Origin of the sequence: Acidovorax sp. 69 (genome assembly GCF_002797445.1) — a bacterium.
In the GTDB taxonomy this organism is placed as follows: domain Bacteria; phylum Pseudomonadota; class Gammaproteobacteria; order Burkholderiales; family Burkholderiaceae_C; genus Acidovorax.
In genome coordinates, this window is sequence record NZ_PGEP01000001.1 from 225,764 (window position 1) to 281,254 (window position 55,491).

The window sequence follows — 55,491 nt, forward strand, 5'->3', positions numbered from 1 at the left end:
CGAACCCCTGCGCGCGGGCGGCCAGCTGCGCACTGGCACCAGCGTGCTGCGCATCACCGAAACCCGCCACGGCGTGGAGGTGGATGCCTTCAACCACTCCACGGGCAACGTGGAGCGCTGGCAGGCGCCGCGCTGCGTCGTGGCGCTGCCGGTGTTGGTGGCGGCGCGGGTGGTGCAGAGCCCGCCGGCCTTCCTCACGGGGGCGGCGCAGCGCCTGTCGTGGGCACCCTGGCTCGTGGCCAACATTCACATCGACAGCCCGCTGGCAGACCGCCCCGGTGCTGCGCCCGCGTGGGACAACGTGCTGTATGCCGACCCCACCGCTGGCGGCCTGGGCTATGTGAACGCGGGCCACCAGCGCCTGGACCCACGCGCCGCACTCACCGGCCCCACGGTGCTGAGCTACTACCAGGCCCTGGGTGACGTGCCGGACGGCCGTCAGCAGCTGGCTTCCCTGCCGTGGCAACACTGGGCGGACGCGGTGCTGGGCGCGCTGTCGGTGCCCCACCCCGAACTGCGCCAGCGCGCCACGCGGGTGGACATCACGCGCTACGGCCATGCCATGGCGATCCCCACGCCAGGGCTGGTGCAGTATTTAAGCAAAATCGGCCTGCAGCGCAGGTATATCAAGCGCAAGCAGCTATCAAATGGGGAGCAAAATCGCCCCATTCCCACACCCGCCACCGAGCGCCTGTCGTTTGCGCACAGCGATTGGTCGGGCTATTCGGTGTTTGAAGAGGCGTTCACGCGCGGGCATGGCGCGGGCCTGGTGTCGGTGGGTTGACGGCCCTTCACCATCACCGGGCCATCACCCGCGCTGCACATCCCACCACAGGCCCAGGCACAACCCTGCCCCCACGGCATACAGCAGCCAGGTGGCTGAGACGGCATAGGGGTACACCATCAGCGCCACCCCCCACCAGCGCGCGCGGCGATGCGGGGATTTTTTACCGTACCCATACGCCGCCATGCCGATGAGGCCAAACACGATGGCGCCCACGATGTAGGCCGGGCTGGGCAGCTCCAGGCCGAGGGATTGCAATGCTGAGAGGGTGTCCATGGGGGCGGGCAGGTGTTGCGGGGTGGGCGATGAGGCTGGTGTGATCCCCTGCGGCAGAAAAAGGTCCCTACCGCAGGGGGGCCGCCTTGCTGCGCATGGTGGCGGGCGCGGTTGGATGGGATGGAGGCGGTGGCCGGGCGGCCCTGGGTGTGGGCCGCGCACTTCTTGGCGCAGGCCTTTCATGGTGGCGTCACACGGGCACGGCATCGTGCTCGTTTTGGCTTTATCCATCGCGAACATGTCCCGACTTTCTCTCCTCGCCACCAGTGCTGCGCTGCTGTGCGCCGTTTCTTCCTCTGCCCTGGCCCAGCAGGCCTACCCGGCCACGCTGGCGGGCCATGCCGTACTGCCGGCTCTCACGGTGATTGCGGCTCCCAAGGACGCACCACCAGACCTGCAGGTCAGCGGCAAGTTCACCACGCCCCGCCGTGTGGACACCGTGGGCAGCGTGATGGGCCAGTCGGGCGGGCGTGACACGGGCGTGTCGCTGCCCTTCAAGGGCCAGCCTGTCCAGGGCCACTCGGGCATCAAGCGCATGGCCGATGGCTCGTTCTGGATCCTCACCGACAACGGCGCGGGCTCCAAGGCCAATTCACCCGACTTCATGCTCTACCTGAACCACTACACCGTGGACTTCAAGACGGGCCACTTCAACCGCAAGAACACGGTGTTTCTGCACGACCCCGACAAGAAGGTGCCGTTTCGCATCACCCACGAGGGCACCGACAAGCGCTACCTGACCGGCGCGGACTTCGACCCTGAAAGTTTTCAGTTCGCCGGTGGCGCGCTGTGGATCGGCGAGGAGTTTGGCCCTTACCTCATCAAGGCCGACCTGAATGGCAAGGTGCTGGGCGTGTTCGAAACCAAGGTCGACGGCAAGGTGGTGCGCTCGCCCGATGCCCCGGGCGTGCTGTTGCCCGGCGCGCCGGATGCCAAGCCCACGCCGTTTGAGGTCAAGCGCTCCAAGGGCTACGAAGGCATGGCGTCCAGCAAGGACGGCAGCAAGCTCTACGCGCTGCTCGAAGGCGCGCTGTGGAACGAGGAGGCCAAGGCCTATGAAAACGTGGGCGGCAAGCAGTACCTGCGCGTGCTGGAGTTCGATGTGAAGTCTGAGCAGTGGACGGGCCGCCACTGGAAGTACGTGCTGGAGGCGAACCACCACGCGATTGGCGACTTCAACATGATTGACGGCACCACGGGCCTGATCATCGAGCGCGACAATGGCGAAGGCACGGCCGACAAGGCCTGCCCCGCAGACCAGAAGCGCACGGATTGCTTCCACGACCTTGCCAAATTCAAGCGCGTCTACAAGGTCGAGATGAGCGACGCCAACGTGGGCGCCGAGATCCGCAAGGTGGGCTACATCGACCTCATGAACATCCAGGACCCGCAGCGCCTGGCCAAGAAACCCCTGAACAACGGCGTGTTGACCTTCCCGTTCTTCACCATCGAGAACGTGGATGTGGTGGACGCTACCCACATCGTGGTGGGTAACGACAACAACCTGCCCTTCAGCAGCAGCCGCGATCCGAACAAGGCGGACGACAACGAGCTGGTGCTGCTCGAAGTGGGCGAGTTGCTCCGCGCAAGGTAAGCGGCACCCCCCCTGAGCGCGCGCCTCGGCGCAGCCGCCAGAGGCGGCAGCTCTTCATGCCGTCCAAGCCTGCGTCGGCAGGCTTGGAGCCGCGGCCCTCAGCCCCCGCTCTCGCGCTGCGCGCGGGCAGGGGGACGCAGCCGGAGCACGCAAGCGAAGCGCCGCCCAGACTGCTTGGCGGCCCTTGCCCTGCTGCCCTGGCCTGGGTCGCGCCAGTTTTGAGCGCTGCAGACGGGTGCGATGCCCCGGAAAGACCGGTGTGTGGGGGCTCCAACCCTTGGGATACCTTTGAATGCTGCGGGTGGCAAAATTCCCGGTTCCCGTTCCTAAGCTCCAAAAGCCGCGCCACCATGTTCACAGGCATCGTCCAAGCCACGGCAGGCATTGCCGCCATCCACGACCGCGCAGGCCTGCGCACCTTCACGCTCGATTTCCCCGAGGGCTTCTGCCAGGACCTGGCCATCGGTGCCAGCGTGTCCACCGACGGCGTGTGCCTCACGGTCACCGACATCCTCTCGCCCACGCAGGCCAACTTCGATGTGATGCTGCAAAGCCTGAACATCACCACGCTGGGCAGCTACGCGCAGGGCGACCGCGTGAACGTGGAGCGCGCGGCCAAGGACGGCGCCGAGATCGGCGGCCACCCGCTGTCGGGCCATGTGGACTTCACCGGCACGCTCATCGAGCGCCGCGAGTTCGACAACAACCTGGTGTGGCGCGTGGCGGTGCCCGAGGCCTTTCGCCGCTATGTCTTCGCCAAGGGTTACATCGCCATCCACGGCGCCAGCCTGACAGTGGCCGAGGTGAACCGGCAAGAGGGCTGGTTCGAGATCTGGATGATCCCCGAAACGCGCCGCGCCACCGTGTTTGAGAACAAGCAGGTGGGCGACCGCCTGAACATCGAGATCGAGCGCAGCACCCAGGTGGTGGTGGACACCGTGCGTGAGGCCGTGCAGGAGAGCCTGGGCCGCTTGCAGCCCGTGCTGGAGGCGCTGCTGAAAGAAAAGGGCCTGTCGCTCGACGACTTTGTGCAGGCGCCCGTGTTGCCGCACTGACCCGATTGCTCCCATGTCCGTGGTGGTGCGCCCGTTGGCGTTGAGCGACCTCGCCGATTTGCTGGCCGTGCAACGCACCTGTTATGGCGACGGTTTTGTGGAGGGTGGCGAGGTGTTTGCCCGCCGCCTGGCCAGCCCCGCCAACTGCTCGCTGGTGCTGGAGCGCGATGGTCAGATGTGTGCGTACCTGGCCGCGTACCGCACCGCGTGGGGCAAGATCACCCCGCTGCATGGCGACTTTGAGGCGGTGGCGCGGCCCGACACCCTGTACCTGCACGACATGGCCGTGTTGCCCGCCTGCGCGGGGCAAGGCCTGGCGCGCGCGCTGCTGCAGCCGCTGTGGGCCCAGGCCGTAGAACAAGGAATGCGGCACTCCGCGCTGGTGTCGGTGCAGGGCTCACAGACCTACTGGGAGCGCCAGGGTTACGCGCCGCAACCGCTGGACGATGCAACCCAACGTGCGGGGCTTGGCGGCTATGGCGAAGGCGCGGTGTACATGGTGCGCAGCCTGTAGGTGCCGCGTCATCGTCCCTCGTCATAATGCGCGCCATGCCCCACCGCTGGAAACCCAACGTCACCGTGGCCGCCCTCATCGAGCGCGATGGCCGCTTTCTGCTAGTCGAGGAAGAGACCACCGACGGCCTCAAGCTCAACAACCCCGCAGGCCACCTGGACCCTGGCGAGTCTCCCATCCAGGCCTGCGCGCGCGAGGTGCTGGAAGAAACCGCCCACGATTTTGTGCCCACGGCGCTGCTTGGCGTGTACCTCAATCGCTTCACCAAGACGCGCACGGGTGAAGACCTCACCTACATGCGTTTTGCATTTGCGGGCACGCTGGGCACGCACCATGATTGGCGCACCCTGGACACTGGCATCGTGCGCACGCTGTGGCTCACGGCCGACGAGATACGTGCCTGCCCTGAGCGGCACCGCAGCCCCTTGTTGCTGCGTTGCCTGGAGGACTATCTGGCAGGCCAGCGTTTTCCACTGACGCTGGTGCACACCGACAGTTCGGTCACCGAGCCTGTTGCGCAGTGAGCGGCGCAGTGGCGGCCGGCAGGCTGCCTGGTGGCTGACATTTTTTTGCACTGCATGTAACCCGTAGCCTCCCGGAGGCGAATTACAAGGCAGAGCGCGCGGCAATGTGCCACGTGATCTACCCACCCTTGATTCACCCCTCACCGTTACGGAGTTCACCATGCTGTCTACCCAAGCCAAGTCCACCGCCTCTTTCGCCCTGACCGCTGCCCTGCTGGCACTGGCCTCCACCAGCTTTGCCGCCGATCTGCCCAAGGGTGCCAAGGGCGCCGCCATTGGTGCCAACGACACCGTGCATTGCTACAACGTGCACGACTGCAAGGGCAACAGCGACTGCTCCACCGCCGAGCACGGCTGCAAGGGCCAGAATGCCTGCAAAGGTCACGGCTTCAAGGCCAAGACGGCTGCCCAATGCCTGATGGACAAGGGCACCATCGGCGACATCAAGAGCTAACCCCCTGAGTCGCTTCGCGCCTTCCCCCAAGGGGGACGCCCCCAGCGCGGCGGGGCGGCCCTTGCGCGGGGGTACTCGCCTTGGCCGTAACCGTTTCATAGGTCTCATGGGGCGCGATGCGCCTTGGGCAGCGGATCTTTCAGCCATGACACACAACCCCATCGCCACGCGCGGCACAGGCTTTGGCCTGGGGCTGCGCACGCAGCACTACGCCGATTTTCTGGCCCGCCAGCAGCCGCTGGACTGGCTGGAAATCATCACCGACAACTACCTCATCGACGGCGGAAAACCGCTGGCCATGCTCGACGCCATCCGGCGCGACTACCCGGTGGCTATGCATGGTGTGGCCATGTCGATTGGCGCCGCGCAGGGCGTGGATGTGGCCTACCTGCAGCGCGTGAAGGCGCTGGCCGACCGCATCGAGCCGCTGTGGGTGTCCGACCACCTGTGCTGGACGGGCCCCGGCCCCGAGCAATTGCACGACCTGTACCCGCTGCCCTATACCGACGAATCCGCACGGCATGTGATTGCGCAAATCCGCCAAGCGCAAGACCTGCTGGGCCGCAGGCTGGTGCTGGAGAATGTGTCGAGCTACATCCGCTACCGGCACGACAGCGCCAGCGAATGGCAGTTTCTGGCCCACATTGCGCAAGAGGCCGACTGCCTGCTGCTGGTGGATGTGAACAACATCTACGTGAGCAGCGTGAACCACGGCTTTGACCCGCTGACCTACCTGCACGCCCTGCCCGCCCACCGCGTGCAGCAGATCCATCTAGCCGGGCACAGCGACAACGGCGACCACATCATCGACACGCACGACCATCCGGTGGCGCAGCCGGTGTGGGACTTGTACGCCCAGGCCTGCCAGCGCTTTGGCGCCGTGGCCGCGATGATCGAGCGCGACGACCACATCCCCCCGCTGGCCGAGCTGCTCGATGAAATGGCGATGGCGCGGCGCATAGCGGCCGAGCATGTGGAGGTGCCCCAGCCCTCCGCCTCCGCCTCCGCCTCCGCCTCCGCCACTGCCACTGCCACTGCCACTGCCCAAATGACTTTGGCCCCAGCAGTGGACCCCTGGCCGCTGGCAGCGCTGCAGCGCCACTTTGCCGACCGGGTGCTGGCGAACACGCTGCCTCTGCCAACGCCCGACGACCTCATCACAGGTCGCTTGCCCATCTACCACCACGCCTACCGCGCCCGGCTGGCCGAGGTGCTGGCCGACACCTATGCCAAGACTTACCTCTACATGGGCTCAGACACGTTCGATGCCCATGCGCGCGACTATGCCGTGGCCCACCCGCCCTGCACACGCAGCCTGAACCGCTACGGCGAAGGCCTGGTGCACGCACTGCGCACCGCCTACCCCGACAACCCTGAACTGCACGAACTGGCCCAGCTCGATTGGGACCTGCGCACCCGCTTTGATGGGGCGGATGTGCCATCGCTCGACACCCCGAACGCACAGGCGGCCAGCGACTGGACCGCCCGGCGCGAGGTGCTGCACCCCAGCGCCTTGCTGCGCACGGTGACGACCAACGTGGTGAGCCTGTGGAACGCCATCCACACCGACACCGATGTGCCAGAGGCCACCCCCCTGCCCGGCCCCACTGTACTGCTGGTCTGGCGCAAGGGGCACCAACCGCACTTTCAGACACTAGAGGACGCGCAGGCCACCTGGCTAGGCCACCTGCGCGCGGGGGCATCCGTACAAGACGCTTGCGCCGCGTTGCTCGAAGCGGGGCACTGGAGCGGGGACGCCAGTGTCCTCAGCCCATGGCTGGCGCAGTTGCTGAACGACGGCTTGGTGCGTCAGCATGGCCCCCTTGGCGGCACCTAGGCCCTGCACCGCGTCCAGCGCTGCAAATCACTCTGCGGTGAGTTTGCGTTCCTTGATGGTGGCCGCCCACTGGGCCGACTCTTTCTTCATGAACGCCATCAGCTCAGCCCGCGTGGTGGGCTGGGGCGTAAGGCCGTGCTTGTTCAACGCCTCTTTCACGCCCGGGTCGTTCAGCACCTTCACGATTTCGCGGTTCCACTGCTCCAGCAGCGGCGCGGGGGTTTTGCCCGGCGCCACAAAGGCGTACCAGTTGAGTGCTTCAAAGCCGGGGTAACCGGCTTCGGCCACCGTGGGGATGTTGGGCATGTACGAAGGCCGTGTGAGCCCCGTGGTCGCCAGCGGAATCAGCTTGCCCGCCTCGATGTGCGGCAGCGCCGTGGGCGGCGCGGCAAAGTACGAGGTGACGCGCTCACCCAGCAAATCCTGCAGCGCCGGGGCACCACCCTTGTAGGGCACGTGGGTCATGTCGATGCCTGCGCGCTGGTTGAACAACTCGCCTGCCAGATGCGATGCAGAGCCTGCCCCGGTAGAGGCAAAGTCCACACTGCCGGGCTTCTTTTTGGAGAGCTGCACAAACTCGGCCAGCGTCTTCACGCCCGCGCCCTTGTGCACCACCAGCACGTTGGGAAAGTTCACCCCGCCTGAGATCGGGGCCAGGTCTTTGAAGGGGTCATAGGTCAACTTCATCAGGTGCGGCGCAATGGTGAGCGGCCCCACCGAGCCGAACAACAACACGCTGCCGTCAGGCGCCGCATTGGCCACAAACTGGTGAGCGATGTTGCCACCCGCGCCGCCCTTGTTGTCCACCACCACCGACTGGCCGATGTTCTCGCCCAGTTTCTTGGCAATCAGGCGCGCCGCCGCATCGGCCGCGCCGCCCGCCGCAAAGCCCACGACCAGCGTGACGGGCTTTTTGGGCGGAAAGTCTTGCGCCGCAGCGCCAAAGGTCAAGGGAACGGTGGCCAGCGCCAGGGCGCAGTACAGCAGGGTGCGTTTGTTCATCGGGGTCTCCTTCATCGTGGATGGTTTTTTGATGGAGTCGAGGGCTCAGTCGGCGCCCAGGCCAATGGGGTTGGGCTGGCGCTTTTCCACCGCGTGGCGCAGCAGCGATGCGGTGCGGAAAATGCCGTGGGCAAACTTGCCGTAGGGCAGCGTGGCAAACAGCGCCATCACCGCACCCAGGTGCAGGCACAGCAGCAGGGGCAAGGCCGCGCTGCCGCGAGCCGCCCACAGGGCCAGGCCGCTGGTGGCGGTTAGGAACAGCAGCGCAATGAAGGCACGGTCCATGGGCTTTTGTGCCGCATCGCCATGCTGGGGGTGGCGGCGCAGGTTCAGCCGCCACAGGCCTGCGGTGCCAATCGCCAGGCTGATGCCGCCCACGCCGCCCAGCAGCTTCGGAAAACTGGGCAGGTCATAAGGCGCAGGCACGCCCAGCAGGTAGTGGTACAGCGTGGCCACGCTGGTGGCCGCAAAGCACAGCATGAAGCCGTAGAACGTGAGGTGGTGCATGCGCCTGCGCGACAGGGTGTACGCATCGTCCTCGTTGTGGCAACCGTCGCCGTGGCCGCCATCCAGGTATTTGAGGCGCAGTACCGCACCAGTGGCCTCGGCCGTGGCGGGCGTGCTCATCGGCGCGCCGCTGGTGGCGGGCGTCACATCGATCCAGAAGCGGCGCACGCCCAGGCCCAGGGCCAGCACAGCGAACAGGAACATCGGCGCAAACAGGCCCACCAGCAGGTTGTGGGGGAAGATGCCGTAGAAGCCATCCGCTGGCGATTGCCACAGCGCGCTGATGCCCTGGCCATGCAGCCCCACCGCCAGCAGCAAGAACAGCGTGAGCCCCGCCACCAAGGCTAGCACCAGGGTCAAGCCGTTGCGATGGTAGAGCTGGCCCAGCGCAGGGGGCCAGGCGTAGTCGGCATAGGTTTGCCCACGCACCTGGGCCATGGCCTGCGGCAGGTTCACCGCAAACTCGTGCGGCGGCGCGTACTGGCAGGCGTGCAGGCAGGCGCCGCAGTTGTGGCACAGGTTGGCGATGAAGTGGATATCGGCCTTGCCAAACTCCAGCCGCCGCGTCATGGCGGGGAAGACGGCGCAAAAGCCCTCGCAGTAGCGGCAGGCGTTGCAGATCTGCAGCTGGCGGGCCACTTCAGACTCGGGGGCCGACAGCACGATGTCGCCGTTGGCCAGCGCCTTGGCGTCGCGGGTCAGGGCTTCAAGCGTTTGCATGAGTTGCTCCTGTATTTGTAGCTGCTTGCGCTTTATTGATAGGCGCTAGAGGCTGTTTTGACTTCAAAGCGGCTTGAGCGGCACTCGTGCCCGCAATGCGGCCAAACGCGGTGCCAATGCTCATGCCCACCCCCGCGGTGTAGCCCTTGCCCAGCACGTTGCCTGCCATCATTTCGCCCGCCACAAACAGGTTGGGGCTGGGCTGGTCGTTGAAGCGCACGGCGGCCGTGTCGTCGGTGTGCAGGCCCAGGTAGGTGAAAGTGACGCCGGGCTTGAGCGCGTAGCCGTAGAACGGCCCGGTGTCGATGCGGCGGGCCCAGTGGGTTTTGGCAGGCGCCACGCCTTCGGTGTGGCAATCGTCCAGCGCGGTGTGATCGAACGTGCCCACGCGGCAGGCGGTGTTGTAGTCGTTCAGCGTGCGCATGAAGGTCTCCACAGGCAGGCCCAGCTTTTGCGCCAGCTCGGGCAGCGTGTCGGCTTTGACGCCCGGAAACACAGGCGGCATGAAGCGGCCGATGGCCTTGCTGTCGATGATCGAATAACCAATCTGCCCCGGCTGCTGCGCCACCAGGCGGCCCCAGATGGCATAGCGCTTGGGCCAGAAGTCTTCGCCCTCGTCGTAAAAGCGTTCACCCTCGCGGTTGACCACCACGCCCAGCGACACGCAGTCGATGCGCGTGCAGATACCGCCGTCGTACAGCGGCGCGCGCGCATCAATGGCCACCATGTGCGCCTGCGTGGGGTCGCCGATGCGGTCAGCGCCGTGGTCGTCGAGCAGGTGCTTGAGCAACACGCCCTTGTTGTAGGCCGTGCCGCGAATCAAGAAGTTGTCCGCAGGCCACTCGCCGCGCTCGTTCTGGCCCCAGGCCTCGCGCAGCCATTCGCGGTTGGATTCAAACCCGCCTGCGGCCAGCACACAGGCCTTGGCCGTGATGCGCTCGGTCTTTCCGTTCACGGTGCAGTGCGCCGCGATGAAGCGGCCGTTGTCGATTTCAATACGGTCCACCGGCGATTCGTAGCGCACCTGCACGCCCAGCGCCTCGGCGCTGCGGTAGTACGCATTGACCAGCGCCTTGCCCCCGCCCATGAAGAAGGCATTGGTGCGCGCCACATGCAGCGTGCCTGCCAGCGCGGGCTGAAAGTGCACGCCATGGCGGCGCATCCAGTCGCGGCAGGTGCTGGATTCACGGATCACCAGGCGCGCCAGGTGCTCATTGGTCAGCCCGCCGGTCACCTTGAGCAGGTCTTGCCAGAACTCTTCCTCGGGGTAGGCATCGACCAGCACGTCTTGCGGCGCATCGTGCATGCAGCGCAGGTTGCGCGTATGGCCCGAATTGCCACCGCGCCAAGCACGTGGGGCCGATTCAAGCAGCAGCACGCTGGCCCCGGCCTCGCGGGCCATCAGCGCAGCGCACAGGGCGGCGTTGCCGCCACCGATCACCAAAACATCGGGGTGCATTTACGGTTCTTCTTTGCATTCATGGGTGGCACGAATGTAGAAAGAACACCGCTGTTTGTGCAGAGCCTGCCAATGCATGGCCCCATCACGGATCGTGATGGGTTGGGTGTTTCTTGCCATTCACCCCCCACCGTTCACGCTGAGCCTGTCGAAGCCTTGCGCCGCGCTTCGACAGGCTCAGCGTGAACGGTGGGGGGGGTGGCCTCAGACAAGCCTTGCGCCCACCCACTGCCCCGACTGCACCAGCTCACGCACGCAGTCGCCCAGCACCACGCGCGCAGCCAGGGCTGCGGGCGAGAGTTCATCGTCCGACAAGCTGCACAGCGCCGCAGGCCGAAAAGCGGGGCCATCCTCAATCTCGGCCAGCACAAAGCGCTGTGCCGCATCGGCATAGCGGCCCACCGCCGCCCAGGGCTGGATGGTGCTGCCCAGGCCCATGTCCACCGCGTCCATCAGCAGCTCCAGCGAGTCGATCTCCATGGCCAGGCGCGGCACCACGCCCGCCTGGGCGAAGGCCGTGTCCAGGCGGCTACGCAAACCATGCGGGCCGGTGGGCAAGATCAGCGGCTCATCGCCAAGCTGCGCCAGCGCCACCTTGCCAGCCAGCGGCGGTGTGCGCGTGCCATGCTGGGCCGAGCGGATCAAAAACAGGCGTTCATCGAGCAGCGGCAGCACACTCCAGCGGCGTGCAGGCTGGGTATCAAACAACACGGCCAGGTCGAGCTGGCGCGCATTGAGCATGTTGGAGAGGTGGCCCGAGAGGCTGCCCACCATGTGCAGCCGCACATCGGGGTAGCGCTCGCGCATGGCCCGCATCAGCGGCACGCCCAGCACCGAGGCCGTGGTGGGCGCCAGGCCCACACTCACCGTCCCCGTCAACCGCGCCTGCTGTGCGGCACGCGCTGCCTGATCGGCATGGCGCAGCGCCAGTTGCGCTTCGCGGAAGAACGCCAGCCCCGCCTCCGTCGGCACCGCGCCCTTGGCGGTGCGCTGCAGCAGCCGGGTGCTCAATTCACCCTCCAGGCGGCTGATCTGCTGGCTCAGCGCCGACTGCACCATGTGGAGGTCCACCGCCGCGCGGCCCATCGAGCCGAGTTCGACGATCCGGACGAAGTAGCGGAGTTGGCGCAGTTCCATGGAGGGCGATGGTCGCACAGTCGAGCGGGTGGATTTGCCAGCTTTTGGATTGCAAAGGATGTAGAAGGGGGACGGCGATGAATCGGTTGCCGCTCATCGGCGTGCCGAAGGGAATGCCTGCTCTGCAGAGCGGCCTATCCAAAACGCGCACAGGTATGCCCCCGCAGCGCACAGCGCGCTTTAACCCCTGCCAAGGCGGCAAGCGCTAAAAAAATACAATCAGGCCAATGACTGCCACTATCAAACAACGCGTTGTCGTCGGCCTCTCGGGTGGAGTGGACTCGGCCGTGACCGCCCACCTGCTCAAACAACAAGGCCACGAGGTCGTCGGCATCTTCATGAAGAACTGGGAAGATGACGACGACAGCGAATACTGTTCGTCCAACATCGACTTCGTGGATGCTGCCGCCGTGGCCGATGTGATCGGTATTGAGATCGAGCATGTCAACTTTGCGGCTGATTACAAAGACCGTGTGTTCGCCGAGTTTCTGCGCGAATACCAGGCGGGCCGCACGCCCAACCCCGATGTGCTGTGCAATGCCGAGATCAAGTTCAAGGCCTTTTTGGACCACGCCATGCGCCTGGGGGCCGAGAAAATTGCCACGGGGCACTATGCCCGCGTGCGCCACAACCCGGCCACGGGCCTGCACGAGCTGCTCAAGGGGTTGGACCCGAGCAAGGACCAGAGCTACTTTTTACACCGCCTGAACCAGGCGCAGCTGTCCAAGACGCTGTTCCCTGTGGGCGAGTTGCACAAGACCGAGGTGCGCCGCATTGCCGAAGAGATTGGCCTGCCCAATGCCAAGAAGAAGGATTCGACCGGCATCTGCTTCATTGGCGAGCGGCCGTTTCGCGAGTTTCTGAACCGCTACATCAGCCACGCGCCCGGGCCCATCCTGGATGACCGGGGGCGCAAGCTGGGTCAGCATGTAGGTCTGTCTTTTTACACACTGGGCCAACGCCAGGGCCTGGGCATTGGCGGTATCAAGGAAAAGGGTGCGCAGCGCGGCGGCGGCGAGCATGAGCCCTGGTTCGTGGCCCGTAAAGAGCTGGAGAAAAACACCCTGCGCGTGGTGCAAGGGCATGACCATCCCTGGTTGCTGTCCCACACCCTCGATGCGCAGGATGCCAGCTGGACATCAGGCCACGCCCCGGCTCCGGGGATCTATGCCGCCAAGACGCGCTACAGGCAGCAGGATGCCAAATGCACGGTGGTAAGCGCCGACAAGGCCGATTTCAGGTTGCAGTTTCCGCAGGCGCAATGGGCGGTGACGCCTGGGCAAAGCGCGGTTCTGTATGACGGCGACGTGTGCCTGGGGGGCGGGGTTATCTTTGGTACGGAGGTTTGAGGGTGGGGTGTGCCGGGTCTGTTGCACGTGGTTGCGGCTGACAGCCGCAGCACCACTTTGACAAGGCGGGCTGTCGTGCAGCACGCAAGTGCCTGCACACCGCCCGATGTTCCCCGAACACCATGGCTCCGATTTTGAAGATGCCACCGAGGCATATGACGTCGCATGGGTGGGAGCACACCTTCCGGGTCAGCGCCGCCATCGGCCGCAGCCTGATGCAGGCGGCGGCCCGAAGGGCGTCGGGATCCAGCCGTTGCTCAATAGGCAATAGGCAATAGGCAATAGGCAGCTGTTGCATGGATCGTTGTGCGTGGCAGCCCTGCATCCCTCAGGGCCGACGCACCGGGAAAATCAACCTGCGTTGAGCTGCTGCTCCAGGTTGTGCAGTACCTGATAGCAAGCCAGCACCCGGCCCACGCTGGCGTTGGGTTCGCGGCCTTCTTGGATGGCCGCGAAGAATTCGCGGTCCTGCAGCTCGATGCCGTTCATGGAGACGTCCACCTTCGACACATCGATCTTCTCGTCCTTGCCGTTGTACAGGTCGTCATAACGCGCCAGGTAGGTCGCGGTGTCGCCGATGTAGCGGAAGTACGTGCCCAAAGGGCCGTCGTTGTTGAAGCTCAGGGAGAGCGTGCAGATGGCTCCGTTGGCGGCCTTGAGCTGGATGCTCATGTCCATGGCGATGCCCAGCGTGGGGTGGATGGGCCCCTGGATGGCGTTGGCCTGCACGATGGGGCTGTTGGCCTGGTAGGCAAACAGGTCCACGGTGTGGGCGGCGTGGTGCCACAGCAGGTGGTCCGTCCAGCTGCGCGCCTGGCCCAGCGCGTTGGTGTTGGTGCGGCGAAAGAAATAGGTCTGCACATCCATCTGCTGGATGTTGAACTCGCCCTTTTGCACCTTGTGGTGCACATATTGGTGGCTGGGGTTGAAGCGGCGGGTGTGGCCGCACATGGCGACCAGGCCCGTTTGCTTTTGCACCGCCACGACGTCTTCGGCGCCCTTGAGGCTATCGGCCAGCGGGATCTCGACCTGCACATGCTTGCCGGCCTTCAGGCAGGCGATGGTCTGCTCTGCGTGCATCTGTGTGGGCGTGCACAGGATGACGGCGTCCACCTCGGGCATTGCCAGGCTGTCGGCGAGGTCGGTGGTGACGTGGCCGATACCGTACTGGGCGGCCACTTCTTTGGTCTTCTCCAGGTCACGGCTGATCAGCGAAACGACTTCCACGCCGTCGATGTTTTTGATGCCGTCCAGGTGCTTGATGCCGAAGGCGCCAGCGCCCGCCAGGGCGACTTTGATGGTCTTGTTGCTCATGTCAGTTGTTCTCCAGAATCAGGTGGCCTACGGCCGTGTTCGACGCGGGCACATGGTAGAAGCGGTGCGCCAGCGTGGGTGGCTTACCACCGGCCACATCGGCCATCGCGCCGCGCGCGATGAGCCACATCACCAGTTCGATGCCTTCGCTGCCCGCTTCGCGCACGTAGTCGATGTGCGGGATGCTGGCGGCGGCCTCGGGGTCGTGGATGAGCTTGTCGAGGAAGGCGTTGTCGAACTCTTTGTTGATGAGCCCGGCGCGCGGGCCCTGCAGCTGGTGGCTCATGCCACCCGTGCCCCAGATGTGCACGTTGAGGTCTTCGTCGTAGCTCTCTACCGCCTTGCGGATCGCCTGGCCCAGGTTGTAGCAGCGTCGGCCGCTGGGCACGGGGTACTGCACCACGTTGACCGCAAACGGAATCACCGGGCAGGGCCACGCGCCCTTGACGGGGTCTTGCTCGCCAAACATCAGCGACAGGGGCACTGTGAGGCCGTGGTCCACAGCCATCTTGTTGACAATGGTGAGGTCGAAGTCTTGCTGGATGACCGACTGCGCGATGTGCGCGGCCAGGTCGGGGTGGCCGATGACCTTGGGCACCGGGCGCGGGCCAAAGCCTTCATCGGCCACTTCATAGTCGGCGGCGGTGCCGATGGCAAAGGTGGGGATCATGTCCAGACTGAACGCCGTGGCATGGTCGTTGTAGACCAGAAAGATCACGTCGGGCTGGTTGTCCTTGATCCATTGTTTGCCAAAGTCATAGCCCGCAAAAACGGGCTTCCAGTAGTCCTCTTGCGTCTTGCCCAGGTCCATGGCCGCGCCAATGGCTGGCACGTGCGATGTGAATACGGAGGCGGTGATTCTGGCCATCGTCAAAGTCCTTCTTTCTTGCCCGCTGCGGCTTGCTGCAGCACCTGGCCCTTGCCTTGCGGCTGGCGGTGTGCCTGGGCGTCGCCGTCTTCGCCGATCACGCGGTTGCCGTTGGCCGAGCGGCCGCCGTTGATCATCATGTTGCGGTATTCCTCTTCGGTCATGCCGGTCATGCTGCCCGCCATCTGCTGAAAGCTCTTGCCGTCGGTGGAGCCGATCTTGGCCAGAAAGTAGATGTTGCCGCCCAGGCTAATGCACCAGTTCAGGTCGCGCGCGAGCACGGCCTGCTTCTGTTCTTCGGTCATGGCCCACTCGTCGAGGTAGGCGCGTTCATCCGCTTTGAAGCGGATGCGGTTGTCGGCCTTCATGAGGCTCATGCAGAACTGGTTGAGCCAGTAGCCTTTGCGGCTTTGCTCCGCGTCGAAGATGGTTGTGCCAGGCACGTCCAGGTAGGGCTTGTCGAGTGCCATGGTCAGTTGACCTCCACTTCTTCAGGCCAGTAAAGGCGCATGGGGTTGTCCACCAGCAGTTTGTGCTGCAGCTCTGGCGTGACCGCGATGTGCGGTATGAAATCGACCAGCAGGCCGTCGTCGGGCATGTGGTCCTTGAGGTTGGGGTGCGGCCAGTCGGTGCCCCACAGCACGCGGTCGGGAAACTCTTCCACCACGCGGCGGGCGAACGGGACCACATCGGTGTAGGCATTTTGCTCGCCCTGCAAGGCCTTGGGGCCGGTCACGCTGAGGCGCTCGGGGCAGCTCACCTTGCTCCACACGTTGGGGTGCTGGCGCATGAATTTCAGGAACAGGGCGAACTCTTCGCTGTCCACGCCCTTGGCCACGTCGGGCCGGCCCATGTGGTCCACCACCACGGTGGTGGGCAGGGCGGTGAAGAAGTCCCACAGCTCGGGCAGGTCCACCGCTTCAAAGTAGATCACCACGTGCCAGCCGAGCTGATGGATGCGCGCCGCGATCTCCATCAGTTCGTCCTTGGGCGTGAAGTCCACCAGGCGCTTGACGAAGTTGAAGCGCACGCCGCGCACACCGGCGTCGTGCATGGCTTGCAGTTCATCGTCGGTGACCGAGCGCTTGACGGTGGCCACGCCGCGCGCCTTGCCATTTGCGTTGACCAGCGCATCGACCATGGCGCGGTTGTCGGCGCCGTGGCAGGTGGCCTGCACCACCACATTGCGCGCAAAGCCCAGGTGGTCGCGCAGCGCGTACAGCTGCGCCTTGCTGGCATCGCAGGGGGTGTACTTGCGCTCGGGGGCGTAGGGAAACTCGGCGCCCGGGCCAAACACGTGGCAGTGGGCGTCTACCGCACCTGCGGGCACCTGAAAGCGCGGCTGGCTGGGGCCGGTGTACCAGTCCAGCCAGCCAGGGGTTTTAGTGAATTCAGACATAGGCAACCATTTGCTATATTAAAAATAGCTGCTAGCGCTTATGGAGTAAGCGCTAGAGGCCAAAAAGACTCAAACTTTGCTCAGTCGATGTACTTGAGGCCCGCCTTCTCCAGGCCGGGGCGCATGTTGTACATGTCGAGGCCCAGCACGCCGCTGGCCAGCTTGGCGCGTTTTTCGCCTTCAAAGCTTTCGCGCTTCTGGGCGGCGGCCAGCGTCTCGGCCGCGCGGGCGGCGGGCACACACACCACGCCGTCGTCGTCGGCCACGATCACGTCACCGGGCGTGACCAGCATGCCGGCGCACACCACAGGGATGTTGACCGAGCCCAGCGTGGCCTTGATGGTGCCCTTGCTGCTGATCGCCTTGCTCCACACGGGGAAGTTCATTTCCTGCAGCGTTTTCACGTCGCGCACACCGGCGTCGATGATGAGCGCTCGGGCACCGCGCGACTGGAAGCTGGTGGCCAGCAGGTCGCCAAAGTAGCCGTCGGTGCACTCGGAGGTGACTGCCGCCACCACGATGTCGCCGGGCTGGATCTGCTCGGCCGCCACATGCATCATCCAGTTGTCGCCGGGCTGCAGCAGCACGGTGACAGCCGTGCCGCTGACCTGCTGGCCGCTGTAGATGGGGCGCATGTAGGGCTTGAGCAGGCCCACGCGGCCCATGGCTTCGTGCACGGTGGCCGAGCCGAGGGCAGCCAGGCCGTCGGCGGACGCGCGGTCGGCGCGGGTGATGTTGCGGTAGACAACGCCTAGTTCAAACATGTCAGAGCCCCTTCGCCTTCAGGCGGGTGTCGAGTCGAGAGAAAACGCGGCGCACATTGCCTTCGTAGACCTGGTGCTTGTCGTCGGCGCTCAGGATCTTAGACGCCTCGATGTAGCGCTTGGTGTCGTCGTAATAGTTGCCGGTGGTGGGATCGATGCCGCGCACCGCGCCGATCATCTCGCTGGCGAACAGCACGTTCTTCACCGGGATCACCGTGTTGAGCAAATCGATGCCGGGCTGGTGGTACACGCAGGTGTCGAAGAACACGTTGTTCATCAGGTGGTCGTCGAGCAGCGGCTTCTTCATCTCTTGCGCCAGCCCGCGGAAGCGGCCCCAGTGGTAGGGCACTGCGCCGCCGCCGTGCGGGATCAGGAACTTGAGCGTGGGGAAGTCCTTGAACAGATCGCCCTGGATGAGCTGCATAAAGGCCGTGGTGTCGGCGTTCAGATAGTGCGCGCCTGTAGTGTGAAAACACGCGTTGCAGCTGGTGCTCACGTGGATCATAGCGGGCAGGTCGTACTCCACCATCTTTTCGTAGATGGGGTACCAGTGCTTGTCGGTCAGCGGCGGGCTGGTCCAGTGGCCACCCGAGGGATCGGGGTTCAGGTTGATGCCCACGGCACCGTATTCCTTGACGCATTTTTCCAGCTCGGGGATGCAGGTGGCAGGGTCGACGCCGGGCGACTGGGGCAGCATGGCCACGGGCACGAAGTGGTCGGGAAACAGTTCGCTCACCCGGAAGCACAGCTCGTTGCAGATGGCGGCCCAGGTGCTGGATACATTGAAATCACCGATGTGGTGGGCCATGAAGCTTGCGCGCGGGCTGAACAGCGTGATGTCGCTGCCGCGCTCCTTCATCAGCTTGAGCTGGTTGGTCTCGATGGACTCGCGCAGCTCGTCGTCGCTGATGCGCAGGTCGGCAACCTTGGGCATGGCTGCCGGGTCTTTGATACCCGCGATCTGGGCATTGCGCCAGTTCTCCAGCGCCTTGGGGGCCGTGGTGTAGTGGCCGTGGCAGTCAATGATGAGGCTCATGTGTCGGTTCTCCTGGAATGTGTTGTTGTATGGGTCGCGAGTCAGACCGGTTCCATGCCCTGCTTGCGCTTGGCCTCGGCCGCTTGTGGCGATGTCAGATAGGCCAGCAGCGCGCGGGCCGCGTCTGCCTGCTGGGTGTGGGCGCTAACGCCAGCCGAGAACGTGGTCGTGATCTGAATGGCCGGTGGCAGCGGGCCTACGATGGTGATGCCCTGCACATGCAGCAACTCGCTCAGTTGCTGAAAGCCCAGCGCCACTTCGCCCTTTGCCACCAGCGAGCCCACGGGCACGCCGGGAGGGGCCTGCACCATGCGGGGGGCAATCTGGTCGGCGATGCCCCAGCGCTCGAACAACTTGGCCAGGGCCACACCGCTGGGCCCGGTGGAGACGCTGATGCTGCGCGCGGCCAGCACGGCCTGGCGCACGGCGTCTTCGGTGCTCATGTCGGGCCGCTGCGCGCCCGCAGGCACGGCCACGGCCACGCCCGAGTGCACCCAGTCCACCTTGCTGCCAGGCAGCAGGTGGCCTACAGCGAGGAGCTTGTCGATGGCGTCGGAGGCGAGGATGACCACATCAAAGGCCTCACCGGCCGCCACGCGCTTGGCAGCGTCCACACCGCCCACCGATTCGATGGCTGCACTGTGGCCCGACTGCTGCGCAAACCCGGCGACCAGATCGGCCAGCACCTGGCGCGTGGCCATGGAGGAAATACCCCGAAGGGCGAGCGTTGTCATGCGGTTTTGTCTCCTGCCTGGCTGCGGTGTGCCCAGGCGGTGCGTGCCGTTGTATACATGCCGCGATTGTGGGCAGCGGCGGCCCAAACATGAAGGCGGCACCCGCACTACCAGATATATCATTCCGTGATCGTTGACTTGGAGCTATTGCAAATAGCAGAGAGCATTCCCCATGGACCTCAAGCAGATCGAATACTTTGTGCGGGTGGCCGAGCTGGGCAGCTTCACCCGCGCCTCGGTGGTGCTGGACATTGCCCAACCGGCCCTGAGCCGCCAGGTGCGCCTGCTGGAGGTGGAGTTGCGCCAGAACCTGCTGGTGCGCAACGGACGGGGCGCTACGCCCACCGAGGCGGGCAAGCTGCTGCTGGAGCATGGGCGCGGCATCCTGCACCAGGTGGAGCGCGCCCGCGAGGAGCTGGGCCGCGTGCGCGGCGCGCTGGCGGGGCGTGTGGCCATCGGCCTGCCGCCCAGCATTGCGAAGGTGCTCACGGTGCCGCTGACCCGCGCCTTCCGCGTCCAGATGCCTGATGCGGCGCTCGCCATCAGCGAGGGGCTGTCGGTGGCCATGCGCGAGTCGCTGACCACCGGGCTGCTCGACATTGCCCTGCTCTACAACACCACGCCCGCGCCGGGCATCGAGACCACGGCGCTGCTGGAGGAAGATCTGTTTCTGGTGCAGCGCCGCAGCGCCAGCCCGGCCGAGGCAGACCCCGACGTGTTGGACAAAGTGCCACTGCCGCTGGACGAGCTGCCGCGTTTCCCCCTGGTCATTCCCACGCGGCCCAATTCGATCCGCATGCTGGTGGAGTCCGAACTGGCCGCACGCGGCAAGCGCCCGCAGATCAGCCTGGAGATCGATGGCGTGGCCGCCATCCTGGACCTGGTGGCCGATGGCGCAGGCTGCGCCGTGTTGCCCATGAACGCGGTCACCACGTCGGGCAAGCCCGAGGTGTTCAGCACCCGGCCCATCCACGGCGCCAGCAGCGATGGTGACGTGGAAGACAGCACCCGCCTGCGCAGCAAACTCTTCATGGCAGTGAGCTCGCAGCGCCCGGCCACGCTCACACAGCAGGCCATGGCGGAGTTGATACGCACCACGTTGCAGGCGCTGTACCGCGCACCATGACTGCGAATCCGTATCAGCCTTTGGCGCCTTGTATTGGAAGGCTGGCCAGCGGCCAGTTTCGAGGTCAAAGGCCGCACAACACCCCGTGCAGACCCCATCGGTCACTGCCGGGCGATCCTGGCCCGCGCGATCACATCGCTCCAGCGCCGTACATCGGCGGCCAGGTGTTCACCCAGCTGTAGGGGGGTGCTGCCCTGGGCGTTGAGGTTGAGTTCCAGCAGCCGTTTTTTCACATCGGGCTGGGCCAGCGCGGCTTGCACCTCGCGCAAGAGGCGCTCCACCACGGCGGCAGGTGTCTTGGCGGGCACAGCCAGGCCGTTCCACGACGTGACGTTGAAGGCAGCCAGTGGCCCGCCGCTTTCGCGCACCGTGGGCACATCGGGCAATTGGGCTGCACGCTGCGCGCCCAGCACCGCCAGGGGCCGCAGGGCCTTCGCGCCGATCTGCGGCATGAGGCCGCCCAGGATGTCGATCATCACATCCACCTCACCACCCCGCACGGCGGTGATGACAGGCGGCGTCCCATTGAAGGGCACCACCTGGGCGTCGATGCCCTCCGTCACCTTGAACAACTCGGCCGCCAGGTTCTGCGTGGTGCCGATCTGCGGCGTGCCGATGTTGAGTTTGCCGGGGTGGGCGCGGGCATAGGCGAGCAGCTCGGCCAGGGTGGCAAAACGCCCGCCTTCCTTCACCACCACGGCCAGATCAAACGTGGCCAGCAGCGAGACGGGCGCAAAGTCCTTGAGGGTGTCGAACGGCAGTGTGTGGAACAGCGCGGCACTCACCGCCGTGCCGCTGCTGACCAGCAGCAGCGTGTGGCCATCGGGCTCGGCACGCGCCACCAGGTCGCCCGCCACCACACCGCCCGCACTGGGCTTGTTCTCGATGACCACGCTCTGCCCCAGCGGGCCCGCAATCTTCTGGCCCACGGTGCGCGCCGTGATGTCGGCGGCGCCACCGGCGGCGTTGGGCACCACGATGCGCAGGGGGCGCGTGGGAAAGGTGGCCTGTGCCAGCGCTGGTGCAGCCCCACCGCAAGACGACATGGCCAGCCAGGCCAGGAGGCTTCTGCGGTGTAGGGCTTGCATGGCGAGAACTACCTTGCCACGCCCAGCAGACGGTCCAGCAGCTCGGGCTGTGCGCTCAATTCGGCCGCAGTGCCGGTGTGCACCACCGTGCCCCGGTCCAGCACGGCAGCCCGGTCGGAGATGGCCAGAATGGCCTGCGGGTGCTGCTCCACGATGATGGCCGACAGGCCTTCTTCGCGCGTGATGCGGCGGATGGCGCGCAGCAACTCTTCCACGATGATGGGCGCCAGGCCTTCGAGCGGCTCGTCGAGCAGCAGCAGGCGCGGGTTGAGCACCAGAGCGCGGCCCACGGCCAGCATCTGCTGCTCGCCACCCGACAGCTGCGTGCCCAGGTTGGTCTTGCGCTCGGCCAGACGTGGGAACATCTCGTACACCCGCTCTGGCGTCCAGGGCCGGGCGCTCACGCCCTTGCGGCCGGGGCGCACCACGGCCGTGAGGTTCTCGTGCACGGTCAGCGACTTGAAGATGTTGCGCTCTTGCGGCACCCAGCCGATGCCCGCCGCCGCACGCTCATGGGACGGCAGCTTGTGCAGCGCCACGCCGGCGAGACTCACCGTGCCCGCATGCTGGCGCGTGGCACCGGCCAGCGTGTTGATGAGCGTGGTCTTGCCCGTGCCATTGCGGCCCAGCAGGGCCAGCGTGTCGCCTTCGGGCAGTGCCAGCGAGACGCCTTGCAGCACCACGGCCTCGCCATAGCCCGCGCTCAATCCCTCGATACGCAAGAGTTCAGACATGGGCGTCCTCCCCATGGCCCAGGTACACGGCCTTCACCTGCGGGTCGTTCGCAATGGTGTCCGGGTCGCCCTCGGTAAGCACGGTGCCGTTGACCAACACCGTCATGCGGTTGGCGAAGCTGAAAACCAGGTCCATATCGTGTTCGATCAAAAGCACCGACACGTCGGCGGGCAGGGCTGCCACGGTCTGCAGCAGTTCCTCACGCTCCCCCGCAGGCACGCCGGCCACGGGCTCATCCAGCAGCAGCACGCGCGGCTCACAGGCCAGGGCGATGGCGATCTCCAGCAGGCGGCGCTTGCCATAGGCCAGCACACGCGTCTCTTCGGCCATCACCGAGGTCAGGTGGAACTGCTCCAGCAGTTGCTCGCAGCGTTCGGTGACGGCGCGGCGCGCGCCCAGCGGCTGCCACCATTTGCCACCCAGGCCTTGCTGCTGCGAGACGGTGAGCGCCAGCGTCTCCAGGGGCGTGAGGGTGTCAAACAGCTGGTTGATCTGGAAGGTGCGCACCATGCCGCGCTGCACACGCTGGTGCGGGGCCAGGCGGGTGATGTCCTGGCCTTCCAGGGTGATGGAGCCTTCGGTGGGCTCCAGCACGCCGGTCAGCAGGTTGATGAGCGTGGTCTTGCCCGCGCCGTTGGGTCCGATGAGCGCATGGCGTGCGCCCTTTTGCAGGTGGAGCGTGACGTTGTTGGTGGCCGTGATGCCGCCAAAACGTTTGACCAGGCCCTGGGCCGAGAGGACAGTGTTGGATGTGGACATATTCATGTCAGTGGCCTCCCGAGTTGGAGGCAGCCCCAGCCTTGCGGCCCGCGCCAAACCAGGTCCAGGGGCGGAACAGGCGGTCACGACCCACCAGCACCAGCACCACGAGGAACAGACCGATCCAGAAGGTCCAGTACTGCGGTGTGATCGACGAAATCACGTCCTGCAGCAGCTTGAAGCCCACGGCACCCAGGATGCCGCCATAGAGCCAGCCCACGCCACCGATCACCAGGATCAGCATCACGTCGGCCGAGCGGTGGAACTCGAACAGGTCGAGCGAAGCAAAGCCCGTGGTCTGCGTGAGCAAGGCGCCCGCAGCCCCGGCCAGCGCTGCGGCCAGCGTGTACACCTGCGCCAGCTTTACCGTCACCGGAATGCCGATGGCCATGGCACGCAGCCGGTTGTCGCGGATGGCCTTGAGTGTGGCGCCAAAAGGCGACTGCACGATGCGGCGCGCGATCAGGAAGAACACCAGCAGCACGGTCAGCGAGTACCAGGCGGCCGTGCGGCCGTACAGGTCAAACTCGAATTGACCGAGCACTGGGCCCAGCACCACGCCCTGCAGGCCGTCGGCGCCACCGGTCAGCCAGTCGAGCTTGTTGGCCAGCTCCAGCATGACGAGGCCCACGCCCAGCGTGACCATGAGACGGGTGAGGTCGGTGCCGCGCATGACGGTGAGCGATGCCACGGCGCCCAGCACGGTGGCCGCAGCAATGCCCACGGCCAGGCCCACCAGCGGGTCAGGCATCACGTGTTTGGCAAACAGCGCCGCTGCGTAACCGCCCAGGCCAAAGAAGGCGGCGTGGCCCAGCGAGACGATGCCGGTGTAGCCCAGGATCAAATCCAGCGATAGCGCGAACAGCGCAACGATGGCGATCTCGTTGATGATGAGCGCGTGGCTGGGCATCGCAAACGGGGCCACAAAGGCCAACAGCCAGAGCACGGGCTCCCACCAGCGGAAGCGCCGCGCCTGCAACAGGGTATTTTGCGGAGTCATCATCACTTGCCCCCTTTGCGAACAAAGAGGCCCTGGGGCCGCCAGATGAGGATCAGGATCATGAGGCTGTACACAATGAAGGCGCCCAGCTTGGGGATGTAGTACTTGCCCGCCACATCGGCAATGCCGAGCAGCAGTGCGGCCAGCAGCGGGCCGGTGATGGACGAGGTGCCGCCCACGGCCACCACGATCAAAAAGTAGATCATGAACTTGAGCGGAAAGCTCGGGTCGAGCCCCAGCACTTCAGCGCCCAGCGCACCGCCCAGCCCGGCCAGGCCCGAGCCAAACGCAAAGGTGGACAGGAACACGATGTTCACGTTGATGCCCATGCCGGCGGCCACGCGCTGGTCGTCCACCGACGCGCGCAGGCGGCTGCCGAAGCGGGTTTTGGTGAGCACATATTGCAGGCCCACGGTGAGCGCTGCACACACCGCAATGATGAACAGGCGGTAGTGCCCCATGCCCAGCATCCAGGCACCCTCTCCGATCTCTGTGCGCCCCTTGAGCCATTCGGGCAACTGCATGATTTGCTGCGTGGAGCCCACGAAGTAATCCACGCTGGCCACGGCCATGAACACCAAGCCGATAGAAAACAGCACCTGGTCCAGATGGGCCTTGTGGTACAGCGGGCGGTAGAGCGTGCGCTCCAGCACGCCACCCAGCAAGGCGGAGCCCAGAAAGGCCAGCGGCAGGCAGACGAGGAAAGGCACATTCAGGCGCTGCATGAGCAACACCGTGATGTAGCCCCCCGCCATGGCAAAGGCGCCGTGCGCCAGGTTGATGAAGTTCATCAGCCCCATGGTCACGGCCAGGCCCACCGCCAGGATGAACAGCAGCATGCCGTAGGCAACGCCGTCGAAAAGAATGGTCAGCATGAAATCACTGCATTGAAGACAAAAATGGACCACCGCCCTGAGGCTGTGGAGGTGCCCCGAAACGCCAAGGCTGTGTACTCAAGCTGCCCGCCTTGGCTTCGACAGGCCCAGCCCGAGTGGTCGGGCAGTTCGTCCAAGCAAGACCGCGACACTTCGAAACTGGCGCGTTTCAGGCGAGTGCCGCCGTGCAAGGGCCGCCCCGCCGCACGGGCGGCGTCCCCCTGTAGGGGGAAGGCGCACAGCGCCTCAGGGGGTTACTTAGATTTCCCGGGATCCTTGACATCCTTGATCATGTCAAATTCCATGTTGTAGAGCTGGCCGTTCACACGCTCCACCTTGCGCAGGTACACGTTCTGCACGATGTCGCGGGTTTGCGCGTCGATGAACACGGGGCCGCGCGGGCTTTCGAAAATCTGGCCCTTCATGGCGGTCAGCAGGGCATCGCCACCGCCCGTTCCCTTGGTGGTCTTGAGCGCTTCGTAGATCACGCGCATGCCGTCGTAGCCGCCCACAGCCATGAAGTTGGGGCGCAGGCCCTTGTTGGCCTTTTCAAACGCATCGACAAACTTCTTGTTCAGCGGCGAAGGATGCGCTGCCGAGTAGTGGTGCGAAGTGACCACGCCCAGTGCGCCGTCGCCCATGTCGTTGAGCTGGTCGTCATCGGTCACATCACCGGTGGCGATGAGCTTGATGCCGGCCTTGTCCATGCCGCGCTCCAGAAACTGCTTCATCACTGCCGCACCCGCGCCCGAGGGCACGAAAACAAACAGTGCGTCAGGCTTGGCATCACGCACCTTCTGCAGGAAGGGAGCGAAGTCGGGGTTGCGCAGCGGCACGCGCAGGGCTTCGGTGACCTGGCCGCCGTTGAAGGTCAGGCGCTGGTTGAAATACTTCTCGGCATCGATGCCCGGGCCGTAGTCACTGACCAGGGTAACCACCTTCTTGATGCCGTTCTTGGGCGCCCAGTCGGCGAGGGCCACTGACACCTGCGGCAGCGTGAAGCTGGTGCGCACCACATAAGGCGATGCCTCCGTGATGCTCGACGTGGCGGCGGCCATCACCACCAGGGGCGTTTTGGACTGCGTGGCCAGCGGGGCGGTGGCCATGGCCGAGGGCGTAATGCCCATGCCGGCCAGCACGTTGACCTTTTCGTTCACCACCAGCTCCTGGGCCAGGCGGCGTGTCACGTCGGGCAGGCTGGTGTCGTCCTTGACGATGAGCTGCACCTTCTTGCCGGCCACGGTGTCACCGTTTTGCGCCATGTAAAGACGTGCGGCGGCTTCGATCTGGCGGCCGGTGGTGGCTTGCTGGCCCGTCATGGGCAGGATCAGGCCGATCTTGAACACGTTGTCTTGCGCTGCGGCGGGCAGTGCAGCAAGGCCGGTCGTCAGGGCCAGGGCAGCAGCGGCCGAAGCACGAAGAAGGTGGCGTTTTTGCATCGTTGTCTCCTGTGGAAAGTCGTTGTATACAGAAAAATGCTGGCCGGAGTTTGGCGCGGGCTGCGTTATTTCACAAGCGGAAATTCAAGCATTCAGGTATCGCCAAATGGAATAACCCAACCGACCTGGAGAGTGCATCAGGTTCGCTCCCGGATCAGCCGCACGCCGGGCAGCCCCTGTACTGAAGACGCCTGCACCGCTGCCAGCAGGTTGCGCCGGGTAATGCGGGAATGCTCGCGCATGATGGCCTCGGCCCGTGCACCCTCGCGCCGCTCAATGGCATCGAGCGCCTGGCGGTGCTGGTCCTGCGCCACCACCAGCATGTCGCGCGCCTGGGAGGAATGGGTTTGCACCACCACAAAGGCCGAGGGCGATGCAAACGGCAAGCCCTTCACCCGGTCCAGTTCGCGCGCCACCACATCGCTGCCCACCATGCGGCTGAGCAGCAGGTGAAAGCGGGCGTTGAGTTCTACGTAGCGTGAGAAACCTTCGTCGTCCAGCGTGGGCGGGGCCAGGGCGGAATCAATCGCGTCCAGACAGGCGTGGGCCTCGGTCAGCAAAGAGGCCTCCACACCCCGCTCGGCAGCAAGGCGCGCGGCCAGCCCCTCCATGGTGCCGCGCAGCTCGATGGCATCGGCTACATCGATTTCGGAAAACGTACGTACCGCATAGCCGCCGCCGGGCAGCCGGTGCAGCAGACCCTCCTGCTCCAGCCGCATCAGCGCCGCGCGGATGGGGGTGCGCGACACCCCCAGCTTCTCGACCAGGGTCAGCTCGGCAATGCGCGCGCCACCCGGCAGCTCGCCCGCCAGGACCATCTCGCGCAGCCGCAGCTGTGCCTTGACTGCCTGCGAGGTGCCGGCTTCGGCCGCCTCGCCCAGAGAGATCATGGCCTGGGGTTCGGGGTGGTTCATGGTGGTTGGCGTGGCGGGTAGAAACGGGGCCGGAGCGGGGCTGGGCCCAGGGGCTACGGGCGTGGCCAGAATGTATACAGAAATTCACCTCACATCTACCGCCAAATTTTATGAGTCCATACAAAACAATCACTTAGAAGCTATGCCAAGCCGTGATAGCTGTTTTGTGTCTTTTTAATGTATACATTAATCGCGCTTTTTCGCACAATCAGGCCGATAAACCCACAATCTGCAGGTTGGCTGTATACCAAGCCTGCAACCATCACTTCCACCCCACGGAGCGAGACAAACATGTTTCCCAAGAACGCCTGGTACGTAGCCTGCACCCCCGACGAGATTGCGGACAAGCCCCTGGGCCGCACCGTCTGCGGCGAGAAGATCGTCTTCTACCGCCCCGCGCCCGACCAGGTCGCCGCGCTCGACGACTTCTGCCCCCACCGGGGGGCGCCACTGTCGCTGGGCAGCGTGTGCGACGGCCATCTGCAGTGTGGCTACCACGGCCTGCGGGTGGAGTGCACGGGCAAGTCGGTGTCCATGCCCGGCCAACGCGTGCAGGGTTTCCCCAAGGCGCGCAGCTTCCCCGTGGTGGAGCGCTATGGCTTCATATGGGTGTGGCCCGGCGACGCCGCGTTGGCCGACCCCGCCACCATCCATCACCTGCCCTGGGCCAACAACCCGGAGTGGGCCTACGGCGGCGGGCTGTACCACATCGCCTGCGACTACCGGCTGATGATCGACAACCTGATGGACCTGACACACGAGACCTATGTGCACTCCACCAGCATCGGACAAAAAGAGATCGACGAGGTGCCCTGCAAGACCCGCGTGGAGGGCGACGAGGTCATCACCAGCCGATTCATGGAGGGCATCGAGGCCCCGCCGTTCTGGAAAATGGCGCTGCGGATGAACGGTCTGCCCGATGACCAGGTGGTGGACCGCTGGCAGATCTGCCATTTCACGCCACCCAGCCATGTGCTGATCGAGGTGGGCGTGGCACTGGCGGGCCACGGTGGCTATGACGCCCCGGCGGACAAGAAGGCGTCGAGCATCGTGGTGGACTTCATCACCCCCGAGACCGAGACCTCCATCCACTATTTCTGGGGCATGGCGCGCAACTTCAAGCCACAAGACCCGTCGCTGACCACCCAGATCCGCGACGGCCAGGGCAAGATCTTTGCTGAAGACCAGCAGATGCTGGAGCTGCAACAGGAGAACCTCACGCGTTACCCCGACCGCAAGCTCCTCATGCTCAACATCGACGCCGGTGGTGTGCAGTCGCGCAAAATTCTGGACCGCCTCCTTGCGGCTGAGCGTGCCGCCATCAGCGCCCCCGTGGGGCAGGCCGCATGACCGCGCAGGAAACGTTGTTGGTCCGCGTCGTCCAGAAGCGGACCGAGGCCGAAGGCATTGCCAGCTTCGAGCTGGCACGGGTGGATGGCGCTGCGCTGCCACCGTTCAGTGCGGGCTCCCACATCGATGTGCACCTGCCCGGCGGGCTGACACGGCAATATTCGCTGTGCAATGCCTCGCACGAATTGCACCGCTATCGCATCGCCGTGTTGCGCGACGCCGCGTCGCGCGGTGGCTCGGTCGCCATGCACGACAGCGTGCACGAAGGCGACGTGATCACCATCAGCACACCGCGAAACCACTTTGCTTTGCACCCGGCGCCGCACACCGTGCTGCTGGCAGGTGGCATTGGTGTGACGCCGCTGCTGTGTATGGCCGACCGGCTCGCCCGCACGGGTGCCGACTTTGCGCTGCACTACTGCACGCGCTCTGCCGAGCGCACGGCGTTTGCCGCTGAGATTGCAGCGTCGCCTATCGCGCCGCACGCTCATTTCCACTTTGACGCGGGTGCACCCGAGCAGAAGCTGGACACCGCCGCCGTGCTCGCCGCCCCTGGCCCTGACAAGCGCCTGTATGTGTGTGGCCCCTCGGGCTTCATCGACCATGTGGTGTCTACCGCCAAGGCACTGGGCTGGGCGCAGGACCACATCCACCTGGAATACTTTGGCGCCCCCGTGCAGGACACTTCGGGTGACCAGGGCTTTGAGGTGCGTATTGCCAGCACCGGCAAGGTCTATCGCATCGCCCCCGATGTATCGGTGGTGGAGGCCCTGCGCAGCGAGGGCATCGACATCCTGACCTCGTGCGAGCAGGGCGTGTGTGGCACCTGCCTGACGCGCGTGCTGGAGGGTGAGGTGGACCACCGCGACATGTACCTGACGGACGAGGAAAAGGCCGCCAACGAGCAGTTCATGCCCTGCTGTTCACGTGCGCGCAGCCCTCTGCTGGTCTTGGACCTCTGACTCCCAAGATTCAGAAGTTCCCAAGACAAAAGGCGTTGCAGCGGCCCACTGCAACGCCTTTAGCGTGATTCAACTCCTAATTTGATAGCGTCTCATGCTTGCGCATCCAGCGCATCAGGCTATTTTGTTCACAAATCACTCGTCCACGGCTGCACGGATGGTGTCGCGGCCGTGCCGATCTTTCACGCGGCCTAGATCGGTGTCGAGCGCGCGGGCCAGTTTGTCCACTGCACCAATGAACGCGTTGGCCATCTTGTCGCCCTCATCGGTCACTGTGACGGGCTGGCGGCCTGTCACACGGGCTTCGATGCGGCAGCGTTTGTCATTCGCGCCTGACTTGCCGGCATCCAGGTCGCTCAAGAACACTTCCAGCCGCGTCACATGGTCCTGAAAGCGCGACAGGCGGCTTTTGGACTCGTCCGTGATCCATTGCGCGAGCGACTCGCCGCCGTGGATGTGGTCATCGGTGTGGACTTGTACTTGCATGTTGATGCTCCTTGAAGTGGTGGCCGACAGGCCGCTGTGGCCGCGCCCGTCCGCCGTGAAAACTGGTGCGAGAACCTCCATCGTCGCACCTTTTTTCACCCCGCCCGTAAGAACGTGTGCGGGGGCGGGTTTTAGCGCCGCTTCAAAGCCGTTTCATTGCATTTCAATATCCAGCATGAACGCGCAGGCCAGGCGCAGGCAGTGCGGGCGTACGACCCGTGAATTTGTCACCGTGCAGGTGGGAAGAAGGCGGGGGTTCAGAGCTTCTCCAACGCCACGGCGGGCGACCAGTCGGTCCCGGCCGACCCCGTGCGGGCATCTTCCACACGCGCCAGCAAACGCAACGCCGCCATGTCGCCAGGCAGGAGATTGAGCACCTGGTGCAGCTGCATCAGCGCGCGGTCCCAGTCGCGCGCGTGGAAGGCATCGAGGGCGGCCTGGCTAGCGTCCCGCACGGCGGGATGGTCACAGGGCGTGAATACCCGCACGGGCTCGGTCTTGCCTTTGACGATGACATCGTCCAGCGCACGCAGTCCCACCGTGGGTGGCAGCTGCGCGGCGGTGGCGGCCGATAGCAGGATACCGGTGCCAAACGCCTTGTTGGCCCCCTCCAGCCGGGCCGCGAGGTTCACGGCATCGCCAATCGCGGTGTACGAAAATCGCTGCTCCGAGCCCACATTGCCCACCACCACACGGCCCGTGTGCAGGCCGATGCGCATGTGAATGGGCGGCAGGCCGCGCGCACTCAGATCCGCCTGCAGCGCCTGCAGCGCCTGCATGGCTTGCTGCATGGCGATGGCGGCCGCCACCGCGTGCTCGGCATGCTGCGGGTTATCCAGCGGCGCCCCCCAGAAGGCCATCACCGCATCCCCAATGAACTTGTCCACTGTGCCCCCCGTGGCATGAACAATGGGCGTCATGGCGTTGAAGTAGCCGGTGAGCACCTCCACGGTCTGCTCCGCGCTGAGTCGCTCGGACAGCGTGGTGAAGTTGGCCAGGTCGGTGAACATGAGCGTGACCTCGCGGGCCTCGCCCCCCAGTCGCATCAGCTCGGGGTGCGCGATCAGCCGCGACACCACGGCAGGCGGGAGGTACTGCGCGAGCATGGCGCGTGTCTGGCGGGCCCGCTGGCGCACCATGGCGTAGGCCACCAGCGCAGCCGCCGCGTAAACAGCCACCGCACCCACGGCAGGCAGCAGCGGCGGCCACCAGAGGCGGTAACGCGCAAACAGCCACCACGACACCAGCGCCATGGCCACCACCAGCCCCGCCGTGAGCGCGGCCGCGCCCGCCGGATGCAGCCTGCGGCTACCCCAGAGCAGCACAGGGAACAGCAGCGCGGTGAGCGCCAGCGTCCAGCCTTCGGACACACTGCGCAAACCGCTGCCGGTCAGGAAGTTGTCGACCAAGGTGGCCTGGAGTTCCACGCCAGGAAACAGGCGCTCGCCACCCGCTGTGCCGAACGGCGAGTTGAACAGGTCGGATTGTGCGCGAGTGAGTTCGGTCGCGGTGCGGGCTGACCGTCCTACCAGCACGATCTTGCCTTTGAAGAAGCCCGCCGGCAGAAGGCCCGGCTCCAGCGCCTGGTAGTACGAGCGCGTGTCAAACGTGCCACGCGGCCCCTGGTAACCGATCCATTCGGAGTGGCTCATCACGGGGTTCTGACCGCGTGCCTCGGCCGCGCGCTGGGCCAGCCGCAGGGCAAAACTCTCGCGTGCCAGCGGTGCGCGGCGCACCACAAAGTCGTCGTCCGGCTCCACGCCGGCATCGCCCGCGTCGGCACCGGCATCCAGAAAGCGCTGCAGCGGCTGAATGTCCATCCACAGCGCGGCGTTGCCACTGTCGATCTTCTCGCGTGTCGCAGCCAGCACCACGGGGCCCGCCGAGGCAATGGCTCGGTCCAGGGCCGCGTCTTCGGTCTCTGAGGACGGTTCCGCGAACACGATGTCCAGGCCCACGGCGGCGGCTCCTTCGGCACGCAGACGCTGCAACAGGGCCGCATGCACGCTGCGGGGGAACGGCCAAGTCTGCTGCAGCTCCTGGAAGGTGGGCTCGTCAATCGCCAGGATCACCACCGGCAGTGCCGTGCGCTGCGGCGCGGTCCAGGCCGTGAGCACATCAAAGGTCTTGAACTCCAGGGCTTGCCAGGTGCGGCTGAACGTGGCCGCCCCCACCAGCAGCAACGCCAGCGCGCAGGCCGCCAGCGCATCAAACTGCTGCCGGTACCGGGTGGCGGCAGAGGCCGTGTCAGAAGCGGTAGCGAGCGTCCAGGACATAGCGGGTGCTTCTGCGGTCCGACTTCGGTGCCCAGAGGTTCATGGCGGCAGCACCCACCACCCAGTGCTTGTCGTGCGACTCCCAGAACCCCATGAGGTCCACTCCCCAGCCAGGCGCCATGCGGGTGAGGTTTTCCTTGTCCTCAAAACGTTCCGACCGGTACACCGCGCGCCCGCTGAGATAGATGCGCTGCGGGCTGGCCCAGGTGGCGCCCAGTACGGCTGTGTGGCGCGGGATGTAGGGGATGCGGCCTGCGGCGCCGGCTGAATCAAAGATGCGGCTCTCGCTGCCCTGGTAAAGATACTTGGCGTAGCCCGACCAGCGCCGGCTGAACATGTGGTTGACGCCCGCGCCCAGGGTTTTGAGGGTGCCCATGTCAAAACTCGGCGTGTTCTCCAGCAAGTCGGTCGTAGAGAGGTTGACCAGTTGGGCATTACGCATCTCTTCCAGGAACGGCATGCTGGGGGTCTGCAGGTCTACCCCCACGGTGCCGGGGTTGCGCACACGCAGGTGGTCCGCGCGCAGGCTCAGAAAGGTGTTGGTGCCGATCTCCATGCCCAGCTGGGCCACCGTGCGCTTGTGGCGCCCGCCGGCTTCAACGAGCCGGTCCTCGACGGGGATGCCCGCCGTCTCCACGCTGGTGAGCGTCGATATGCTCAGCGGTCGCAACCAGTCCTGGTAGGCCATGCGCACGGTGGTGCCCGTGGCGGGCTGCCAAACCACACCCAGACGGGGCGTGACGACACGCTCCACGTCGGCGCGGCGAGCCTCCACCTCACTGAACCGATCCAGACCCACCAGGTAGCTTTGCGTCAGGCCGTCCACCCGATGGCGAATCTGCTGCAGGCCCAGCGCGGCGTCCAGGCTCAGCGCCTTGTCCAGCTGCTGGGTCGTTGCCAGAGTAAGGCCTGTATAGCGCCGGTCCACATGGTTGTAGCCGCCGAGCAGCAAATAGTCGCGGTAGGGGCCTACGCCGGGAATGTCGGCTCCCACGGCAGCCTCGCCGCCGATCAGATTGTTCTGGCGCTCACGCACGTGCTCCAGTGCCACGCTCCAGCGGCTGCCCGGTGCGGTGTCCAGCGTGTGCCGCAGCTGGAGGTCGTTGAACTGTTTCTTGGGCTCGCTGCCCACGCCCATCAGGCTCACGAACGGGGGCTCGATGTATGCGGTGGGATAACGCAGCAACAGGATGTTCTCCACACTGCGGCCTAGCTTGACCCAGGTCTGCTCGGTGGGGCCCCAGCGGTAAGACATGCCCACTGCGCCTTGTGTGCTCGTGTTGTCCATGGACGTCTCGAACAGGTTTTGGCTGCGCAGGCGCATGTCGAACTGGTTCACGTAGGCGAACAGGTTGATACGCTCGGTCGGTTGCATGCCCGCCCCCACGGTGACGGCGCGTGCGCGCACCTTGCCATAGCCAGCGCGCATGGCCGGGACATTGTTGACCTGCAGATCGAACGGAAACTCGCTGGCGTTGGCCGATTGCGCCTTGAAGAACCATGACACCGGAACATGGCTGTTGTCCATGCCGTTGAGCGTGACCGCTGGCGCTCGCATGCGGTAGGTGTCGCGGTCCATCGTGATGCCCACCGATCCATGGCCGCCGGGCCGCTGCAGCAATGACGAGTACCGCTGGCTCGCGCCAAAAGCCATGGGGTCCGTCAGAAAGCCCTGAAACAGTGCGGAGTTCTTGTTGAACTCGCCGGCATAGCGGTCGGCCAGGAACAGGTGACTGCCGCCCCAGTACGGGTAAAAGCTTTGCTGGGCCAGTTCCAGTGCCCAGTCTTCCATGCCAAAAAACGCCAGCGATGCGCCGAGGTTGGCGCTACCCTTTTGGTCATTGGCAACCTGGTTGAGCGACTTGAGGTAGGGCATGCGCTGCACGGCAGCACGGGCGGCCTCCACAGCCTCTCCGGGTTGGAACAGGTCGGTGTGGATCTGTGCCAGCAGCATGTGGGGAACAGGGTCCTTGTCATCCAGTGCAATGGCCTGGTCCAGCGTGGACAGCGCATCCTGATGGCGGCCGAGCTGGTAGTAGGCCACGGCCGTCCAGGTCTTGGCGCGTGCGTAGCGGGGTTCCATCACGCCCGCGCGCAGCAGGGCGTCGAGTGCCGTTTGCGGATCCCCTCGTTTGAGGTGCAACAGGCCTTGTCCTGTTAGCGCCACGTAGTCCGCCGGGTTGTCGCCCAATGCCGTTGCGAAGGCCTGGCCCGCATCGGTGAACTGGTTGGCGAAGGTTTCAAGCGTGCCCAGTTCGCCCCAGGCCCCTGGGCTTTGTGGCGAAAGGGCCAGTGCCTGCTGCAGGTTGGCACGCGCGGGGCGCGTGTCTTCGCGTTCGGTATGGGCACTGCCCAGGCCCTGCCAGGCGCGGGCGTCGCCTGGGGCAAGCTGCGTGGCCTCGGTGTATGCGGCCACCGCGCCCGGCGCATCGCCACGCCGCCGCGCCAGTTCGGCGCGCACCATGACAAGCTCGGTATGGGCCGTTCCTTGCATCGGGGCCAGCGTGGCGATGGCGTCGTCCACCCGGTCGGTCAACATCTGTACGCGGGCCAACTGGGCCACCAAGGCGGGATGTGCAGGCCAGCGCTCCAGGGCGGTGCGCAGCGTGGCCGTGGCAGCAGCGCCTTCGCCCTCCATGAGCTGCACATCGGATTGCATGAGCCAGACCGGCAAGGGCGCAGCCGATGGCGCCGCCACTTGCCCGGCCAGTTGATCACGCGCGGCCAGCAGGTCGCCCGACTGCAGCGCGGTGGCAGACTCCAGCGCCGCCACCCAGGGCCCGGGCGCGGTGCCCCTGGCCTGCGCCAAGGCGACACGCGCGGCTGGCTGGTCGCGCGCCTCCAGCGCTGCACGCACCGGAGCGAGTGCTGTGGGCACGGGTTCGGCGGCCAGGTGTGGCAGGGGGTCGGCACGCAGTGCGTTCACCCACTGTATGCGGTCACGCGGCTGGCTCAGCACCAGCTTGACCGGGGCCTTGCCCACTTCGGCCAGCGCCGCTTCGTTGGCCCCCACCGACACCGCTCCTTGTGCGTTGGAAAACTCCACCGTGCCCGACAACACCGTGATCAGCGTGCGGCCATCGTCTTCCACGCTGATGTCCCAGTCGGTTCCCCGAATGGCGGCGGTGGCTGCTGGGGTTTCCAGGTTGAGGCGGCTGCCATCGGAGCGCTTGGTCTGCGTCCACGCCCGGCCGGCATTGAGCAGCAATGTCGTGACTGGCTGTGCAGGGGTGGCCACCCCTTTGACTTGCAGCACCGTGTTCTGGTGCAGGCGCAGTTGGGTGTCGTCGGCAAACAGCAAGGCCATCTTGGCGGCCTGGCGCGTGCGTACAAAGTCACCGGTGACCAGTGCCTGTGCCAATCGGGCAGGCGCCCAGTCCGGGGCTGCTGCGGCACGCTGGTCACCCACGCCCTGCAGACTGACGATTTCGGCGGCAGCGCCAGTGGGTATGGTGGCGTGGGCCCACAAAGGCCAGGCCAGGGCCATCAATGCGGCCATGGCGGTGAGCGTTGGCAAGCGGGTTGTGTGGTGGGGCATATCGTGGCTTTCGAGGAAGGCAGGAAAACGCGTCACCAGGCGACCCTCCCTGGCACCTGGCGAACGGAAATTATCGCGAGCAGGCGCCGAAAATGCGCTGGCTGGCACCGGCCCGAACAGTGCATTTCATGAAGAAAGCCACATTTGGTCGCACCGCGTAGCCGCCACAGAAACCCCGCACGGCCCTTTCCTACAGACGCCGTGCGGGCGTAGTGCTACAAATTGACAACGTTCAGAGCCTGAGCGGTTCAAAGATTGCATTGATCACACACTCTGCGTGTGTTGCCTGGAGTTTTCAAAAATATGCCCTCCGCCCCCCGCCTCAAGATTGGTCTGTCTGCCTGCTTCCAGCACGCCGACACCTCCCGTCCGCTGTTCACCGGTAAAACCCTGCAGTACGTCGAACAGTCCATTGCCCACTGGCTCATGTCGGCAGGGGCTATGGTGGTGATGGTGCCTTGCCCTACCGGGGAGACAGCCCGTGGCGACGTGACGCTTGATCACTATGCCGAGTGGCTGGACGGCATCGTCATGCACGGCGGTGCTGATGTCTGGCCGGGCAACTACGGGGAAGAACCCCTGCGCGAGGAGTGGGTTGGAGACCGTGTGCGCGACCTTTACGACCTGGCCGTCGTGAAAGCATTTGCCCAGGTCGGAAAGCCCATTTTTGGCGTGTGCCGGGGCCTTCAGCTGATCAATGTGGCCTTTGGTGGGGCGCTGTACCAAGACCTGCAGACCCAGCACCCCGGCGCGCAGGAGCATCGGAATGCCACGACCTACGACCAGCATTTCCACGACATTCACATCGTGCCCGACACCCATCTGGCGACGCTGTACCCGAAACAGCTGCGCGCACGGGTCAACAGCATCCACCACCAGGGCATCAAGCGGGTGGCGCCGGATTTTGTGGTTGAGGCCCTGAGTGAACCGGACGGAGTTCCAGAAGCCATCCGCCTGCAACCAGCGCCTGGGCGGGGCTATATTGCTGCCACGCAATGGCACCCTGAGTTTCACAAAGTCGGCTCGGACACGCTGGATGACACGGCCATTTTGAGCGACTTTCTGGCCGCATGTGAGCAAGCCAAAGCGAACCCCAGGTCTGTGCAACATGCGGCGTCGTCCTCCCTGCGAGGGAGGGCTACGCGGCTGTTGCGGCACGCATTGTCGAGGCAGCGGACGTAAGGGTACGTATGGGCGCCGAAGTCGCCCGTGCGCCTCAGTGGCCCTGGGTGTTCACTCCCGCCAAAGCCCAGCCGACCACAGACTCCAGCTGTTCCCGCAGCCAGCGGTGCGCGGCGTCCTGCTGGTAGCGTGTATGCCAGATAAGGTACATGGGCAGGCCGGGGCAGGCCACCGGCACCGGCGAACTGGCCAACGCAGCCAGCGCAGTGCGCCCCAGCAGCGATGGTGCCGTGATGAGCAGCGGCGTGCCACACACAAACGCGGGCAGTGCGGAAAAACCTGGCACATGGATCACAAAGCGCCGGTGCACGCCGCGGGCTTCAAGCTGCCGGTCCAGGTCCAGACCCCGGTGCGCTTCGTAGGCCACAGTGGCGTGGTTGGCCGCCAGATAGTCCGCTTCTGAGGTGGGAGCATTGCGCACGGTGGGGTCGTAAAACACCCGGTATTGGTCTTCAAACAAGCGCTTTTGCACGATGTCGGTGCCATCTGGTGGGCGCGGGCTGATGACCATTTGGCAGGCGTCCGAACGCAACAGCTCGGCACTGGGTGCGCCGCTGGGCACGATGCGCAAGGTGACGTTGGGAGCCGCATCACGCAGGCGCGCTGCCAGCGCGGGCAGCAAAAGGTCGCGCTGAAAATCGTTGGCCGCGATGGTCAGGTGGGCGCTCCACGTGGCGGGGTTGAAGACAGGCCCTTGCGCAAATTGCTGCATCTGGCGCAACAGCTCGCGCGCCGGGGTGGCCAGGCCTTCTGCGCGCGCCGTGGGCACAATGCCGCGCCCACGCTTGACGAACAGCGGGTCGCCCGTGATGGTGCGCAGTTTGTCAAGCAGGTGGCTCACGGCCGACTGCGTGACGCCCAGGCGCTCGGCGGCAGCAGTGATGCTTCCGGTCTCCAGCACCGCCAGCAGCAAATGCATGAGGCGCCCGTCCAGATCAGACCCATCGATTTTGCTCATGCATTCGATGATCTGTGCCCCCTTCATCTTTGGCAATGGTGTCGCGACACTGCGACCTGACTTACATCAAGCCTTGGAGACACCGTGACCACCGCCTTGCCCCCCATCCCCGGTACCACACCGTTCGACGGCGACCAGGCCCGCAAGGGCTATGCGCTGAACAAGATGTGCTTTTCGTTCAACGTTGCAGCCAACCGAGAGGCCTTCCTGGCCGACGAAGAGGGCTACATGCGCAAGTACGGGCTGAACGAACAGCAGGCCGCCGCCATCCGCGCGAAGAACGTGCTGCAGCTCATTGCGGCGGGCGGCAACGCCTACTACCTGGCCAAGTTCGCGGGCATCTTCAAGCTGGACATGCAGGACATCGGTGCGCAGCAGACCGGCATGACCAAGGACGCATTCAAGGCCATGTTGGTGGCCGCTGGACAATAGAAAGGGAGACACACATGGCACAACTCATCGGCGGCCTCGGCACCTCGCACATCCCGGCCATTGGCAACGCCATCCACAAAGGGCTGCAGAACGAGCCCTACTGGAAGCCTTTTTTCGACGGCTTTCCACCCATCCGGCAGTGGCTGGGCGAGAAGCGGCCCGACGTGGTCGTGATGTTTTACAACGACCATGGCCTGAACTTCTTCCTCGACAAGATGCCGACCTTCGCTGTGGGCGCGGCGGCGCAGTATCACAACGCGGATGAAGGCTGGGGCATCCCGACGCTGCCACCGTTCCAGGGCGAGGTAGACCTGTCGTGGCACCTCATCAATACGCTGGTCGTCCAGGAGTTTGACGTGACCACCTGCCAGGAGATGTTGGTAGACCATGCCTGCACGCTGCCGCTCAAGCTGTTTTGGCCCGAGGGTGATTGCCCCGTGACGGTGGTGCCGGTGTGCATCAACACCGTGCAGTTTCCACTGCCATCGGCCAAGCGCTGCTACGCGCTGGGCAAGGCCGTGGGTCAGGCGATCCAGAGCTGGGACAGCAGCAAGAAGGTGGCGGTGATTGCCTCGGGGGGCCTGAGCCACCAGCTCGATGGCGAGCGCGCGGGCTTCATCAACAAGGCGTTTGACCTGCAGTTCATCGAGAGCCTGACCAGCAACCCCGAGTGGGCGACGCAGTTCAGCGTGCACGAGCTGGTGGAAAAAACCGGCACCCAGGGCGTGGAGCTGCTGATGTGGCTGGCCATGCGCGGCGCGCTGTCCACCGCCAGTGCGGGTGTGCGCCGCGTGCACAGCAACTACCACATCCCTATCTCGAATACGGCCACGGCGGTAATGGCTTTGGAAACGGTGTAGTCACACAGAGGCAGGGCCCTGCGCGCGCATTGCCCGGAACTGCGGAGCAGCGACCGGTGGCGTCCAACGCCACGGCAGCACCTGGGGCCGCCACACGGCCCGCTGCACCGTGAGCTGCAGCACACGCTGCGCGCCGGGCCAGGGTGCGCAGGCTGTGGCGCCCCACAGCACTTCGGCGCGGGCCGCTATATGGAGCAAGCCGCCTTCTTCATAGTCCACGACCAGCAACCCGGCCATCGGGTGCTGCGTCAGATTGCCCAGGGTGTTGAAGAATTGGTTGCCCGGGTAGTCCGGCAAGCTCAGCACCACGCCGTGGTCGGTCTGCAGGGCCTGCACAAACCCGGGTTCGCCACCACGGTGCGACACATCCACCCCTTCGCCGCGCGCAGCACCGGGCCGCGGCGCCGAGGCACTGGCTATAAACAGTGTGTCGGACTGTCGCACCCGCGCTATCGCGGCGGCATCCAGGTCAGCGCCCAGCCACTGGGGTGGGCCTGGGGGTCTTGGCGCGGGGCGCAGGCCCGGCTGGCGTGCCTGGATGTACTTGGGGCAATTGCCAAAGCTCTGCGTCACCTGTACGGACAGGCACTGATCACCAAAGCTCGTCACCCGGCCATTCATGCGATTGCGCCGCCGCGTGTGGGGCTCTAAGCCGAGCACGCCCACCGCATCACCGGGCGCCAATTGCGACAGCACTGGATCAGCGGCGTCGGGGGCCGTGGCGATCTGCATGTGCCGGGCATCCGGTGTATGGGCAAAGCCAGGGGGGCCTGCAAGCTGTGTGGCCCACGGCTGGCCTTGTGCATCCAGTGCCCCCAGCAGCAAGGTCGGCAACTTCTCGAACAGTTCGCGGTGCTGGTCAGGCATGTGGTCGCGCATCACCACCGCGCCCATGGCGGCCATGCGTTCACGCATGCCCACCCGCGCCTGCATCGCCTGTTCACCCGGGTGGAAGACATCCGCCACGGGGTCTTCAATGGGCGTTGCGGGTGTCATTGCGTCACCTGCGCTGCATTGGGCAACCGGTCGGCCAGCGGCAAGTAGCCAGGCAACGCCTGCATGCGTGCCACCCAGGCCGCAACGCGGGGGTAAACCTCCAGGGGCAGCCCCGCAATGTGGGCCTGCGAGATGTAGCTGACCATCGTGATATCGGCCAGGCTCGGTAGCGTGCCCCCCAGCAACCAGGCGCGTCCCTGAAGCTCCTGCTCCATGAACGCCAGCAGGCGCCTGCCGGTGGCCTGTGCGGCTTCGCTCACCGGTTGACCACACAGGGCTGCAAAACGCGGCGCCGCAACACCTTGCGCGAGCAAGCCCGCTGCCAGGCTGAACCAGCGCTGCAACCGGGCCAGGCTTTCGGGATCCTGCGGCATCCATGCGCTGTCTGGTGCGTAACGTTGCACCAGATAGACCAGGATGCCGTTGCTGTCGCTCAGTACGAGGTTTGAATCCACCAGCACGGGCACCTGGCCCAGCGGGTTGAGCGCCAGAAAATCCGCGTGCCGGTTTTCGCCCTCCAGCAGGTTGACCGGTATCCGCTCGTACGGCAGACCCATCATCGACAGCAGCAGTTCAACCCGATGGCAGTGCCCCGAGATAGGCATGCGATATAGCTGGAGGGGGGATGTGGGCAGCATGGCGAGGGTCCTTGTCTGAAGGGTGAAAGAAGCCTTGACGATATCTATTGCGATATCTGAAGTGAATAGCCATAGTTCAACTTTCAAAATTGCGAAAATTGAAATAGTCACCCCATGGACCACCTCGACACCCTGCGTTGTTTTGTGACTGTGGCCGACGCGGGCGGCTTTGCCGTGGCGGGTCGGCAGCTTGGGTGCTCTGCCACCGCTGTCACACGCGCTATCGCAGCGCTGGAGACGCGGCTCGGTGTGCTGCTGTTTCAGCGCAGTACCCGCATGGTGCGACTGACCGAAGCGGGCGAGCGGTTTTTGCTCGATTGCCGCCCCATCCTCAACGACCTGCATGAGGCAGAACAAGCCGCCAGCGGCGCGCAGGCGGAGGCCCAAGGCCTGCTGTCCATCACCGCGCCGCAGATGTTTGGCATTCAGCATGTGGCACCGTTGGTGCAGGGCTTTTTGCGGGCGCAGCCGCGCGTGCAAGTGCGCACACTGTTTGTGAACCGCCTGGTGCATCTGCTGGACGAAAGCATGGACGTTGCCATCCGCATCGCGCACCTGCCAGATTCCGGCCTCACCGCGTTGCAAGTGGGTGCGTTGCGCCGCCTTGTGGTGGCGTCGCCCGCCTATCTGGCGCAGTACGGCAGGCCGCAGCATCCGGCAGAACTGAGTTCGCACCGAGCCATCGGTTTTTCGTTCGACGCGCGAACGGCTGCTCCCTGGAAGTTTCGTGATGGCGCCACAGGCCACCCGCAGTTCGCCTGGATCAGCAATAGCAATGAGGTGGACATTGCGGCGGCAGAGGCAGGCTTGGGCTTGACGCGGTGTCTGGCCTACCAGGCCGCAGCAGGATTGCGCGCAGGACGGCTGCGCATCGTGCTGACCGAACACGAATTGCCGCCGGTGCCTGTGCACATCGTCTACCCCGCTGGGCGGAAGGCGCCCGCCAAGGTGCGCGCCTTTGTGGAGTTTGCGCGCGAGCGGCTGGCGAAGGAGCCGGTACTGAACGGTCGCGGTCTGGGGCGCGGTAACACCTTGTTGCCACAAACTTTCTGACCTGTCATCGCCGCCTGTCGGCGTGCCGTTGTAGGTACAAGTCCGGCGTTTTGTCGGGCGGTTTATCCGATCTGAAAGGATTTCTCATGAACAAGCTCATCGCTGTCCTGCTCGCTGGTTTCTTCGCTACCGCATCCTTTGCCCAGGCACCTGCTACCCCCGCGACGCCAGCGACGCCTGCGAAATCTGCGGTACCTGCAGCCCCTGCGACAACGGCCATGCCTGCAACGCCAGCGGCACCCGCCACGGCAGCCATGCCCGCAGCGCCTGCCGCCAAAGCCGAGGTCAAACCTGCCGTAGCAATGCCTGCCGCCACGGCATCTGCACCGGCAGAAAAGAAGGTGGAGAAAAAGGCACACAAGGCCAAGAAGTCCAAGCCAGCGGCAGAAAAGAAAATGGACGCCGCCAAGCCCGAAGCCGCCAAATAATCTCTGAAGATTTCTGCGCCAAAAAAAGCCCGCGTTGCGGGCTTTTTTGTTGGATCAACAAAGCGTTTGGCTCACAGGCCATTGCCTGCATCCGCGCGTTGGGCCTGCACGAATGCACGGTCCATCGGGATGGGGATGGGTCTCGCCATCGGCCACCCGCTGGATGCCACAGGTGCCCGCGTCTCCGGCAAGGAGGCTACGTTGTTGCAGCGGGACAGTGGCCGCTACACGCTGGCTACGCCGTGTATCGGCGGCTGGCACAAGAGGCGGCGGTGCTGGAAACTCTCTGAGTTCATCAGAGCCTTGTTACCTGCGCCGCTGCGTGCGCCTGGCGGTGTGTGCGCTCAGTGCTGATGCCCGTGTGCACCATGCACATGGCGGTGTGCAATTTCTTCAGCGCTTGCCGCACGCACATCCGTGACCTTGCAGCTGAACTTCAGGGCCTGGCCCGCCAGCGGGTGGTTGCCGTCCAGGTGCACTTCTGGTCCTTTGATCTTGACCACGTTGAACACGGCGGGCTGGCCGTCGCTGCCCACACCCTGCAACTGGCCACCCACCTTCACGCCCGGGGGGAACTCGCTCTTGGGGATGGTGCGCACCAGGCCTTCGTCGCGGGCGCCAAAGGCGTCTTCCACGGCCAGGTCCAGCGCGGTGCTGAAGCCAACGGTCTGGCCTCCGAGGGCTGCTTCGACCTTGGGGAAGATGTTTTCATAACCGCCGTGCAGGTACGACAGGCTGCCACCGTCCAGCGGCTTGCCTTCGGGCGTGGTGACTTTGTAGGTGATGGTGACGGCGGAGTCTTTGGTGATGGTGGTCATGAGGTATGCGCTTGGGCTCAGTTACTGGGGTGAGCAGCGCAGGGCCACGCACCAGCGAAAGAAAGTGGGCATTGTCTACGACATGGCCTCTGGGGCTTTGCAGGCACCCAACCGGGACTATAAGTTTCCGCGTTTGCAAGGCCGTTGGGGGCCACCGGTGTCGGCAGAAGAGCCTGGCAAAGGAATCGCTGTTAGTTCTTAGGCTGCATCCGCAATGCGCATTTTCCCCGACCTGCGCACGCAGGAATAGCTCGGAAACGCTGCGACGTATTTCGTCGCAGCGCATGGCTATAGTGCGACGTATCAAAACGTTACGTCATGCCTACCCAAACGTCCCGAAATACGATGCGAACTGCTCAAATGGCTACCCAAGAGCGGCTCGGGAAAGTCCGTCAGCAGCTGGGCCAAGAATTGATGTCCTGGAACAGATGCTTTGCGGGAGGCGATCGCGCAATCGCTCCGACATGCCTGCAAGCGGCATGACACCTCAGCAAGAACAGAGCGCCCGCAACGATGCCCCCTTTGAATCCCGACCTGCCAGCGAGCAACAGCCCACAGTTCCATCCAGTGCGGGACCTTCTGAGTGAAGTCTTGGCGCTGCAAGGACGCCAGCAAGCCCGAGAAACCCGCAGAGCGCGCGAGCTGCTGCAGCATCCTCTTGTGCATGATCTGGTGCTGACGGAAAAGGTTCAAAGGCAGCTGACCAGTGCGCGCCACAACATCTTTGAAGCACTGGGCGTTGCCCATAAAGAAAACTACCATTCCCGCTTCATCGGCTACCTCTTCAACCCGAGTGGCGAGCACGACCAAAACGATGTGTTCTTGCGTGCCCTACTGCAGTGGGTAGCGCTGCAGATCGATCTTTCATCGGCTGTTCGCGTATCAATAGATGCCTATCTGGGTGGTGCCTTGCATCGCGCTAAAGCCAAAGTCACCACGGAGCTGGACACAGGGGGATACGGGCGTGTTGACCTGGTGATCGAACTGCCGGGTGGCACCACCGTCGCCATCGAAAACAAGGTCTACGCAGGCGAGCAAGACAGGCAGCTGAGCAGGTACTGGCAGTGGCTGCGATCACGCCCCGGACGTTCTGCTGAGCAGACGGCACTCATTTTTCTCACCCCTGATGGCAGAGCGGGTGCGACGTCTGCGGCCGGAGATTCCGTTGTGTGCATGTCCTACGCACACTTAGCGCAAGTGCTTGAGAGAGGGGGTGCCGGGTGCCCGCCCTCCGCAATTTCTCTGCTTCAATCAGTATCCCAGTACACCCATCTGTGCCGAAGCATCGCAACAGGAAACGCGACTATGACCAAGCCCAATAGCGATATTCAAAACCTGCTGGATGACCCTGCTCAGCTTGAAGCTGCGTTCACCCTTGCAGAGCAGTTGGAAGAAAAGAAAAAATCCATCCTGAAGAACTTTTCTCTCCATGTAGTGGACTTGTTGAATCAAGAACTGCAAGGGGCAAACCTCCACCAGAAACCATGGATCGCCAGCCTTGAGCCAGGCAACGAATGCATCTACGGCATTGGGGCAGACGGCGCGTTTGGCAAAAATTACCGATGCGTGGTTGAGAACCAATTCAAAGGATGGATTAACGTGGGGTGGCTAAACGCCCACAGACGGCAAATCTGTGAAGACGTAGTACTGCAAGACGAGATGGTGCAGCAAACGGGGGGCTGGACAGACAAAGACTGGTGGCTCTGCACGAAAGCGCTTTTCAAAAACGCCCCAGAGGCAAGCCCTCTGCTAAACGCGACAGCCCAAAATCTTCTTCAGCTCCACGAAGACAACCGTGATGTAGATCACCCTCTTGCCCAGCGCTTGGCGGAGGAGGTTTGGGCCATCTTCAACCCCTTCCAAGAACGGGTGCAGGCCTTATTGAATCCGTCTGTCAACAGCATTTCCAGCCGCTGAATCCTGCATTCAACCAACCCAAACCCTATGACCTACGCCGCAAAAATCGAAGGCACCAACGTGAAGATCGTTGAGATCCGCACCAACAGCACTAAGCGCACCTTGGGCTGTGCAAACTACAAGGGAGCCAAGTCCGTCAACATCACCGGCGATCTGGCGGCAGTGACCTGCGGTGACGGCAAGGTGCGTGTGTACGAAATACGAACGGGCTCGCTCAAACGGACGCTGTAGCACGGCAAACACTCCCCTCAGCACCTACTTGCTCCATAACGATGAAACCTCCTGGCCTCTCCAAGTCCCGCATCGCTGCCTGGCGGCAGTGCCCGCGCAAGCTGTGGCTGCAAGTGCACCGGCCTGATCTCCTAGAAGTGTCTGAGGAAGTAGAGCGCGGACACCAAATTGGCTATGAAGTCGCAGAGGTCGCTCGCTCGCTGTTTCCGAACGGCGTTCTCATTGACGGTGAAACCGATTTGCAGTCTGCGCTGGACGCCACGCACAGCACCATGCGGCAATTCCCGGACCGCCCCCTTTACGAAGCGACTTTCCAGCACGACAACGTCCTGGTGCGGGCCGATCTCTTGCTGCCCACGCCAACGGGCTACCGGATGGTCGAGGTAAAGTCTTCCGCCAGCGTCAAGCCCAGCCATTGGGACGACTGCGCCTTGCAAGCCTGGGTGCTCCGGCAAAGCGGCGTTTCGCTGAGTACCGTCGAACTGGCCCATATCGACACCGCCTTCGTTTACCAAGGGAACGGCGACTATCAAGGGCTCTTGCACCATGCTCCGTTGGATGCAGACATTGAGCCCATGATGGAAAGCGTTGCCCATTGGATTGATCAGGCACGCCTGGTATTGCAAGGGACTGAGCCTGCAACGGCCACCGGCGCGCAATGTGACGATCCTGTCGAATGCCCTTTCAAGTCGCACTGCGGCGTGGCGGCCACAGAGGAAATGCCAGAGCCCGACTACACGCTAGACGTGTTTCCACGCATGCGATCTGCCCTCAAAAACGAGCTGCGAGCACAAGGTGTTTTCGACGCTTTGCTGGTGCCCCAGGATCATCTCAACGAAACGCAACTGCGGGTACAAGAGTGCAGCCGCACCGGTCAGATGTGGCTGTCAGACGCTGCTGCCCGGGTGTTGGGAGGCCTGCCCTACCCACGCTACTACCTAGATTTCGAGACCATCAAACTGGCCGTGCCACGCTGGGCGAATACGAGTCCCCACCGCACGCAGGTGCCGTTTCAGTGGTCTTGCCACATCGAAGAGGAATCAGGAGAACTGCGGCACGCCATGTTCCTCGACGTGACAGGCAATGACCCACGCCGCCAGTTCGCGCAGAGCTTGGTGGAAGTGGTGGGCGACAAGGGCCCGGTACTGGTGTACTTCCAAGGGTTTGAAAAAAGCCGCATTGCCGAACTGGCTGCCCTGTACCCGGATCTGGCGGCACAGTTGGAAGCCATCAACGACAGAGTTATCGATCTGCTTCCGCTCACCCGGGAGAGCTACTACCACCCCAACATGCGCGGGTCTTGGTCTATCAAGGCGGTGCTGCCCACCGTCGCCCCCGATCTGGACTACGGGCAGATCGCCGTGAGTAACGGCACAGCCGCGCAGACTGCGTATGCCGAAATTGTGCATCCCGAAACCACCGACGCGCGACGGCAGCTACTGACCGAAGGGCTGCGCGAGTACTGCAAGCTCGACACACTGGCGATGGTGCGGCTCGCGCATTTTTTGAGTGAGACAACCTCTTGGCGGTACTTCCTGCCAGCCATCGGCAATGGCGGCGCGCCCTTCTTTCACGCACTGCGAGAGGACGCTCCTCTGGACCCGCCGCTCCAGGAAGCAGCAGAACTTCTGCGCGAACGCTGCCGCAGCGCAGACAACAGAGTGATTCCTGATGCGGTGTCATGGCTACAAAGAAAGCTGAGAAGCGGGTATGTAAGAACCCAAGCGCTGGTTCAAGAGCTGACAGCAGCTGGGGTCCTGTCATCCCTTGTTGAGCGGCAAAAGCAACGATGAGTGGAGCTGCGAGCGGCGACCAATTCAGCATCAGAACCGCGCGTCGCACGGCGCCCTCGAACAGGCGTTGAGTGCGCGTTTGGTGCGTGACCTGGAGTCGATGGGGGTTCGCCAGAGACAGCCCCTTACGCGCTCAAGCTCCCGTGCCAGCGGGAATCTCTTCCTCGGCCTGCCCCGGATACCGCGCAAAGCGCCGCGCCGCAGTGCCATGCACGGGGTCCTGTTCCGGCCAGGGCCAGCCGCCGAACTGGGTGCGGCGGTAGTCGTTCATGGCCTGCATGATCTCGGCCTGGGTGTTCATCACGAAGGGGCCATATTGCGCCACGGGCTCGCCAATGGGCCGACCCTGAAGAACCAGGCATTCCGCCGCAGTGGCGCCGGTGTTGGTCAGCACGCAGTCGTCCCCGGCGCGCACTTCCAGTGCGGCGTGGCGGTCTACGTCCTGCGGGCCCACGCGCAGGCTGTCACCCACAAAGAAGTACAGCATGCGCTGTGTGTCGGAGCCCCTTGCCGCAGGCAGCGTCCACTCGGCGCCCGGCTCCAGGCGCAGTGTCCAGATGGCCACATCGCCTTCGGGCTGGGAGGCCCAGGATTCGGGGGGCGGCGACAGCGGCTCGGGCGCGCCGGGCAGCGCGCCCGCCACCACCGTCACCGTGGTGGCGCAGCCGGCGGCGTCGTGGTGCACCAGGCGCGGAATGCGCTCGTTCCACAGCATGGTGAAGTGGGGCTCGACCATCTTGTTTTTCGCGGGCAGGTTGAGCCAGATCTGGAACAGCTCCAGCGGGTTGGGCTCGGTGGCATTGAGCAGCGGGAACATCTCGGAATGCACGATGCCCTTGCCAGCCGTGACCCACTGCACATCGCCGCCGCCAAAGCGCGCGGCAGCACCCAGCGAGTCGGAATGGTCGATAAGGCCTTTGCGTACCAGCGTGACGGTTTCAAAGCCACGGTGCGGGTGGCCTGGGAAGCCCGGCACGGTCTCGCCGTGGTACATGCTCCAGCCGTCCTTGCGACTGAAGTCGCTGCCGATCTGGCGGTCTTCCACAGGCACGGCAGGGCCGAACGCCGCATTGCCGGCCGGGTAGGCATCGTCATGGTGGGCACAGAACAAAAAGGGGTCCAGTGTGGGCCATTGCGGGCCCAGCAACTGGGCCCGCACGATGGGCATCAAGGTGGTAGCGGTGGGGGAGGACGGCATCAGGGACTCCTTGGATGGGCGCCACCCCAACCGGGTGGCATGCCATTGAAATATGGGGTCCATGGTGCCGCAAAAGAAGGGCCTCAGATGGGACAGTGCGATGCACCACGCAGGACAATGAAACGCCGATGGAACGCATTGTGGATGCGATTTTTGGACGAAATTCGGTGTCAGCGCTTATGCAATAAGCGCTGATAGCTCCTCAATAAATAGCAAGAACCCATCACACAACGGGATCGTGCGCGGCCCGTCATGTGCTGTTCATCCCATACAGCCGTGCCGTGGCCTGCACCCGCTCCACCAGTGCGCGGCGCAGCACGGCGGGCCGCAGGACCTCCACCTGTGGCGACAGACGCATGAGTTGGCCGCAGGCGTGTTCCACCGATTCCGTGGGAATGGTCAAGGCCACACGCCCGTCCTTGCGGCGTGGCGGCGGTGCGGCTGCCACGGCACGCGCCACGGCGCTGCTGAGCAAACGCAGCCCCTGGAGCCCGGCGGGTGTGGCCAGCAGCGCGGCCTCGCCCGTGTAGAGCCCCGATTCAAAGCGTTTGATCGACTCGGCCCAGTAGTCCGGCAGGTCGAACCGCGCCGGACGGCGCACCGGCATATCGAGCACCTGTGCCGCCAGGATGTTCGACACCCGGTAGGTGCGCGGACCCACGTCTGCGGGTGTCTTGCCCGGACTGGCCGGCAGCGCCACCAGGTACCAGACGCCGGCCTTGAGCACCAGGCCCAGCGGGCTGACGGTGCGCTGCACGGTGTCAGACCAACTCTCGTAGCGCATCGCAACCTGATAGCCGCCCCACACGGCGGCAGCCACGGCGGGCAGGTGGGGCGTGGGGTCGCTTTCGCGGTACCAGTCCACCGGGTCCAGGTGCAGGCGGGTACTCACGCGCTGTGCGTCCTCGCGCCAGGACGCGGGCAGCGAGGCCAGCAGTTTCAGCCGCGCGCCTTCCACATCGCCGCCCATGCCCAGGTCTTGCGCAGGCCCGGGCAGACCGCTCAGAAAGACCGCCTGCGCCTCCGAAGGCGTGAGCCCGGTCAGGGTGGTTTTCCAGCCTGGCAGCAGAGCAAAACCCCCGTGACGCCCGCGCTCGGCATAGATGGGCACACCGGCCGCGCTGAGCTGGTCCACGTCCCGATAGAGCGTGCGCACCGACACCTCCAGCGCATCGGCCAGCGCCTGCGCGCTCATGCGGCCCTGGGTTTCAAGCAGCATCTGGATCGACAACAGGCGGCTGGCGCGCATGGTGACAGGGGCGGTGAACGCGGGCCACCTGAAAGTGCCCCCACCGAAAAAATGAACAGGGCCCAAAGATATCCCAAATAACTGCCATACGGTGGCAGGTATTGCGGCGCAGACTGCCCCCTGAATTTGTTCCCTCTCCTACACCAGCAGGAACCCACATGCCCGATACCGCCTTGGCCGCAATCCATGCCCGTCCGACGTCTGTTCTGGAGGACTGCCAGGTCATTGAGCTGCGCCAGTACACGCTGCAGCCGCAGCAGCGCGACGTGCTCATCAACCTGTTCGACCGCGAATTCATCGAGGCCCAGGAGGCCCAGGGCATGCGGGTGCTTGGGCAGTTTCGCGACCTGGACCAGCCCGATCTTTTTGTGTGGCTGCGCGGCTTCGCCACCATGGAGACCCGTCGCCAGGCCCTGGAGGCGTTCTATGGTGGACCTGTGTGGGCTACACACCGCGCTGCGGCCAACGCCACCATGATCGATTCCAGCAACGTGCTGCTGCTGCGCCCGGCCTGGCCCGGCGCTGATGCTGCACTGCCAACGCATGCCCGCCCTGAGCCCCCCACGCAAAGCACGCAGAGTGCGCCGCCGGGCATCGTGGACGCCACGGTGTTCTCCCTGCGCGAACCTGCCACACCAGCGCTGCTGGCCTTCTGCCGCCACCGCATGACACCCACGCTGCTGCGTGGGGGTGCACGCCAGGTGGCGTGGTACTGCACCGAAACCAGCGCCAATACCTTCCCCCGCCTGCCTGTGCGTGAGGGCGAGTTTGTTCTGGTGGTGCTGGCGGTGTTTGGCAACGAAGGCGCGTTGCAGTCACTGGCCGACAGCGGCGCGTGGGCGCGCGACGTGGCCCCTGGGCTGGCACCCTGGCTCGCCACCACACCAGAGACCCACCGCCTGCAGCCCACGGCGCGGTCTGCACTGCACGCCTGACACCACAAGCCCCCATCACAAGGCGACCGCACCATGCACACTCCCCAGCCCATCACCCTTGCGTCGCCCGCCATGGCGCCCGGCGCCGCGCGCGACTTTGACTTCCTCATGGGCCCCTGGCGCATCCGAAACACACGTCTGGTGCACCGCCTGGCGGGTTGCAACGACTGGGAGATGTTCGACGCCACCGGCACCGCAGGCCCGCTGCCCGGTGGCATTGGCAACTGCGATGACTTCACTCCCCTGGCGTGGAAGCCCGGCTTTGTGGGCATGGCGCTGCGCGTGTTCAGCCCTGTCACGCAGTGCTGGAGCATCTATTGGCTCGACAACACCACCGGCGGCCTGGACCCGGCCACGGGCCTGTTGTACCCGCCCGTGGTGGGCGGTTTTGACAATGGTGTGGGCCTGTTCTATGGCACGGAGACGTTTGAGGGCCGCCCGGTGCGCGTGCGCTTCGAGTGGTCGCAACGGCACTCTGGCGCACCGCGCTGGGAGCAGGCATTCTCCGATGACGATGGCGCCACCTGGGAGGTCAACTGGGTCATGGAGTTCGCGCGGCCTGTTGCGTAGTGGCCCTGCGCCAATGCGCCAGAGGGGGACGTCCGTGGATGCCACCAGCGCGCGCCACAGCGCGTTGGTACACAGCCAGCCCGTCGGGGCAAGACGCGATTGTTGGCAATTCAGCAAACAGTCCGTTCTGAAGAAGGGTATTTATCGCTTTTCTGCTGCGCACTACAGTGGCACCACTGCCTGACAAGGTGGGATTTAACGACTGCACCTGCCCATGACCACCTTCTCCGCCACCGTCCAGACGCGCATCAAAGCCTCCCCTGCGCTGGCGTTCCAGCACATTGCGCCGATGGACCCGCGCGCCCTGTTCACCGGCTACGGGCCTTTGCCCGCAGTGACCGGAACCAGCGACCAGACCGGTGCGTGGGATGCTCCGGGCCAGACGCGCACGGTGGCGCTGTCTGACGGCAGCAGCGCGCAGGAGGGGCTCAAGCACTACCACCCTGCCCAGTACTTCAGCTACACGGTCAGCAACTTCACGGGGGCGTTGCGCTGGCTGGCCACAGGCGCCAATGGTGCCTGGTGGTTTGACCCGCAGGCTGAAGGCACGCAGACCACGGTGCGCTGGCGCCACGCCTTTCACGCCCGCTCTCAGTGGGCCGCCCCGGTGCTGTGGTTGCTGGCCAACGTGCTGTGGCGCGGCTACATGCGCAAGGCATTGCGCCTGGCCAAGGCGCAGATCGAGACCTCGTCGCAGGCACCCGCAAGCGCTGCACTGTCGGCCTGATTCGCACGGACCGGCGCCAGGGGCCGCGTGTCGGCCGTCCAGCGAATCACAGACCTGCGCCCTCCAGCTTCCGCACGCGCCGATGCGGTCTGCGCAGGTGGGTGGACATGCCCTGTGCATGTTCAAACGCGCTTGGCAGTGCTTCGCTTCAGGCTGCAAATCCGCCATCGATCAGCAGGCTGGCGCCCGTCACCATGCCCGACTCCGGCCCTGCCAGGTAGGCCACCATGCCGGCGATTTCATCGGGGTGCGCGTGGCGGCTTAGCGCCATCAGGCTGTGCATGTTGCTGGCCATGGGGCCATCGGCGGGGTTCATGTCGGTGTTGACCGGGCCAGGCTGCACGTTGTTGACCGTGATGCCACGCGGCCCCAGGTCGCGGGCGAGGCCCTTGGTGAGGCCGACGATAGCGGCCTTGCTCATGCCGTACACGCTGAAACCCGCCCATGGCACGCGGTCGGAGTTGGTGCTGCCAATGGTGATGACGCGGCCATAGGCCCCGTCCTGCCCCATGTGGCGCACGGCCGCCTGTGTGGCCACGAACACGGCACGCACATTCACATTGAGCGTGTGGTCGAAGTCGGCCAGCGCAAAGCTGTCGATCTCTCCGGCCACAGCCACGCCAGCGCTGTTGACAAGGATGTCGAGGCGGCCCAGCGTGCGCGCTGCTTGGTCCACCGCCTGCGTGAGGGCGGCGGCATCCGCGCTGTCCGCATGCAGCGCCAGTGCGCGGCCACCCTCCGATTCAATGGCGGCGGCCAGCGCCTTCGCGGGTGCTTCGGAGCTGCTGTAGGTGAACGCCACAGCGGCCCCGTCACGCGCCAGGCGCCGCACGATGGCCGCGCCGATGCCGCGCGCGCCGCCGGTGACAAAAGCCACCTTGCCGGCCAGAGCGCGCGGGGTCGGTGCATAAGGGGCTGATGAAGGAACTGACGCAGCAGAAAGGGACGCCGTAGACATGGTGTTTCTCCAATAGACAAGGGATAAGAAGGAAAGAGCCGAAACCGGGAACACCTGTAGTGTCGAAAAAACATTGCACTGTCGGTAGCCATGAATGGGCTGCATTTGTTTCAACCCATGGTTGAAAATGCAAGCCATGCAACCGCTGAGTCACCTCGAATCCTTTGTCAAATCTGCAGAGTCCGGCAGCTTCTCGGCCGCTGCGCGGCTGATGGGCCTGACGCCCGCCGCCGTGAGCAAGAACGTGGCGCGGCTGGAGGCCGGGCTGGGCGTGCGGCTGTTTCAGCGCAGCACGCGGCGCCTGATGCTCACCGAGGGCGGGCAGCGCCTGCTGGCGCAGATCAGCCAGCCACTGACTGCTCTGGCCGACGCGGTAGACCATGCGGCAGAGACCGATCAGCAACCTGCGGGCACGCTCAAGGTCAGCATGGGCCAGGCCTTTGGCCGCGCCTACCTGGTGCCACTGCTCACCGAGTTTTTGCAGCGCTACCCCGCCATCCAGCCCGACTGGCGCTTTGAGAACCGTCAGGTCGATTTGATCGGCGAGGGTTTTGACGCCGGCATTGGCGGCGGGCTGAACCTGAACCCGGACATGGTGGCGCGCACGCTCGGGCCCGTCCACCTGGTCGCCGTGGGTTCACCCGCGTTGCTCAAGGGCCGCAGGGCGCCGCGCCACCCGTCCGATCTGGCGCAGTGGGATGGCATTGCGCGGCGCACCATCCGCACAGGGCGCATTGCGGTCATCACCCTGCGCAACAAGGCGGGCGAAGTGGCCGCTGCCGAACTGCGCCCGCGCCTCGTGTTCGACGACCCCGAGGCCATGTGCCAGGCCGCCATGATGGGACTGGGCCTCACGGTGCTGCCCATGCCATTTGCCTTGCCTTGGCTGGCGCGGGGCGACCTGGTGCGGGTGCTGCCGGGCTGGTGGGCCGATGCCGGGCCCACCTCGCTGTACTACCCCAGCAAGAAGCTGCTGCCTGCGCGCACGCGGGTGTTTGTGGACTTTGTGGTGGCGCAGTTCAGCGAGCGCGGCTTTGCACAGCGTGTGCGCGGGGATTGACCGGTCAGCTGCGTGCATGGGTGTGTCATTGCACAGGGGCCTGATTGCAGAAGACCTTGTGGGCGGCTGGCAATAATGGACACGCCGATCGGCCTCTCGTCTTTGTCTTCCCACTCTTCACACCATGCCCCAACACATTGGCATCGTCGGCTGCTCTGCCGAGGGCGCTGCCCTTTGCTACCGCACCCTCTGTACCGAAGGCCCGGCGCTGCTCGGCCGCCCGCACGCGCACCCTGAGGTGTCGATGCACACGCCGCCCCTGGCCGACTACGTGGACTGCCTGGACCGGGGCGACCTGCAAGGGGTGGCCGATCTCATGCTGGCGTCGGCCCACAAGCTGGCGCGCGCGGGGGCTGACTTTCTGATCTGCCCTGACAACACCATCCACCAGGCGCTGGACCGGGTGCTGCCGCATTCGCCGCTGCCCTGGCTGCACATTGCCGAGGTGGTGGCCGCCGAAGCCGCCGCGCAGGGCTACCGGCGCCTGGCGCTGACCGGCACGCGCTGGCTGGTGGACAGCAGCGTGTACCCCGACAAGCTGGCGGCCCTGGGGCTGGCGTATGTGCGCCCCACGGAGGCCGAGCGCAGCCAGATCAACCACATCATCATGGACGAACTGGTGCCTGGCGTGGTCCGGCCCGAGGCCGTGGCCACGTTCCAGCAGATCATCGCCCGCATGCGCCAGGACGACGGCTGCGATGCGGTGGTTCTGGGCTGCACCGAGATTCCGCTCCTCCTCAGCGACGCCAACTCGCCGTTGCCCACGCTCGACTCCACCCGCCTGCTGGCCCGCGCTGCGCTGCGGCGGGCCGTTGCAGAGGGCTGAGCGCCGCAGCCTGGTGGTGGTTGCTGGGGCCCCGGCCTGTTTTTTTGACCTTTTTGCTCACAGGCGCCGGTATATCAAGCGGTGACTGCTATAGTTTTTGAGCAATCCCATCGACCACCGCGCTCACGGCTGCTTGGGCACAAAGGCCACGGTCAGCCCCTGGGCCGTCACGGTGATGGGCCCCGGCTGCAAGCCCAGGCCGTCGAACACGGCCGTATCCTGCGGGCGCAGCTGGTGCAGCGTGACTTCGCGCAGCGACTGCTCGGCCAGCACCGGGCCGTAGGCATTGAGAAGGTCGGTGACAGCTGGTTTGAGGCTGGGGAAGTCCAGCCGCCCCAGCCGGATCTGGTGGGCGCGCAAGCTGCGGTCACTGGCCTCGTAGCGCAACGCAAACTCCACCTCAAAACTGCCCGCATGGCTGCGCCGCAGCGCGGGGCCGGCAGCATCGACCGCCATGGCTGCACCCAGGCGGTTGACCTCGGGCAGCAGCCGCAGGCGCGGTGCTTGCAGGCTCAGATTGAACAAGCCCTGCACCGGCACGCTGCGCGGAAACTTCTCGGCCACCATGTCCTGCAACTGCGCCAGCGGCACGGTGTAGCTGGGCTGGGCCCGCGCGCTACGCCCTGCCAGCAGCACACCACCACCCAGCGCCCATGCGCTGCGGGTGGCGTTGGTCAAAAATTGTCGGCGGTGCAGCATGGCTGGTCTCCTGGAAGGGCTGTGGGATGCGGATGCGCAGAAAAGGTGCCAGGCCCTGGGAGTCTTGTGCCCAATTTTTCTTCAATCC

54 protein-coding genes and 1 pseudogene (1 of these 55 running past the window's edge) are annotated in these 55,491 nt (G+C 64.9%); 25 read left to right on the top strand and 30 right to left on the bottom strand.

What is annotated here, in order from left to right:
- Positions 1-784: the 3' portion of an NAD(P)-binding protein gene (locus CLU85_RS01025; RefSeq protein ID WP_100408659.1), read on the top strand. Its footprint begins 920 nt before the window's first position; the window shows 784 of its 1,704 coding nt (coding positions 921-1,704); its start codon lies beyond the left edge, outside the window; the stop codon is at positions 782-784.
- Positions 785-808: 24 nt separating this feature from the next.
- Here the strand turns inward: CLU85_RS01025 and CLU85_RS01030 are convergent, their stop codons facing one another.
- A complete protein-coding gene (locus CLU85_RS01030; protein WP_100408660.1) occupies positions 809-1,060 on the bottom strand; it encodes a hypothetical protein in 252 nt (83 codons plus the stop codon).
- A 238-nt stretch (positions 1,061-1,298) separates the two neighbouring features.
- Between CLU85_RS01030 and CLU85_RS01035 the strand changes: the two genes are divergently transcribed.
- The 6 genes from CLU85_RS01035 to CLU85_RS23575 all read left to right on the top strand — a co-directional run bounded on the left by CLU85_RS01035 (position 1,299) and on the right by CLU85_RS23575 (position 7,038).
- Positions 1,299-2,654, top strand: a complete 1,356-nt coding sequence (locus CLU85_RS01035; protein WP_198509121.1) for an esterase-like activity of phytase family protein — start codon at positions 1,299-1,301, stop codon at positions 2,652-2,654.
- A 350-nt stretch (positions 2,655-3,004) separates the two neighbouring features.
- Positions 3,005-3,709, top strand: coding sequence for a riboflavin synthase subunit alpha (locus CLU85_RS01040; protein ID WP_100408661.1), 705 nt, complete (start codon positions 3,005-3,007; stop codon positions 3,707-3,709).
- Between the two features lie 13 nt (positions 3,710-3,722).
- Positions 3,723-4,223, top strand: a complete 501-nt coding sequence (locus CLU85_RS01045) for a GNAT family N-acetyltransferase (protein WP_100408662.1) — start codon at positions 3,723-3,725, stop codon at positions 4,221-4,223.
- A 35-nt stretch (positions 4,224-4,258) separates the two neighbouring features.
- Positions 4,259-4,747 (top strand): NUDIX hydrolase, encoded by a 489-nt coding sequence (locus CLU85_RS01050; protein ID WP_100408663.1) that lies wholly within the window; start codon positions 4,259-4,261, stop codon positions 4,745-4,747.
- A 160-nt stretch (positions 4,748-4,907) separates the two neighbouring features.
- Positions 4,908-5,201 (top strand): hypothetical protein, encoded by a 294-nt coding sequence (locus CLU85_RS01055; RefSeq protein ID WP_100408664.1) that lies wholly within the window; start codon positions 4,908-4,910, stop codon positions 5,199-5,201.
- Positions 5,202-5,346: 145 nt separating this feature from the next.
- Positions 5,347-7,038, top strand: a complete 1,692-nt coding sequence (locus CLU85_RS23575) for a DUF692 family multinuclear iron-containing protein (protein ID WP_157803897.1) — start codon at positions 5,347-5,349, stop codon at positions 7,036-7,038.
- Positions 7,039-7,065: 27 nt separating this feature from the next.
- Here the strand turns inward: CLU85_RS23575 and CLU85_RS01065 are convergent, their stop codons facing one another.
- The 4 genes from CLU85_RS01065 to CLU85_RS01080 form a co-directional block, all read right to left on the bottom strand.
- Positions 7,066-8,040 carry a tripartite tricarboxylate transporter substrate binding protein gene (locus CLU85_RS01065; protein ID WP_100408665.1) on the bottom strand — a complete coding sequence of 325 codons (975 nt, stop codon included), beginning with the start codon at positions 8,038-8,040 and terminating at the stop codon, positions 7,066-7,068.
- Positions 8,041-8,085: 45 nt separating this feature from the next.
- Positions 8,086-9,267: a tricarballylate utilization 4Fe-4S protein TcuB gene (gene tcuB / locus CLU85_RS01070; protein WP_100408666.1), complete on the bottom strand. Its 1,182-nt coding sequence runs from the start codon at positions 9,265-9,267 to the stop codon at positions 8,086-8,088.
- Positions 9,254-10,726: an FAD-dependent tricarballylate dehydrogenase TcuA gene (gene tcuA, locus CLU85_RS01075; protein ID WP_100408667.1), complete on the bottom strand. Its 1,473-nt coding sequence runs from the start codon at positions 10,724-10,726 to the stop codon at positions 9,254-9,256. The genes tcuB and tcuA overlap by 14 nt, the downstream gene beginning before the upstream one ends.
- A gap of 204 nt (positions 10,727-10,930) precedes the next feature.
- On the bottom strand, positions 10,931-11,863 hold the full coding sequence (locus tag CLU85_RS01080) for a LysR substrate-binding domain-containing protein (RefSeq protein WP_100408668.1): 933 nt from the start codon (positions 11,861-11,863) through the stop codon (positions 10,931-10,933).
- Between the two features lie 227 nt (positions 11,864-12,090).
- Here CLU85_RS01080 and mnmA point away from each other — a divergent pair, with 227 nt between their 5' ends.
- Positions 12,091-13,212 (top strand): tRNA 2-thiouridine(34) synthase MnmA, encoded by a 1,122-nt coding sequence (gene mnmA, locus CLU85_RS01085; RefSeq protein WP_100408669.1) that lies wholly within the window; start codon positions 12,091-12,093, stop codon positions 13,210-13,212.
- Positions 13,213-13,563: 351 nt separating this feature from the next.
- Here mnmA and CLU85_RS01090 read toward each other — a convergent pair whose 3' ends face one another.
- The 7 genes from CLU85_RS01090 to CLU85_RS01120 form a co-directional block, all read right to left on the bottom strand.
- The gene (locus CLU85_RS01090; RefSeq protein ID WP_100408670.1) at positions 13,564-14,526 is read right to left on the bottom strand and encodes a Gfo/Idh/MocA family oxidoreductase; all 963 of its coding nucleotides are present in this window, start codon (positions 14,524-14,526) and stop codon (positions 13,564-13,566) included.
- A 1-nt stretch (position 14,527) separates the two neighbouring features.
- Positions 14,528-15,394: a class III extradiol dioxygenase subunit beta gene (locus tag CLU85_RS01095; RefSeq protein ID WP_100408671.1), complete on the bottom strand. Its 867-nt coding sequence runs from the start codon at positions 15,392-15,394 to the stop codon at positions 14,528-14,530.
- 2 nt (positions 15,395-15,396) lie between these two features.
- Positions 15,397-15,864: a protocatechuate 4,5-dioxygenase subunit alpha gene (ligA, locus tag CLU85_RS01100; RefSeq protein WP_100408672.1), complete on the bottom strand. Its 468-nt coding sequence runs from the start codon at positions 15,862-15,864 to the stop codon at positions 15,397-15,399.
- Positions 15,865-15,866: 2 nt separating this feature from the next.
- Complete coding sequence (locus tag CLU85_RS01105) at positions 15,867-16,793, bottom strand: amidohydrolase family protein (RefSeq protein WP_100408673.1); 927 nt, start codon at positions 16,791-16,793, stop codon at positions 15,867-15,869.
- 80 nt (positions 16,794-16,873) lie between these two features.
- Positions 16,874-17,557: a 4-carboxy-4-hydroxy-2-oxoadipate aldolase/oxaloacetate decarboxylase gene (gene ligK, locus CLU85_RS01110; RefSeq protein ID WP_100408674.1), complete on the bottom strand. Its 684-nt coding sequence runs from the start codon at positions 17,555-17,557 to the stop codon at positions 16,874-16,876.
- Between the two features lies 1 nt (position 17,558).
- The gene (locus CLU85_RS01115) at positions 17,559-18,593 is read right to left on the bottom strand and encodes an amidohydrolase family protein (RefSeq protein ID WP_100408675.1); all 1,035 of its coding nucleotides are present in this window, start codon (positions 18,591-18,593) and stop codon (positions 17,559-17,561) included.
- 41 nt (positions 18,594-18,634) lie between these two features.
- Positions 18,635-19,327: a substrate-binding domain-containing protein gene (locus CLU85_RS01120; protein ID WP_100408676.1), complete on the bottom strand. Its 693-nt coding sequence runs from the start codon at positions 19,325-19,327 to the stop codon at positions 18,635-18,637.
- Positions 19,328-19,499: 172 nt separating this feature from the next.
- Between CLU85_RS01120 and CLU85_RS01125 the strand changes: the two genes are divergently transcribed.
- The gene (locus CLU85_RS01125; protein ID WP_100408677.1) at positions 19,500-20,453 is read left to right on the top strand and encodes a LysR substrate-binding domain-containing protein; all 954 of its coding nucleotides are present in this window, start codon (positions 19,500-19,502) and stop codon (positions 20,451-20,453) included.
- A gap of 101 nt (positions 20,454-20,554) precedes the next feature.
- Here the strand turns inward: CLU85_RS01125 and CLU85_RS01130 are convergent, their stop codons facing one another.
- From CLU85_RS01130 to CLU85_RS01160, 7 genes are all read right to left on the bottom strand, one after another.
- Positions 20,555-21,541: a tripartite tricarboxylate transporter substrate binding protein gene (locus CLU85_RS01130; protein ID WP_100408678.1), complete on the bottom strand. Its 987-nt coding sequence runs from the start codon at positions 21,539-21,541 to the stop codon at positions 20,555-20,557.
- 8 nt (positions 21,542-21,549) lie between these two features.
- Positions 21,550-22,275 carry an ABC transporter ATP-binding protein gene (locus CLU85_RS01135; RefSeq protein WP_100408679.1) on the bottom strand — a complete coding sequence of 242 codons (726 nt, stop codon included), beginning with the start codon at positions 22,273-22,275 and terminating at the stop codon, positions 21,550-21,552.
- A complete protein-coding gene (locus CLU85_RS01140) occupies positions 22,268-23,035 on the bottom strand; it encodes an ABC transporter ATP-binding protein (protein WP_100412308.1) in 768 nt (255 codons plus the stop codon). Before CLU85_RS01140 ends, CLU85_RS01135 begins: the two co-directional genes overlap by 8 nt.
- A 7-nt stretch (positions 23,036-23,042) precedes the next feature.
- Positions 23,043-24,038: a branched-chain amino acid ABC transporter permease gene (locus CLU85_RS01145; RefSeq protein ID WP_100408680.1), complete on the bottom strand. Its 996-nt coding sequence runs from the start codon at positions 24,036-24,038 to the stop codon at positions 23,043-23,045.
- Positions 24,038-24,910 carry a branched-chain amino acid ABC transporter permease gene (locus tag CLU85_RS01150; protein WP_100408681.1) on the bottom strand — a complete coding sequence of 291 codons (873 nt, stop codon included), beginning with the start codon at positions 24,908-24,910 and terminating at the stop codon, positions 24,038-24,040. The genes CLU85_RS01145 and CLU85_RS01150 overlap by 1 nt, the downstream gene beginning before the upstream one ends.
- A 254-nt stretch (positions 24,911-25,164) precedes the next feature.
- A complete protein-coding gene (locus CLU85_RS01155; RefSeq protein WP_100408682.1) occupies positions 25,165-26,349 on the bottom strand; it encodes an ABC transporter substrate-binding protein in 1,185 nt (394 codons plus the stop codon).
- 137 nt (positions 26,350-26,486) lie between these two features.
- Complete coding sequence (locus tag CLU85_RS01160) at positions 26,487-27,263, bottom strand: GntR family transcriptional regulator (protein WP_198509122.1); 777 nt, start codon at positions 27,261-27,263, stop codon at positions 26,487-26,489.
- A gap of 291 nt (positions 27,264-27,554) precedes the next feature.
- On the opposite strand from CLU85_RS01160, the gene CLU85_RS01165 reads away from it, so the two are divergent.
- A complete protein-coding gene (locus CLU85_RS01165) occupies positions 27,555-28,613 on the top strand; it encodes an aromatic ring-hydroxylating dioxygenase subunit alpha (protein ID WP_100408683.1) in 1,059 nt (352 codons plus the stop codon).
- Positions 28,610-29,575 carry a PDR/VanB family oxidoreductase gene (locus CLU85_RS01170; protein WP_100408684.1) on the top strand — a complete coding sequence of 322 codons (966 nt, stop codon included), beginning with the start codon at positions 28,610-28,612 and terminating at the stop codon, positions 29,573-29,575. The genes CLU85_RS01165 and CLU85_RS01170 overlap by 4 nt, the downstream gene beginning before the upstream one ends.
- A gap of 135 nt (positions 29,576-29,710) precedes the next feature.
- On the opposite strand, the gene CLU85_RS01175 is transcribed toward CLU85_RS01170, so the two are convergent.
- The 3 genes from CLU85_RS01175 to CLU85_RS01185 all read right to left on the bottom strand — a co-directional run bounded on the left by CLU85_RS01175 (position 29,711) and on the right by CLU85_RS01185 (position 35,875).
- Positions 29,711-30,061 carry an HPF/RaiA family ribosome-associated protein gene (locus CLU85_RS01175; protein WP_100408685.1) on the bottom strand — a complete coding sequence of 117 codons (351 nt, stop codon included), beginning with the start codon at positions 30,059-30,061 and terminating at the stop codon, positions 29,711-29,713.
- A gap of 257 nt (positions 30,062-30,318) precedes the next feature.
- Positions 30,319-32,337, bottom strand: a complete 2,019-nt coding sequence (locus CLU85_RS01180; protein ID WP_100408686.1) for a CHASE2 domain-containing protein — start codon at positions 32,335-32,337, stop codon at positions 30,319-30,321.
- Positions 32,309-35,875, bottom strand: coding sequence for a TonB-dependent receptor domain-containing protein (locus CLU85_RS01185; RefSeq protein ID WP_100412310.1), 3,567 nt, complete (start codon positions 35,873-35,875; stop codon positions 32,309-32,311). Before CLU85_RS01185 ends, CLU85_RS01180 begins: the two co-directional genes overlap by 29 nt.
- A gap of 303 nt (positions 35,876-36,178) precedes the next feature.
- Here CLU85_RS01185 and CLU85_RS01190 point away from each other — a divergent pair, with 303 nt between their 5' ends.
- Positions 36,179-37,057: a gamma-glutamyl-gamma-aminobutyrate hydrolase family protein gene (locus CLU85_RS01190; RefSeq protein WP_100408687.1), complete on the top strand. Its 879-nt coding sequence runs from the start codon at positions 36,179-36,181 to the stop codon at positions 37,055-37,057.
- 34 nt (positions 37,058-37,091) lie between these two features.
- Here the strand turns inward: CLU85_RS01190 and CLU85_RS01195 are convergent, their stop codons facing one another.
- Positions 37,092-38,024, bottom strand: coding sequence for a LysR family transcriptional regulator (locus CLU85_RS01195; RefSeq protein WP_100412311.1), 933 nt, complete (start codon positions 38,022-38,024; stop codon positions 37,092-37,094).
- Between the two features lie 75 nt (positions 38,025-38,099).
- Between CLU85_RS01195 and CLU85_RS01200 the strand changes: the two genes are divergently transcribed.
- Both CLU85_RS01200 and CLU85_RS01205 read left to right on the top strand, forming a co-directional pair.
- Positions 38,100-38,447: a protocatechuate 4,5-dioxygenase subunit alpha gene (locus CLU85_RS01200; RefSeq protein WP_100408688.1), complete on the top strand. Its 348-nt coding sequence runs from the start codon at positions 38,100-38,102 to the stop codon at positions 38,445-38,447.
- A 14-nt stretch (positions 38,448-38,461) separates the two neighbouring features.
- On the top strand, positions 38,462-39,307 hold the full coding sequence (locus tag CLU85_RS01205) for a class III extradiol dioxygenase family protein (protein ID WP_100408689.1): 846 nt from the start codon (positions 38,462-38,464) through the stop codon (positions 39,305-39,307).
- Here the strand turns inward: CLU85_RS01205 and CLU85_RS01210 are convergent, their stop codons facing one another.
- Together CLU85_RS01210 and CLU85_RS01215 are read right to left on the bottom strand one after the other, a co-directional pair.
- Positions 39,308-40,303, bottom strand: coding sequence for a pyridoxamine 5'-phosphate oxidase family protein (locus tag CLU85_RS01210; protein ID WP_100408690.1), 996 nt, complete (start codon positions 40,301-40,303; stop codon positions 39,308-39,310).
- Positions 40,300-40,941 carry a glutathione S-transferase family protein gene (locus tag CLU85_RS01215; protein ID WP_100408691.1) on the bottom strand — a complete coding sequence of 214 codons (642 nt, stop codon included), beginning with the start codon at positions 40,939-40,941 and terminating at the stop codon, positions 40,300-40,302. The genes CLU85_RS01210 and CLU85_RS01215 overlap by 4 nt, the downstream gene beginning before the upstream one ends.
- Before the next feature lie 114 nt (positions 40,942-41,055).
- Between CLU85_RS01215 and CLU85_RS01220 the strand changes: the two genes are divergently transcribed.
- The 3 genes and pseudogenes from CLU85_RS01220 to CLU85_RS01230 form a co-directional block, all read left to right on the top strand.
- On the top strand, positions 41,056-41,994 hold the full coding sequence (locus CLU85_RS01220) for a LysR family transcriptional regulator (protein WP_100408692.1): 939 nt from the start codon (positions 41,056-41,058) through the stop codon (positions 41,992-41,994).
- An 86-nt stretch (positions 41,995-42,080) separates the two neighbouring features.
- Entirely contained in the window at positions 42,081-42,422 is a 342-nt protein-coding gene (locus CLU85_RS01225) for a hypothetical protein (RefSeq protein ID WP_100408693.1), read from the top strand.
- A gap of 53 nt (positions 42,423-42,475) precedes the next feature.
- Positions 42,476-42,776: pseudogene (locus CLU85_RS01230) on the top strand (hypothetical protein); the annotation flags it as partial.
- Here CLU85_RS01230 and CLU85_RS01235 read toward each other — a convergent pair.
- A complete protein-coding gene (locus CLU85_RS01235; protein WP_100408694.1) occupies positions 42,767-43,240 on the bottom strand; it encodes a peptidylprolyl isomerase in 474 nt (157 codons plus the stop codon). The pseudogene CLU85_RS01230 and the gene CLU85_RS01235 sit on opposite strands and share 10 nt — an antisense overlap.
- 522 nt (positions 43,241-43,762) lie before the next feature.
- Here CLU85_RS01235 and CLU85_RS01240 point away from each other — a divergent pair.
- The 3 genes from CLU85_RS01240 (at position 43,763) to CLU85_RS01250 (ending at position 47,181) form a co-directional block, all read left to right on the top strand.
- On the top strand, positions 43,763-45,157 hold the full coding sequence (locus tag CLU85_RS01240) for a PD-(D/E)XK nuclease family protein (protein ID WP_157803898.1): 1,395 nt from the start codon (positions 43,763-43,765) through the stop codon (positions 45,155-45,157).
- Positions 45,158-45,184: 27 nt separating this feature from the next.
- Complete coding sequence (locus tag CLU85_RS01245; protein ID WP_100408696.1) at positions 45,185-45,388, top strand: hypothetical protein; 204 nt, start codon at positions 45,185-45,187, stop codon at positions 45,386-45,388.
- A gap of 113 nt (positions 45,389-45,501) precedes the next feature.
- A complete protein-coding gene (locus CLU85_RS01250; RefSeq protein WP_157803899.1) occupies positions 45,502-47,181 on the top strand; it encodes a DUF2779 domain-containing protein in 1,680 nt (559 codons plus the stop codon).
- A 133-nt stretch (positions 47,182-47,314) separates the two neighbouring features.
- Here CLU85_RS01250 and CLU85_RS01255 read toward each other — a convergent pair whose 3' ends face one another.
- A complete protein-coding gene (locus tag CLU85_RS01255) occupies positions 47,315-48,379 on the bottom strand; it encodes a pirin family protein (RefSeq protein ID WP_100408698.1) in 1,065 nt (354 codons plus the stop codon).
- A 250-nt stretch (positions 48,380-48,629) separates the two neighbouring features.
- Positions 48,630-49,628 (bottom strand): YafY family protein, encoded by a 999-nt coding sequence (locus tag CLU85_RS01260; protein ID WP_100408699.1) that lies wholly within the window; start codon positions 49,626-49,628, stop codon positions 48,630-48,632.
- 158 nt (positions 49,629-49,786) lie between these two features.
- Between CLU85_RS01260 and CLU85_RS01265 the strand changes: the two genes are divergently transcribed.
- The 3 genes from CLU85_RS01265 to CLU85_RS01275 all read left to right on the top strand — a co-directional run bounded on the left by CLU85_RS01265 (position 49,787) and on the right by CLU85_RS01275 (position 51,860).
- A complete protein-coding gene (locus CLU85_RS01265; RefSeq protein ID WP_100408700.1) occupies positions 49,787-50,563 on the top strand; it encodes an NIPSNAP family protein in 777 nt (258 codons plus the stop codon).
- A gap of 33 nt (positions 50,564-50,596) precedes the next feature.
- A complete protein-coding gene (locus CLU85_RS01270; protein ID WP_100408701.1) occupies positions 50,597-51,133 on the top strand; it encodes a hypothetical protein in 537 nt (178 codons plus the stop codon).
- A 214-nt stretch (positions 51,134-51,347) separates the two neighbouring features.
- Entirely contained in the window at positions 51,348-51,860 is a 513-nt protein-coding gene (locus tag CLU85_RS01275; RefSeq protein ID WP_100408702.1) for an SRPBCC family protein, read from the top strand.
- 148 nt (positions 51,861-52,008) lie between these two features.
- On the opposite strand, the gene CLU85_RS01280 is transcribed toward CLU85_RS01275, so the two are convergent.
- Positions 52,009-52,818 carry an SDR family oxidoreductase gene (locus CLU85_RS01280; protein ID WP_232727692.1) on the bottom strand — a complete coding sequence of 270 codons (810 nt, stop codon included), beginning with the start codon at positions 52,816-52,818 and terminating at the stop codon, positions 52,009-52,011.
- A 136-nt stretch (positions 52,819-52,954) separates the two neighbouring features.
- Between CLU85_RS01280 and CLU85_RS01285 the strand changes: the two genes are divergently transcribed.
- Positions 52,955-53,878: a LysR family transcriptional regulator gene (locus tag CLU85_RS01285; protein WP_100412313.1), complete on the top strand. Its 924-nt coding sequence runs from the start codon at positions 52,955-52,957 to the stop codon at positions 53,876-53,878.
- A gap of 124 nt (positions 53,879-54,002) precedes the next feature.
- Positions 54,003-54,704, top strand: a complete 702-nt coding sequence (locus CLU85_RS01290; protein ID WP_100408703.1) for an aspartate/glutamate racemase family protein — start codon at positions 54,003-54,005, stop codon at positions 54,702-54,704.
- A gap of 123 nt (positions 54,705-54,827) precedes the next feature.
- Here CLU85_RS01290 and CLU85_RS01295 read toward each other — a convergent pair whose 3' ends face one another.
- Entirely contained in the window at positions 54,828-55,403 is a 576-nt protein-coding gene (locus CLU85_RS01295) for a DUF1439 domain-containing protein (RefSeq protein ID WP_100408704.1), read from the bottom strand.
- Between the last annotated feature and the right edge of the window lie 88 nt (positions 55,404-55,491).

Bases quoted from the DNA above. Each gene is read 5' to 3' on its own strand.
- CLU85_RS01030 (WP_100408660.1), bottom strand. From the start codon at position 1,060: ATGGACACCCTCTCAGCATTGCAATCCCTCGGCCTGGAGCTGCCCAGC.
- CLU85_RS01035 (WP_198509121.1), top strand. From the start codon at position 1,299: ATGTCCCGACTTTCTCTCCTCGCCACCAGTGCTGCGCTGCTGTGCGCC.
- CLU85_RS01040 (WP_100408661.1), top strand. From the start codon at position 3,005: ATGTTCACAGGCATCGTCCAAGCCACGGCAGGCATTGCCGCCATCCAC.
- CLU85_RS01045 (WP_100408662.1), top strand. From the start codon at position 3,723: ATGTCCGTGGTGGTGCGCCCGTTGGCGTTGAGCGACCTCGCCGATTTG.
- CLU85_RS01050 (WP_100408663.1), top strand. From the start codon at position 4,259: ATGCCCCACCGCTGGAAACCCAACGTCACCGTGGCCGCCCTCATCGAG.
- CLU85_RS01055 (WP_100408664.1), top strand. From the start codon at position 4,908: ATGCTGTCTACCCAAGCCAAGTCCACCGCCTCTTTCGCCCTGACCGCT.
- CLU85_RS23575 (WP_157803897.1), top strand. From the start codon at position 5,347: ATGACACACAACCCCATCGCCACGCGCGGCACAGGCTTTGGCCTGGGG.
- CLU85_RS01065 (WP_100408665.1), bottom strand. From the start codon at position 8,040: ATGAACAAACGCACCCTGCTGTACTGCGCCCTGGCGCTGGCCACCGTT.
- tcuB (WP_100408666.1), bottom strand. From the start codon at position 9,267: ATGCAAACGCTTGAAGCCCTGACCCGCGACGCCAAGGCGCTGGCCAAC.
- tcuA (WP_100408667.1), bottom strand. From the start codon at position 10,726: ATGCACCCCGATGTTTTGGTGATCGGTGGCGGCAACGCCGCCCTGTGC.
- CLU85_RS01080 (WP_100408668.1), bottom strand. From the start codon at position 11,863: ATGGAACTGCGCCAACTCCGCTACTTCGTCCGGATCGTCGAACTCGGC.
- mnmA (WP_100408669.1), top strand. From the start codon at position 12,091: ATGACTGCCACTATCAAACAACGCGTTGTCGTCGGCCTCTCGGGTGGA.
- CLU85_RS01090 (WP_100408670.1), bottom strand. From the start codon at position 14,526: ATGAGCAACAAGACCATCAAAGTCGCCCTGGCGGGCGCTGGCGCCTTC.
- CLU85_RS01095 (WP_100408671.1), bottom strand. From the start codon at position 15,394: ATGGCCAGAATCACCGCCTCCGTATTCACATCGCACGTGCCAGCCATT.
- ligA (WP_100408672.1), bottom strand. From the start codon at position 15,864: ATGGCACTCGACAAGCCCTACCTGGACGTGCCTGGCACAACCATCTTC.
- CLU85_RS01105 (WP_100408673.1), bottom strand. From the start codon at position 16,793: ATGTCTGAATTCACTAAAACCCCTGGCTGGCTGGACTGGTACACCGGC.
- ligK (WP_100408674.1), bottom strand. From the start codon at position 17,557: ATGTTTGAACTAGGCGTTGTCTACCGCAACATCACCCGCGCCGACCGC.
- CLU85_RS01115 (WP_100408675.1), bottom strand. From the start codon at position 18,593: ATGAGCCTCATCATTGACTGCCACGGCCACTACACCACGGCCCCCAAG.
- CLU85_RS01120 (WP_100408676.1), bottom strand. From the start codon at position 19,327: ATGACAACGCTCGCCCTTCGGGGTATTTCCTCCATGGCCACGCGCCAG.
- CLU85_RS01125 (WP_100408677.1), top strand. From the start codon at position 19,500: ATGGACCTCAAGCAGATCGAATACTTTGTGCGGGTGGCCGAGCTGGGC.
- CLU85_RS01130 (WP_100408678.1), bottom strand. From the start codon at position 21,541: ATGCAAGCCCTACACCGCAGAAGCCTCCTGGCCTGGCTGGCCATGTCG.
- CLU85_RS01135 (WP_100408679.1), bottom strand. From the start codon at position 22,275: ATGTCTGAACTCTTGCGTATCGAGGGATTGAGCGCGGGCTATGGCGAG.
- CLU85_RS01140 (WP_100412308.1), bottom strand. From the start codon at position 23,035: ATGTCCACATCCAACACTGTCCTCTCGGCCCAGGGCCTGGTCAAACGT.
- CLU85_RS01145 (WP_100408680.1), bottom strand. From the start codon at position 24,038: ATGATGACTCCGCAAAATACCCTGTTGCAGGCGCGGCGCTTCCGCTGG.
- CLU85_RS01150 (WP_100408681.1), bottom strand. From the start codon at position 24,910: ATGCTGACCATTCTTTTCGACGGCGTTGCCTACGGCATGCTGCTGTTC.
- CLU85_RS01155 (WP_100408682.1), bottom strand. From the start codon at position 26,349: ATGCAAAAACGCCACCTTCTTCGTGCTTCGGCCGCTGCTGCCCTGGCC.
- CLU85_RS01160 (WP_198509122.1), bottom strand. From the start codon at position 27,263: ATGAACCACCCCGAACCCCAGGCCATGATCTCTCTGGGCGAGGCGGCC.
- CLU85_RS01165 (WP_100408683.1), top strand. From the start codon at position 27,555: ATGTTTCCCAAGAACGCCTGGTACGTAGCCTGCACCCCCGACGAGATT.
- CLU85_RS01170 (WP_100408684.1), top strand. From the start codon at position 28,610: ATGACCGCGCAGGAAACGTTGTTGGTCCGCGTCGTCCAGAAGCGGACC.
- CLU85_RS01175 (WP_100408685.1), bottom strand. From the start codon at position 30,061: ATGCAAGTACAAGTCCACACCGATGACCACATCCACGGCGGCGAGTCG.
- CLU85_RS01180 (WP_100408686.1), bottom strand. From the start codon at position 32,337: ATGTCCTGGACGCTCGCTACCGCTTCTGACACGGCCTCTGCCGCCACC.
- CLU85_RS01185 (WP_100412310.1), bottom strand. From the start codon at position 35,875: ATGCCCCACCACACAACCCGCTTGCCAACGCTCACCGCCATGGCCGCA.
- CLU85_RS01190 (WP_100408687.1), top strand. From the start codon at position 36,179: ATGCCCTCCGCCCCCCGCCTCAAGATTGGTCTGTCTGCCTGCTTCCAG.
- CLU85_RS01205 (WP_100408689.1), top strand. From the start codon at position 38,462: ATGGCACAACTCATCGGCGGCCTCGGCACCTCGCACATCCCGGCCATT.
- CLU85_RS01210 (WP_100408690.1), bottom strand. From the start codon at position 40,303: ATGACACCCGCAACGCCCATTGAAGACCCCGTGGCGGATGTCTTCCAC.
- CLU85_RS01215 (WP_100408691.1), bottom strand. From the start codon at position 40,941: ATGCTGCCCACATCCCCCCTCCAGCTATATCGCATGCCTATCTCGGGG.
- CLU85_RS01220 (WP_100408692.1), top strand. From the start codon at position 41,056: ATGGACCACCTCGACACCCTGCGTTGTTTTGTGACTGTGGCCGACGCG.
- CLU85_RS01225 (WP_100408693.1), top strand. From the start codon at position 42,081: ATGAACAAGCTCATCGCTGTCCTGCTCGCTGGTTTCTTCGCTACCGCA.
- CLU85_RS01235 (WP_100408694.1), bottom strand. From the start codon at position 43,240: ATGACCACCATCACCAAAGACTCCGCCGTCACCATCACCTACAAAGTC.
- CLU85_RS01245 (WP_100408696.1), top strand. From the start codon at position 45,185: ATGACCTACGCCGCAAAAATCGAAGGCACCAACGTGAAGATCGTTGAG.
- CLU85_RS01255 (WP_100408698.1), bottom strand. From the start codon at position 48,379: ATGCCGTCCTCCCCCACCGCTACCACCTTGATGCCCATCGTGCGGGCC.
- CLU85_RS01260 (WP_100408699.1), bottom strand. From the start codon at position 49,628: ATGCGCGCCAGCCGCCTGTTGTCGATCCAGATGCTGCTTGAAACCCAG.
- CLU85_RS01265 (WP_100408700.1), top strand. From the start codon at position 49,787: ATGCCCGATACCGCCTTGGCCGCAATCCATGCCCGTCCGACGTCTGTT.
- CLU85_RS01270 (WP_100408701.1), top strand. From the start codon at position 50,597: ATGCACACTCCCCAGCCCATCACCCTTGCGTCGCCCGCCATGGCGCCC.
- CLU85_RS01275 (WP_100408702.1), top strand. From the start codon at position 51,348: ATGACCACCTTCTCCGCCACCGTCCAGACGCGCATCAAAGCCTCCCCT.
- CLU85_RS01280 (WP_232727692.1), bottom strand. From the start codon at position 52,818: ATGTCTACGGCGTCCCTTTCTGCTGCGTCAGTTCCTTCATCAGCCCCT.
- CLU85_RS01285 (WP_100412313.1), top strand. From the start codon at position 52,955: ATGCAACCGCTGAGTCACCTCGAATCCTTTGTCAAATCTGCAGAGTCC.
- CLU85_RS01290 (WP_100408703.1), top strand. From the start codon at position 54,003: ATGCCCCAACACATTGGCATCGTCGGCTGCTCTGCCGAGGGCGCTGCC.
- CLU85_RS01295 (WP_100408704.1), bottom strand. From the start codon at position 55,403: ATGCTGCACCGCCGACAATTTTTGACCAACGCCACCCGCAGCGCATGG.